Consider the following 57671-nt stretch of genomic DNA (forward strand, 5'->3'; position numbering starts at 1 on the left):
CGGATGAAGATCATGAAATGCCAGCATGCCAAGATGCAATTTCTGATGTAGACCCTGCGAAGTGGTCAATCGGCGATGTGCGTGAACTTGAAGTTGAATCAATCGAGTTTGGTCGTATTGCTGCGCAAATCGCTAAGCAAGTAATCGTACAGAAGATTCGTGAAGCAGAGCGCGCATTGGTTGCGGATGCCTATGAATCTAAAGTCGGTGAGTTGATTTACGGTGAAGTGAAAAAGCAAACCAAAGATGGCTTTATCATTGATCTGGGTGACAACGCTGAAGCTTACTTGGCGCGTGAAGAAACCATTCACAAAGAAATTTTACGCCCTAAACAGCGTATCAATGCGATTTTGTACAATGTCAACCGTGAAGGCCGTGGCGCACAATTATTATTGTCTCGCGCACGTCCTGAAATGCTGATTGCATTGATGAAGAAAGAAATTCCAGAAATTTCTGAAGAAATCATCGAAATTAAAGCAGCAGCGCGTCAACCGGGTGTTCGTGCTAAAATTGCAGTGAAAACCAATGACCATCGTATTGACCCTGTGGGTGCATGTATTGGTATGCGTGGTACACGTATCCAGGCAGTGCAGCAAGAGTTGAACGGTGAGCGTATTGATGTGGTGGTGTGGTCTGATGATCCGGCACAATATATCGCCAGTGCGTTAGAGCCAGCTGATGTATCAGGTATTGTTCTTGATGAAGATGCACGTAGTGCGGATATCATCTTTGCGACCAATGATCAGTTAGCGCGTGCCATTGGTTCGCAAGGACAAAATGTTCGTTTAGCATCGGAATTGACGGGTTATAAACTCGACATGATGTTAGAAGAAGAGTATCGTGCTCGTCAGCAAAATGAAGCACAGCAATATTTAGACATGTTCATTACACGTCTTGATATTGAAGAAGACCTGGCAATGGCATTGGTTGAAATGGGCTTCACTTCATTAGAAGAGATTGCTTACGTTCCGGCTGAAACATTTGACGAAATCGAGCTTGAAGCTGATTTGGTTGAATTGCTACAGAGTCGTGCGAAAGAAGCTGCTTTGACGGATGCATTGAAACAGCAAGAAAATATTCAAGAGCCAAGTGCAGAACTTCTCGGTATGGAAGGTATGACAACCGAGATTGCATATGCATTGGCGGCGCGTGGTGTGGTTACTGTTGATGATTTGGCAGACCAGGCAACTGACGATATTTCTGATATCGAAGGTTTAGGTCATGACAAAGCGGGTCAGTTAATCATGAAAGCACGTGAATCATGGTTTAACTAGGAGATAATAGATGACGGACAAGTCGATTCAAGAGTTAGCACTCAGTGTAGAACGTCCTGTAGAGAAACTCCTGGAACAGGTTCGCGAAGCAGGCTTACCACAGCGTAAAGCAGATGACATTATTACCACCGAACAGCAAGATACTTTGGTCAATCACTTGAAAAAAGTACATGGTCAGGAAAGTGGTAACACAGGAAAGATTGCGTTGAAACGTAAAACAACGAGTACTGCTAAAGTTACCAGTACTTCAGGTAAGGCAAAAAGCATTAATGTTGAAGTTCGCAAAAAACAGGTTTTTGCTAAGCCAAATCCGGAGTTACTTGCAGCTGAAGCAAAAGCGCGTGTAGAAGCAGATGCGAAAGTACGTGCTGAGCAAAAAGTACGTGATGAAGCAGATCAAAAAGCTCGTCATAGCGCTGAACAAAAAGCCAATGCAACATTAGAAGCAATGCGTGCAGCGCATACTTCTGAGAGTTCAGGTCAAAACACTGCGAAAGCAGCGGTTGTGGTGAAAAAGCGTAACAGCGACAAGGTGATTAAAGCACCTGTGGTTCGCCCGACTGAAACACCAGAACAGAAAAAAGCACGTGAAGAGCAAACTGCTCAGTTGAAAGCGACTGAAGAAGCAGTGCGTCGTAAAGCTGCTGAAGAAGCGCAGCAACGTACGCTTGAGCAAATGCGTCAGATGGCATCAAAATATTCAAATGATGATGCAACTGCAACCATTCGTGTGATTGATGATTCACCTTTAGCTGCCGGTCTTGTTGGCCAGGCCTATGAAGATTCCTTCAATAAGGAAGACCGTGAAATCAAACGCGGTGGCGCGACTGCAAACCCACGTGGTGGTAAGAAAGGCGGTCGTGGTGGCGATGCTCAGTCTGAACAAAGCTTTAGCAAGAGCCATCACAAGCGCGGCTTGAAAACCAGCCAAGCTAACAAGCATGGTTTTGAAAAGCCTGTGAAGAAACAGGTTTATGATGTAGAGATCGGTGAGAAAATCATTGTTGCCGATCTTGCACAGAAAATGGCTGTTAAAGTTCGTGAAGTCATCAAGACCCTCATGAAAATGGGTGAGCTTGTGACTCAGAACCAAGCGATTGATCAAGATACCGCTGTACTTGTGGTTGAAGAATTGGGTCACAACCCAGTATTGGTTTCTGATACACAAGCAGAAGATAACTTATTGGTTGCAGCTGAAGAAGCACGTGGTGAGCAAACAACTCGTCCACCAGTGGTTACAATCATGGGTCACGTTGACCATGGTAAAACGTCATTACTGGATCGTATCCGTCGCTCTAAAGTGGCAGCGGGCGAAGCGGGTGGTATTACTCAGCACATTGGTGCTTACCATGTTGAAACTGAGAAAGGCATTATTACTTTCTTAGATACACCGGGACACGCAGCGTTTACGTCTATGCGTGCACGTGGTGCGAAAGCAACTGATATCGTGGTCCTTGTTGTTGCTGCTGATGATGGTGTCATGCCACAAACAGCTGAAGCAATTGACCATGCGCGTGCTGCTGGTACGCCAATCATTGTTGCAATCAACAAAATGGATAAAGAATCAGCTGATCCAGATCGCGTATTAAACGAATTGACCACCAAAGGTATCGTACCTGAAGAGTGGGGCGGTGATGTTCCAATCGCGAAAGTATCTGCACATTCTGGTGAAGGTATCGATGGTTTACTTGACCTGATCCTGATCCAATCTGAATTGATGGAGCTTAAAGCGTCTGCTGAAGGTGCGGCACAAGGTGTTGTAATTGAAGCACGTGTTGATAAAGGCCGTGGTGCAGTAACGTCGATTCTGGTACAAAACGGTACATTGAACATTGGTGACCTTGTATTGGCAGGTTCATCGTATGGTCGTGTACGTGCAATGTCAGATGAAAATGGTCAACGTATCACTTCTGCAGGCCCATCAATTCCTGTAGAAATCTTAGGTTTACCAGAAGCGCCAATGGCGGGTGATGAAGTTCTTGTCGTAAATGACGAGAAGAAAGCACGTGAAGTTGCTGATGCTCGTGCAGACCGTGAACGTCAAAAACGTCTTGAGCGCGCAAGCTCGATGCGTCTTGAAAACATCATGGCGTCAATGGGCAAGAAAGATGTTCCAACCGTTAACGTGGTACTCAAAACTGATGTACGCGGTACTTTGGAAGCATTGCATGTTGCACTTGATGAACTTGCAACTGATGAAGTTAAAGTCCGTGTAATCGGTTCTGGTGTCGGTGCAATCACCGAGTCAGACGTTACTTTGGCTGAATCTTCAGAAGCAGTATTGTTAGGCTTCAACGTACGTGCCGACAATACAGCACGTCAAAAAGCGGATCAAGATGGTATCGATATTCGTTACTACAGCATCATCTATCAATTGATTGATGATGTGAAAGCTGCAATGAGCGGTAAGCTTGCACCTGAACACCGTGAGACAATCTTGGGTGTTGCTGAAGTGCGCGAAGTGTTCCACTCAAGCAAGTTTGGTGCAGCAGCAGGCTGTATGGTTCTTGAGGGTGTGTTACACCGTAACAAGCCAATTCGCGTATTACGTGATGACGTGGTTGTGTTCCAAGGTGAGCTTGAATCTCTTCGTCGCTATAAAGAAGTGGTTGAAGAAGTTCGTGCCGGTATGGAATGTGGTCTTGCAGTCAAAGGCTATAAAGACATCAAGGCACAAGACAAGATCGAAGTGTATGATGTTCAATTGATTAAACGGAGTCTTTAATGGCGGGTAGCCAACGCTTAAAGCGCATGGCGGATTCGGTACAGCGTGAGTTGTCCGAGCTGATCCGTCAGGAGCTTAAAGATCCACGTCTGGGTGGTCTGGTGACCATCTCAGCCGTGAAAGTCAGTGCAGATATGGGATATGCTGAAGTATATGTCACTGTAATGGGCCGTGAACTGGGCGATGACCAAAGTGAAGCTGCAAATAAAGAAACCTTAGATGTCTTGAATAAAGCATCTGGTTTCCTGCGTCATGAGTTGAGTCGCCGTATTAAGACACGGATTACGCCAAGATTGCGTTTCCATTACGACAAGACCAATGCCTATGGTAACTATATGTTTGGTCTGATTGCTGAAGCGGTTAAAGATCTGCCTGAACAAGAACAAGATGAACAAAAGTAAATCGATATAAAAAAAGCCACCTTCGGGTGGCTTTTTTTATATGTTGAATAAAAGCGTTAATCTTTCTTCAATGGATGGCGACGGTAGCGTTGCCAAGGAAGTGGACGATTTAACGCTTCTGGTACATCACCACTGGTTGAGCGCAAGCGTAAGTGAATCGCAGCCTGGGCCATCAAATTGGCTGATACGGGCGCAGTGATAAAGGCAAACAGGGTAATCAAAAGCTCGGCAAAACCAAAACGGCCTTGTGTTGCCCAGAAAATCATTGCCGCAATCAGGAAGCTACCAAGCCCTAAAGTACTGGATTTGGTCGGTGCATGCAGACGCATAAACAAGTCTGGCAGGCGGATCATGCCGATCGAACCGACCAGCATAAAGAATGCGCCAAACACCACAAAGAATGAAATGATGATCTCAACAATCAATTGCATGAGGCTGCTCCTTAATCAATCACATGGCCGGTTGTGAAATAGCGGGCAAGGGCTGCAGTTGAAACAAAGCCCAGCATTGCCACCAGAAGTGCACCTTCAAATAGATTGGTACTGACCCAATAAATGCCTAAGACTACAATTAAACAAGTGGCGTTCAGGAACAGGGTGTCTAATGCTAACAGTCGATCAATGACTGAAGGTCCAACAATCAGACGAATCAGGCACATGAACATGGAGATGGTAATCGCAATTAAACCAATACCTAGTGCATAAGGTAAAATAGTCATTTGGTTGCTCCTTCTGCTGCAATCTTCACGTCAAAGATTTCAATGAGCGGCATTTCATAACGCTTTTTGATGTCCTGAATATCCAGCTCTGCATTATCGGTACTGAGTGCATGCACCAGAATATCGCCACGCTCCTGATCAATCCCCGCGGAAACCGTTCCAGGCGTAGTGGTAATGATCATGGCCAGTAAAGTGTTGACCTGCTCGTGTTCGGTTTCCAGTGGAACGCGATACCATTTCGGATGTAGTTGATCCATAGGGCCAAGTACCATTTTAGCAACGCGGAAATTAGAGATTACGATATCCCAAAGCACTACAAAAAACAGTTTAATCGCGGGCAGCCAGTGAATATGCGGTGTTCTGGCAATAAATGGACTGACTAAACGTGCAATCCCGATGGCCAGGATCATGGCAATTAAAATATCGGTCACATCCAGACTGTGAGCCAGCATCAGCCAGCTCAGGAAAATCAGAACAGACACAAAGGGATGTGGGAACCACCGGTCAAGCAAAGATAGTTTTTGCATTAGTGATCCTCCATTGGTTTTAATTGCGTGCTATTTGGAATGGTCGGAGCTTCTAAAACCTGCCCAGCGATTTGACGCTGCTTGTATTCGGAAATATGTTCACCTTGTAAGGTCGGCTTGGAAATAATATCCGGAATTAACAGGGCATTATGATCTTCGACTTCACCACCATATTTGGTTTCAGGTAAATAGCTCGGGTCATAAGGCTGGACACTGATCGGACGACCTTGCGCATCATTTTTCAGGATGGTCTGGTTATACAGGGCATGGTTCTGGATTTGCTGTGCCGTTGCCGTGGTATAGCTTTGTATTGGCGCGGCAAACACCACATAGGCCATCAAGCTGGCAAGCAGAATGTAGATGGCTTTGTCATTACGGTTGGGCGCAACTTCAGGCAAAGCCTGATATTCTGCATAAGCGGCTTCTTTCTGGTCTTCTTCTGGCGGTGTTGCACGCCAGAACAGAATAAAACCTACCCGTGTCAGCGCGATAATACTGAGCAGGCTGACAATCAGGATCACCGCAATGATCCAGCCTTGATAAGGCGTTTCAGCCGTGGCCTGTAAAATAAACACTTTACCCAGGAAACCGCTGAAGGGGGGTAAACCGGCAAGCATTAATGCAATGATGAAATAGGTAAATGCTGCTGCTTTTTCCTGTTTGATTTTAGGTGCAACTTTCAAATGATCTTTGAAAGCACCTCGTTGCGAAGTCATCCAGCCACAGAATAAATAGAATGCTGCCCCGATCAAGGTACTGTGTACCAGATAATAGAGTGCTGCTGCCCAGGCTTCGGTATTGAACATTGCAATCGCGATCAGCAAGGTACCGATTGATGATAACACCATAAAGCCGACAAAACGACGCAAGCGCTCAGCACCAATTGCGCCGACCACACCATATAGCGAAGTAATCAAGCCGATAATCAGTAGGCAATTCTTGAAAATGTTCTGGGCCATGGCATCATCAAATACGGTTCCATTGACACGTAAGATCGCATAGATGCCGACTTTGGTCATAATGGTAAACAGTGCTGCAACGGGCGTGCTGGCAACCGCATAGGTTTTCGGCAACCAGAAGCCGACTGGTAACATGGCTGCTTTAATACCAAAGACCACAAACAGTAAGAAACCGCCTGCAATTGCAAGTTTGTGTTGATCACCATCCAGAGTCGGGACCAAGCGACCCACATCGGCCATATTGAGACTACCTACACTGCCGTAGATCATCCCTAAACCGATTAGGAACAGGGCAGAGGCGAGCAGGTTAATGGTGACGTAGTGAATCCCCAGTTGAAAACGGGGACGTCCCTGACCATGTAACAGCAACACATAAGAAGCCATCAGCAGGATTTCAAAAAATACGAATAAGTTGAACAAGTCGCCCGTGAGGAATGCACCCGAGATACCCATCAGCAGGAAATGCACCATGGTATGGAAATAGCGCCCGCGGGTGTCCCAGTTATCGCTTGCAAACCAGATGACCGGAATGGCAAGAAGATAAGTCAACACCAGCATAAATGCTGAAAGTTGGTCAAGAACCAGAACGATACCGAAAGGTGCAGACCATTCACTGAGTTGATAAACCGTGATTTGTCCGGTACTGGCGATTGCCAGATAAATGATTGCAGTGATCAGACCTAAAATTGCGGAACCTAGACTGATACCACGGCGCCAGGGCTGACGCCAATCGCGTTTTAAAGAACCTGCACCCGGATTGCCCAGTAAGATCAAGATAAAACTGGTAAAAGCCGGAATTAAAATACTGATAATCGGAGCGTGAGCATGCCAGAAAGTATAAAAATCAAACATTATGGCTCATCCTCACGTGGGTCATAAGTCAAGGTGGGTTCTTCTTTGGAGTCGACATGATCAGTACCTGATTCATAACGGCTACGTAAGGCAAGTTGCACAATAAATGCTGTGGTTGCAAAACCAATGACAATCGCAGTCAAGACCAGTGCCTGTGGCAATGGATCGGTGACTTTAGTGGCTTGCGTCAATACAGCAGGGGCGTTAATTTGCAAGCGCCCCATTGCGAACAGGAACAGGTTGACCGCATAACCGATCATGGCAAGGCCAAGCACAACAGGAAAGGTTCTGGCACGTAAAATCAAATAAATACCTGTTGCGGTCAGTAAACCAATCCCTGAAGCGAGTAAAAATTCAATACTAACCATTTTCTTTATCTCCACTTGGGATCGGGCCTGACATACTGGAGTGACGTGAGTCCCCCAAGACCGAGATCAGTAACATCGCAGCACCCACAACGGTAATATAGACACCTGTATCAAAGGCGACCGCCGATGCAAGATGCATTTTTCCGAGTAAAGGTGCTTCTACATAAATATGTGCACTGGTCAGGAATGGACGTGCCCAGAACCAGGCTGCAATACCGGTTAAACCCGCAATGGTTAAGCCCGAGCCAATCCATAACTCATACAGACGGCCTGACTTGGCTTTGATCATATGTTCGGTCTGGTCTTGTCCCAGCACGATGTATTGGATCACCAAGGCCATTGAAGTAATCAAGCCAGCGATGAAGCCGCCACCAGGCAGATTGTGACCGCGCATGAAAATATACACACTGACGACAAGCGCCAGTGGCAAGATCCATGACGCGGTAATACGTAGCATCAGTGGCGAAGGGTTGAAGCGATAAGTCAGGCCTTGAGTCATGGTAGTGCCATGTGCACGCATGCCATCCATCAAACACAGCGCACCGATGGCCGCGATACCCAATACCGTGATTTCACCAAAGGTATCGAAGCCACGGAAATCCACCAGAATCACGTTCACCACATTTGATCCACCGCCAAGTGGAATCGCCTGCTGCATGAAGAACCACGAAATTGAATTATGGTCACGGGTCAGTAACAGCCATGTAATCCAGCCAATACCCAAACCGCCTACGATGGCCAGAGTTGCATCTCTCCAGCGGCGTGAACGACTCGATTCGTATGGTGTCAGTTGAGGCAGTAATGACAAGCTCATGAGCAGTAAAACCGTGGTGACTACATCTACCGTAATTTGCGTTAATGCAAGGTCAGGTGCAGACAGGGTTACGAACACCATGGTTACCACTAAACCGACAGCACCGCTGATCAGCACTGCCTTGATTCGTTCATGGTGGAACCACAGCATCATCCAGCAACCAGAGAACAACGTGAGCCATAACACGATAGCCACCCACGGTGCATGGGTCAGTTCTCGTGTCCCTGTGGTCAGCCCCTGATTCAACAGCGGCAGTGCCACCATGACAATACTAAACAGGACAATCCAGAGCAGATAGCTTTGCAGAGAGCCATTTTCGGTGGTCTGCTTCATGCGGCGACTGCTGAGCAGTAAATGTTTCAGGAACAGATCGAACAGGATCCGGCCTTGAAATTTACCCAGATGCGGGTCAAGGTCGATCTTGCGAATACGACCGTCTTTTGCCAGTGCGAAATAGAACAGTGTCCCGCCAATCAAGGCAATTACACTCATCAGTAGCGGTGCATTCACCCCATGCCAAATCGCCAGATGCACACCTTCAAATTCAGGTTGAGCCAGACTGGCACGCGTCACGCTATTCACCATGGTGCCTGCGAGCAGGGCAGGGAGGATGCCGACCAAGATACAGAGGGTTGCAAGGATGATTGCAGGTAAGCGCATGCCTAATGGTGGCTCATGCGCATCTTTATTTGGAACCTGTTTACCAAGTGGGCCATCGAAGAAGACACCGTGAACCAGACGAATCGAATAACTCACCGCAAAAATACCGGCCAAGGTCGCAATAATGGCCGAGATCACCATGACTGGACCAGATAGATTCGCCAGTAACTCGGTAAAGAACATCTCTTTGGAGATGAAACCATTGGTCAGTGGAACGCCTGCCATAGATGCAGCGGTGATCATGGTCAGGGTCGCAGTGAATGGAAGCAGTTGCCAGACGCCGCTCAGCTTACGTAAATCACGTGTACCGGTTTCATGGTCGATAATCCCTGCAATCATGAACAATGCCGCTTTAAAGGTGGCATGGTTGATGATATGGAATACAGCCGCAGCAACGGCAAGTGGTGAACCAATACCGAGCAGGCAGACAATCAAACCTAAATGACTGATAGTTGAATAGGCCAGAAGCCCTTTCAGGTCTTCTTTGAAAATTGCAAAACCTGCGGCCATACACAAGGTGAATAGACCGACAAAGGTCACGATGTTGTGGTATAGCGCAGCACCGATAAAAATAGGTGCTAAACGGGCCAGCAGAAAAATCCCTGCCTTGACCATTGTTGCCGAATGCAGATAAGCCGAGACCGGCGTAGGTGCCGCCATGGCATTGGGTAACCAGAAGTGAAACGGGAACTGCGCACTTTTGGTGAAAGCCCCAAGTAAAATTAACAGTAAGGTCGGAACAAAAAGCGCATGTTGCTGAATGGTATCTTTCATCAGCACCAGTTGGTCGATCTGATAAGTTCCGGTGATCTGACCCAGTAAGACAAAGCCCCCCAGCATTGCCAAACCACCCATACCTGTAATGGTAAGTGCCATACGGGCACCACGCTGGGCAGCATCATACTGACTCCAGTAACCAACCAGCAGAAAAGAGGAAATACTGGTTAACTCCCAAAACACCAATAACAGGATCAGGTTGTTAGAGAGTGAAATCCCGAGCATGGCTGCCATAAACAGCATTAATAATTGATAGAGTTTACTGAGCGAGTTCTTCGGGCTGAGATAATAATAGGCATAAATATAAATGAGTGTGCCGATACCGCTAATCAGCAGACCAAACAATAAACCTAATGCATCTAGGCGAAAACTAAGATTGATTCCAAGCTGCGGAAGCCAGTCCCAGCTTTGTTGCAGGGTATTGCCCTGAAGAACCGTTTCTGCCTGAGTAAGAAGTAAAATAAAACAGCTAAGGCTGATGCCAATCGCCCCAAGTGCCGTCACGCCCCGTGAAATACGTTGCAATTGTGAGACAAGGGTGGTGCCGAGTATGAGCGGTAATAGGATAATAATCGGTAGCACACTGGTATCCATGTCGATGATTTAGGTCGAGACCTAAGGGTGAATTTTTTTCAAGACTTACAGGCACTCAAAGAGAATACCAAAAACTTTAAATCTTGAAGCCCAATCAAGTTAACGGAGGCAGCAAGTTGTATTGCACAACTTGAAAATAAAAAATGAGATTTATTTTACTACAAAACATCAATAAAAATCTGATGTTATTACATGAAAATAACAACACTTTTTGTTTTAAAGCACAGCCTTTTCCCGGGCGGGCAATCGATTAAAGCGGGCTCTCCTGCGGGGTGTCATCGATCTTGAGCAAGTGGATTAAATCGCTCTTTTCCTGTTCATTTAGCCCCTGAATCTGATGGAATAAATCATCCACTTTGTTCGATAAAGGATCAGCCTGCAAGACATTTTGCTGCTCGATTGTGCTCATTTCTTCTGCTTGCGCCAACTCTTGATACAAGGCCGAAAGCTGCTGTTGGGAGGCTTCCAGATCGATTTCATAAATGCCTTTCTGATCCAGTTTCAGGCATTGGTATTGCGCAGCATGCTCCAGCAAAGCATCACGGTTGCCTGTGCTAATAATTTGCAGGCGAGGGAATGCCTGATGTAAGCGGGCCAGAATCTCAGCACACATATGCTGGTCGAGCTGGTGATCAATCTGGTCAATCAGCAAAATGCCTTCACCTTCCAGACAGGGATTAAAACAGTGCTGATTTAATAAACACAATCGTCGGCTAATATCACCCACCAGTGCAATCCAGGCTTTCATCGAAGCAGACAGCAGTTGGAAGGGCAAGGTCTGTTCCTGATAGCGCACCATTAACTGCAGTTTGGGAACGTATTGAATGTAAATATCATTCAGTTCGGGAAAAACGGTTTGCAGACTGCTTTTCAAGGCATACAAATTCGGTGCAGACAGCTGTTTAGGATGATTGACCAGTTCCTGCTGCAATTCTTGTAAAATCGCTGACTGGTTTTGCTGATTAAAATCATTGCCCATTAAACGTCGGACTATGTGAGCCGAATGCGCATTCTCTACATCACTGATTTCACGCAACCATTCAAAAAAACGCGCAAAAGTGGTGTAAGGAATTGCTGTCAGATCATAGGCAGCGATCTCCTGCAAAGTCCCCGGTGTATTTTTACTTTGTAAATTAATATCTTGTACAAAGCGTTCAGCCGGATAGTAGGCAATCAGTGGCAAGCCGAGGAGCGGATCCTGCTGATTGGTTTTCTGATACAGCGTAACCAGCTGGTCGAGTTGCTGGGTTTCTACCTGACTGATGCCAACACCTTGTGCATTGAAGGTCTTGTACAATTTCCACATGCAGGTTTGAGTATCTTCGCTCTGTGCAGTACTACTTTCCGGTAAAGCGCCATTCAGCTCGCTGCTCATGCGGACATGAATCTGGATTTTGGCTTGTAATCTGTTTAACAGGATGTCCTGATCGGCAATCACCACCCCAGCGGTACGTATATCTTTATAACGTGCAGAAAACCAGGTCAGGCTTTGGTAGATATTTTTTAAAATGGTGCTTTTGCCTGTGGCCTGATCACCTAAAATCAGGGTAATGGGCCGCTGTTCAGGATAGAAATCGAGTTTTAAATCCCGAAACATCCCGATATGCTTAAAGAGAACCGATTCAAGTTGCATAAGCTGACCTCAATCATGAGCGCTTTAACCTGCGGACTGACGAAGACTTGCGGGCGCTCGCTGTTTTAATTGTTGTATTAAGTCGTATAAATGATGAATATTTAAACTTACTTTAGCACGCGTGCAGGCTACGTAAAGTAGTCTTAACTCTTCATCTGTAATTTTATGTTCCATTCCATTTATTTTAAACTGGTAATCGTCTTCGATATGAACACGGTTCCACTCCAGTCCTTTGGCTTTATGAGCCGTCGAAATGACATAATCCGCCTGCTCAATCGGCGTGATTTTTGCCAGTGCTCTTTTTAGTGGATCGGTACCATGATCATCGACTAGCTTGACTAAAGGCTTGATATCACTGCCATCATTGGTTTCACAATACTCATGCACATCATGCCATGAGTTAAACCAGGCCAGTTCAGGCACATCGGTAATCCGTTTACCTTGCTTAAGCAAACTGGCAGCATCGACAAAGCGGCTCAGTTTTTGATGATCGGCTTGCAGGCTGACTTTATCCCCATGCACCAGACCAGAAAGCAGTAACTCCATGGCACGGGCATTGGTCCGGCACAGGATCGCATCCCGCATTTTGGTATGTGGCTTGTTGACGACACTGGATTTAACATTTGGATTGCCGAGTAGGGGCACGGTTTCATTCAATGCGCCGAGTAAGTTATTGGCCACATCGGCAATCGCGTCACCAAAACGGAAAGAAGTCGTGAGACGACTTTCCGGTAAGGGCATTTGCTGCATGGCATTGATTGCACCACGCCATGCATAGATTTGCTGATGGGCATCACCGACATAAATCACTTGGGTACTTTTTTGACGGAGCAAAATGCCTAGCATCAATGGATCGGCATCCTGTGCTTCATCAAACAGCACATAGTCTGCAGGAATATTCGGTTCCGATAAGGCCCATAGTTTCAGGTAGATATCATGCCCGATACCAGCTTGATGATTAGGATCAATCGATTCCAGCCAACGACGTTCTACCGCAGGGTAGAGGTGTTGCTGTAAGGCTTCAATGTCATCCAGATGTAACCAGCTCGGTGCCTGAATATGACGTGGGGCCGGGTATTGGGAACTGGTCGAACAAAAATAGCTGACCGCATTGGCCACCAGACTGGCCAGACGGCTGGGCATCAGGACATATTTTTCATAACGTCCGCCCATCAGTCGGCGCAGCGTAATGGGCTCCAGACGATATTCTTTGGCAATAAAACTTGGGCTGAGACGGGGGAGCCGTAACTTGTCGGTGACTCCACGTGGAACACTACGAAATGCCAGTGAGTGGAAGGTGCGACAGTTTACGTTACCATGAAATTTATTCTGTGCTTCCGAGGCAATCGCCTTGTTAAAGGCCAGATACATACCACGCCGTTCAGGCATGGCATCACTGATCATTTGCAAAGTCGTGGTTTTACCTGTGCCAGCATATGCAATCACTTTAAAAGACTGGCCTAAACGGGCATTGTCTATGGCAATCGCTTGCTCATAGGTGGCTTTTGGTTTTTCTATATTTGACACAGGCTCTATTTACGCTTCTTGACTACGGTTCGCTTTTTCAACTAAACCAGACAAACCTTGGCGACGTGCCAGCTCATCCAGTACCACTTGCGGATCAAGGTCGAAATAACCCAGCATCACAATACTGTGGAACCAGAGATCAGCGACTTCATAAACCAGATCGTGTTTATTTTCCAGTGAGGCATGCACTGCATAATCTTTGGCAGCGATAATGCTTTCGACACTTTCCTCACCGACTTTTTCTAAAATTTTATTGATGCCTTTTTTGTACAGGCTGGCTACATAAGAATGATCGGCTTCCGCATTTTTACGTTCTTGCATCAAACGCCCGAGATAAGCAAGCACATCCACCTGTTCATTTTGAACCTGATCCTGTGCTTCAACTTTTGCCGATGCGCCATAAATCGCCGTCGGGTCTTTCAGTTGGGCATCTACGATTTCCCAGCCTTGTGGAGTAAGTTTGCGATAGAAGCAAGATTCACGACCGGTGTGACAGGCAATGCCACCATGCTGTTCAATTTGTAGAATGATGACATCGGCATCGCAATCGAGACGAATTTCATGCACGGTTTGAAAGTGCCCGGATTCTTCGCCTTTGTGCCAGAGTTTTTGACGTGAACGCGAGTAATACACCGCCTGATTTTTTTCCGCAGTCAGTTGTAATGCCTCACGATTCATCCACGCAACCATTAACACTCGACCTGTTTGATGATGTTGTGCAATGGCAGGAACAAGACCATTGGAATCAAATTTAACTTCATCTAACCAGTTTGACATGAGTGAAAATCCATTGGGTGGAAATCAGCTAGTGTAGCGTTTGTGGCTGGGGTTGGCTATGCTTGCGGGCTAAAAAATCGTGGATAGGGCATTAAAGAGCGTTCGATATTTCAATCAGATTCTGATCCGGATCACGGAAATAAATTGAAAGGATTTTTCCCATTGCCCCTGTTCTTTGCACAGGACCTTCAATAATTTCAATGTGCTGGGCCTGAAGATGTGCAATCACTTCATTGAGTGGCGTTTCCGCAATAAAACATAAATCAGCTGAACCTGACGTTGGGTGAAGTGCTTTAGGCTCAAACTCTTTGCCTGCTTGATGCAGGTTAATTTTTTGATGACCAAATTGTAGTGCCTTGCGATTTTCACCAAAAACAATGACTTCAAAATTCAGGGCTGATTGATAGAACTTACACGTTGTCTCAATATCGGCAACGGTCAGAACCAGATGGTCTAAATGACTAATTTTCATATTTCACTGTGCTCATTCATATTCAAGGACAGATGCATTGGTATTTTTCAATGCATGGTTTGATCCAGCATAATGTGCAACTTGCTGATAATCCAGTTGTTGAAACAGTCCTGTTTTTAGGCCTGAAATGGTGATGGCCATTTCTTTACGAAAATAGGGGATTTGATACAGCCAAGGGAAAGTCAGGTCGCGTATGCCACCTGCCCACCAATGATCGGATTGATACAATGGCGTTAATAATCGGCTGAGAAACTGATAGAACCGGGTCGAAGAACGACGATGTTGATGGTAGTGTTGCCAGAGCATGGGCCAGTCGGTTTGCTGATGAGGGGTTGCAACCTGTAAGGATTGAGAAAAGGCCCATGCATCCAGTAAAGCCATATTGGCACCTTGTCCCAGTTGTGGACTCATGGCATGGGCAGCGTCACCGATCACGCCGATTCGCCCTTGTCCAAATTGTGACATCACCACATCACGGTATTGAGCGGAAAGCCATTGAGGTTGATTCTGCTCATTCGTCAAAAGCTGTTCGAGCCAGTCTCCAACCTCAGGCCAACGATCGCCGACTTGCTTTAACCATTGCTGTTTCGCCGACTTGTCTTTGAGAAAAGCGTCCAGTTGGGCGGTCGGCAAACTCCAGAACACACTGGACAATCGTTGTTGTGGAACAGACGGGATGGCACCTGTGGGGAGCACGCCCATCATGATTTGGGAACGGTCATAAAATTGATGCAAAATTTCAGGATTTAAGTTTGGGCATTCTGGCACGATGCTCCACGCCGCACCCCAGGGATATGCCTGATCCACTTTAACCCATGCTTTGGGGCGTAACTGGCTACGGGCACCATTGGCAATCAGGACGGCATCAAAATGTTCATCAAATTTTTGTTGCTGATGCGTACCGAATAGCCGAACTGCATGGGTACTTTCCTGAATCGACTCGATTGAGTGACTCATCCGCCAAGTGACATGACTAGAGTATTCAGCCAGCTTTTTGGTGAGGACGTGACATAAAGTTGCGCGATGAATGCCGAGTCCATACAGATTGTTGCCCGCTTGATGATAATGACTATTTACCAACAGTCGTTTATCTGCAAGCTGACCTTCTAAGCCAGTCACTCTGGCACTGAATTGAAGTGCATGCTCCAGTACACCTAAATGCTCAAAGACGGCTAAACCTGCGGGTTGTAAAAGTAAGCCTGCACCGACTGGCGAAAGCGTCTCAACTTGCTCGAATAGGGTGACGTGATGGCCTTCGCGTGCCAGCAGAATGGCGCTTGCCAAGCCAGCTGTACCCGCACCAATAATAGCAAAATGAGGTAATTTCATTATTTATTCTTTTCAGACTGTTATCAGATCATTTCATCATGATCTTAACTGATCCCGGTCAGTTTGAAAAATGAATCCTGAGGCATAAAAAATCCCTTGTCTAAGCAAGGGATCTGAACCTCATTTCATGATGCGCCACAGGGCAATCAGACTACTCAGTACAATCAGAACAATGGAAATAAACCACGGTGTAATAATCGCAATCGTCAGTAAAATCAGCATGCTGCTGCCAAACATCCAGCTACGTCTTTGCTGATGCTGCATTTGCAAACGCATTTGCTGGATTTCACGCAGTTGTTTGTCATGCCACGCCGACTGATTTTTTAAACCATTCAGGCTGTCGATCAGCAGGCTTGGAATATCTTGTGCGCCCAATAGCAGATCTGGAATTTGCTGGCCCAGTTCTTTCATGTTCTTGACCGGGTTCATATTGGCCTTGACCCATTCGGTTAGAATCGGTTTTGCCAGTTTCCAGATATCCAGTTGCGGGTAAAGATCTGTTCCCAGACCTTCAACATGCACCAGTGTCTTGAGCAAGAGCATGAGTTGTGGTGGAATTTCCAGATGGAAACGACGCGCAATATCCATGACCTGAATCAGAATCCCAGCGAAATCCAATTGGTCCATCGGTTTTGAAACCATTGGCCCGACCGTACGGCGCATTTCACGTGATAAGGCATCCTGATCTGTGCCTGGCGGAATCCAGCCGGCCTGATGCACGATCTGGATCAGTTGCATAAAGTTGCTGTTCATCACGGCCAGCAGCATACGTGCAACGGTCATCTGGTCATGCTTGGACAGCTCACCCATGATGGCACAGTCCAGCGCAATAAAGCGTGGATTGCTTGGGTTAATGGTCTCGACAAAGACATTGCCCGGATGCATATCCGCATGGAAAAAATTATCTCGGAACACTTGGGTGAAGAAAATGGTCAGGCCTTTTTCTGCCAGATCGGCCCGATCCATGCCCAACCGGTCAAAGGTCGCGATGTCGGAGATCGGCACGCCAGTAATACGTTCCGCCACCATCACATCTTTACTGTCCATATAGACTTCAGGCACGTACATCATGCTTGAACCGGTAAAGTAGTGACGCATACGACGGGTATTGTCGGCTTCCAGGCTCAGGTCCAGTTCATTTAAAATGATCTGGCGATAATCTTGAATGATTTCAGATAAATGTAAGGCACGGGCTGCTTCTAAGCGGTTTTCCAGCCAGTCGCCTAACCAGGCCAGAATTTCAAAATCTTGGAGAATCTGACTGCGAATATCAGGTCGAGTGACTTTCACCACCACTTCGCGACCATCATGCAACGCCGCTGTATGCACCTGTGCAATTGATGCCGCAGCAAGCGGCTGTTCATCAAAGCGGGAGAACAGGGTCGTGACATCCGCTTTCAGTGATTCCTGAATTCGCTGTTTTGCCAGTTGAGTGTCATAGGGTTTAACCTGATCTTGTAATAACACCAGTTGCGATAACACTTCTGGCGGAATCAGGTCGCGGCGTGTAGACAGCAGCTGTCCCAGCTTAATCGCCAGCGGCCCCATTTCTTCAAGTGCTTCTTTCAGTTTAAGCAGATTCTTTTTCTCACGACTCGACCAGGCCGCAGGGTGCATTTTAATGATATTTAAGGCGTGACGTGCTTTAACGGGTAATTCTTCCGCAGGGAACAGAGTATCAAGGCGATAGTGTGCTGCGATACGCCAGAGTTCATGTAACCGTTTAACATGCGGAATCATATAAAGTCTTACCTAGTCTTATGTGGGTTGCTTTGGTGGATTAACTTGAGTATTGAGCTGTTGAAGCTTGGCTTGCAAACGGTCAATTTCCTGATTGAGCTGGCGGGTCTCCCGGTTGAGATCATCCATTTGCCAACGTGGGGCAAATAAACCGCTGTCTTCTTTTAAGGCATCTTCAACAAAAAATAAATGGCTTTGCAGGGAGCGCTTTAACTGCTTCGGTGCTAGTTGCACTTTTCCCAGCTCATGTGCCAGTTGCGGACCGATCCAAGGCGATAAATGTGCTGCCAGATCAGGCTCGGCCTGCTGCATAATTCTCTGAATATCCTGCAACAGGTGGTAGTCACCTTGCAATGGGATGTTGCCAATCTGATCCATATCACTGAGCAATAATTTAAGCAGTTCAACGGTATTTTCAACATGCAAGGTTGCGGTTGCATCCTTGAGGGTCTGTTGAGGATCAAAAGGACGTTGCTCAAAAATAGAGGGAGTTTGACTTTGTCCAGTCACGGTCGGTTCGAGACGAACTCTATTCTCATCAAAAAACACATCAACCGAGAGTTGTGGGCTGTCGATCACAACACGTAATAATTGACCTTGTAGCTGATTGAGCTGCATGCGGGTAATCGCATCCAGATCAATCACATGATGAATGATACGTTCGACTGCACCGAGTGCTAAAATCGACCACATATCTTAAACCTTAAAGTTTGAATCCACGATGAACCGCAACAATACCACCGGTTAAGTTGTGGTAGTCACAGCTTTGGAATCCGGCATTTTCCATCATCCCTTTCAGGGTACGCTGGTCCGGGTGCATACGAATCGATTCAGCCAGATATTTATAGCTTTCAGAATCATTGGCGACCAGTTTGCCCATGATCGGCAAGGCGGTGAATGAATACAGGTCATACAGTTTTGAAAATGGCTCAAACACGGGCTTGGAAAACTCAAGCACCAATAAGCGACCGCCTGGTTTAAGCACGCGATACATTGCTTGTAACGCAGCATCTTTATCGGTCACGTTACGCAGACCAAAGCTGATGGTGACCAAGTCAAAACTGTTATCGGCAAACGGCTCTAAAGTTTCTGCATTGGCAAGTACGAAATCAACGTTGGTGCAGCCTGCGTCAATCAGACGGTCACGACCAACATTGAGCATCGACTCGTTGATGTCTGACAGAACCACATGACCTTGTGGACCAACTTCACGACTGAAGACTTTGGCCAAATCGCCTGTACCACCGGCAATATCCAGTACATGCTGACCACGACGAACACCTGACATATTAATCGCAAAGCGTTTCCAGAGGCGATGAATACCAAATGACATCAAGTCATTCATGATGTCGTATTTGCTGGCAACCGAGTGGAACACTTCGGCAACTTTTTGTGCCTTGTCATCACTACTTACGGTTTGATAACCGAAGTGTGTGGTGGCACCGACATTGCCGGTATTGGCACCACGTGGCAAATTATATTTTGGAATTGAACCGCTTGCGGTCGGCGCTGCATCTTGTTGTAAAGACTGTTGCTGACCTTGTGGGGTCCCTTGTGGCAGTGGCGTGTTTAAGAAAGGGCTGACTTTGTCTGAACTTGGGTTTTGCTCAACTTCTGGGGTAGGCTGTTGGTTTTCGTTAGACATTGTTTTCTCCTAAACTTTCGCTCTAGCGGCACGAATCAGCAAGCATGATGACAGATTTTGTATCTTTTTACAGGGTTTCGCATGTAATTGATATGAATAATATACAGAAAGTCACTTTCTCAAAAGAGCTTTGATTTTTTCTTAAGATTTGAAAAGACTCATTTTTCCATTTCAGCTTACATGTGCGAGGCTGAAATGGAAGCGGATTGATCCTAGTCACGGAATGGATTTGGATGTCCAGCATGAACTTTTTCAATAATTTCACGCTCTTTTTCGCTAAAGGTTTTAATAAAGCTTGCCGCAGATTTCATCGGTTTCATCGCAGCAAAACCTTCCTGAATAAATTCATACATCCCATCAAACTGATATTTATGCGCGATACCTTTACACATTTTAAAGGCCGCATACATCATGGTTGAACGCATATATTTATCCAGCGTCACGCCTAATTCATCCAGAAGCTGCAGTTGTTCATAGCGTGCCTCGCCCTGATCGAGTTTAATCAGGGTCTGGCGCATGATTTCATCGGTGAGCGGGGTTTCGAGCGGATAATCTTCTAAAAGTTGTTGGGCAACCTGTTCATCCAGTCGCGTCGCAAGCACGGCCAGACTGACGGACTTGGTTCCTGTTTTGATCGCATTTTCCGGGAGAAGGCTTTCGGCTTTATGGGCATATTTGAGCAGACGTTCGATTTGTTGCGCCATGGCATCAAAGTCTGGGCCGCCATATAAGCGGTTTAAAAAGTAAGCCGCCATAAGCTGGTTTTTCGGTTCGGCAAAGAATTCGGCATGTGTCTGGGCAATCCGTGCTTTCATCCATGCCTGCACTTCATGCAATCGCTGCGCAATCGCTGGATTCTGGTGATAATTCAAAGATTGATATTCTAATAAAAGTTGATCAAATGCAGCGAGTTTTGACATGTTCGAACTCAAAGAAAATAAAACGATAAAATCATAGGCATCATCATAACGGAGAACCATGACAGCATAAACTTTAAATGCTTAATAATTGGTCAGTATGGCCGTGTCGTGGCAGTCAACATAAACTGTACACGGCTTGTCGCATGAACATTTATAGTTTGAACAATATCTATTTTAATTTTAATAATGAGCCAGTTAGAGCAGCACATGAGTAAACAACAACCGACATTTGAATTACGAGATGAAGATGAACTGTCTTTGGACCTGATCGAAGCACAATATGCCTTAAAAGAAAGTCGTGATCAGAAAAATGCCAAAAGTGTTCTGGTTCTGGTCAGCGGTATTGAACTGGCAGGGAAAGGGGAGGCTGTTAAACAGTTACGTGAATGGCTGGATCCACGCTATTTACGGGTCAAGGCAGATGCACCGCAGTTTTTAACCCATAACCAGCCATTTTGGCAGTCCTATAGCCGCTTTATCCCGGCTGAAGGGCAGATCGTGGTGATGTTTGGTAACTGGTATAGCGATTTGCTCACTACCGCGATGCATGTATCCAAGCCCCTGAATGAACAACTGTTTGATAGCTATATTGAACAAATGCGGGCTTTTGAACATGATTTGCAGAATAATCATGTACATATTATCAAAGTTTGGTTTGATTTATCGTGGAAATCGCTCCAAAAACGCTTAGATCAAATTGATGCTTCGGAACAACGCTGGCACAAATTACACGGACTGGATTGGCGTAATAAAAAACAATACGATACCTTGCAAGGCTTAAGCCAACGCTTTATCGATGACTGGTTTGTGATTGATGGCGAAGACGAAAAGTTGCGTGATCAATGTTTCGCACAGTATCTCCTGCAAACCTTGCAAGAGTTGCCAGAACACCAGACCAAAGTCACCCAGAAGTGGCAACAGGCCAAAATTCCCCAACTCTTGATGGAGCCAGTGCAAGCCAGTCTGGAAAAAGAGGACTATAAAGAACAACTGCGTAAACTGAGCAAGAAAGTGGCAGACAAGCTACGTTTTGATGAACGCAAAATAGTGATCTGCTTTGAAGGCATGGATGCGGCAGGTAAGGGTGGAGCAATCAAACGTATCGTCAAAAAACTTGATCCGAGAGAATATGAAATCCATACCATTGCAGCACCCGAACGTTATGAATTGCGCCGACCTTATTTATGGCGTTTCTGGAATAGATTAAATGATAGCGGCAAGATCACCATTTTTGACCGGACCTGGTATGGGCGGGTACTGGTTGAACGCATTGAAGGTTTTGCCTCTACAGTAGAATGGCAGCGCGCCTATAACGAAATTAACCGTTTTGAAGAAAATCTGGTGGATAGTCAGACCGTGATCGTCAAAATCTGGCTAGCGATTAGTAAAGAGGAGCAGGCGCTCCGCTTCAAGGCGCGGGAACAGACACCGCATAAACGTTTTAAGATCACAGAAGAAGACTGGCGTAACCGTGAGAAATGGGATGACTATCTCAAGGCCGCGGCGGATATGTTGGAACGGACTCATACCGATTATGCACCGTGGTATGTGATTGCAACGGATGATAAATATTCAGCACGGATTCAGGTTTTAGAGGCAATTTTGCAACAACTGAAGGCGGATTAATCCGCCTTGCAGCTAACTTCAATTAATTGTTACTCGCCAATTGGGCGTTATAACTGCGATGTTGTCGGAATACGATCAGTGTTGCGATTAAACTGGTGATCGCAGCAAACATTAGCCAGAAAGCAGGCATGCTCTTATTGCCTGAGCTCTGTACCAGATAGGTGGCGATCATGGGCGTAAGCCCACCAAAAATCGAGGTGGCAAAGCTATAAGCCACCGAGAACCCTGCAATACGTACCGAACTCGGCATCATTTCAGCCAGTGAAACCACCAGCGCACCGTTATAGAAGCTATACAGTAATGAGAACCACAATAACACCATCAGCATATGCGATAGGCTAATGGTCTGGGTGAGCCAGTTGAGTAAAGGATAAGCACTGATAAAGATCAACAAGGTGGTTGTGATTAAAAGCGGTTTTCGACCAAATTTATCGGAAAGATGACCGCCAATCGGTAACAGTATAAAGTTGCTGAGCCCAACCATAATGGTGGCGATCAAGCTTTCGGTACGGGTTAAATGCAGCACCTCTTTACCGTAGGTCGGTGTATAGACGGTAATGAAGTAGAACATCGTTGTCGTGGTTGCAACCATACAGACACCAGCCAACACGATTTTCCAGTTGGCTGCCAAGGTAGTTAGAATTTGTCGGGTACTTGGATGTTCTTTACGGGAGGCAAAGGCTTCTGTTTCAGCCAGTGACTTCCGTAGCCAGAAAATAAAGGGAATGATGGCACAGCCGACAAAGAAGGGAATTCGCCAAGCCCAAGCATCGACCTGAGCCTTGCTGAAAACGACACTGACGATATAACCTAAAACAGCGGCAAAAATTACCGCAACTTGCTGACTGGCAGATTGCCAGCTGGTGATAAAACCACGGTTATGCGGTTCGGCAATTTCGGACAAATACACCGAGACCCCACCCAGTTCTACCCCGGCAGAAAAACCTTGCGCAAGACGTCCGGCAAAAATCAGGATGGTGGCTGCGAAGCCAATACTGGCATAGCTTGGGGTAAATGCAATAATTAAAGAACCGAATGCCATAATGCTCAAGGTGACCATCAGGCCTTTGCGGCGGCCGATCCGGTCAACATAGGGGCCGAGTACCAGCGCTCCAATCGGACGCATCAGAAAGCTGACCGCAAATACCAGAAAGGTTTTCATCAGTGCGGCATAACTGCTGTCGGAATGGAAGAATGTCTCGCCGATGGCCTGGGCATAGAGACCGAACAGAAAGAAGTCGTATTGTTCAAGAAAGTTCCCGCTGGTCACGTTAAAAATGGCACGGACACGAGAGGGTGATTGGCTGGTTTGCACAACGACGCTCCATCATCTATTTATCATCGAGATGTGGAGATTAAAAATACAATCTTTATGAAAGCTTAAAAAATTAAGTGAATATTAACGTAATTGTGGTGTTTTTTTATGGATCTGTTGGCATGATGTAAACATGAACATCCCCTTAAGACGTAAACACGACATGGAGGTGGGCGGGAGCTACGATCAGTTTTTAACTGTGACCTCAAACTACTCATCCCATAAAAAAGCAGGTATTTGAATCAATACCTGCTTGTAGTGGATTTAGGCAACAATGGTATTGCGACTTTTTTGCTGGATGCGTTTTGCCAGGTTATAGCAATCCTGTACATGTGCTTCAGTGATTTTTCGCATCATGAAATAGCCCAGGCTGGCGGCCACAAGCTGTCCACCCAATGGAATAAATTTAGTCACCTGTTTGGTGGCAATCTTGGTGAAAAAGCCGTTAAACGACTTTTTCATTGCGGTACGTGCCACCACAAAACCTGAAAACTCAAATCCACGTTTACGTAGCTCATCCCAGTGAATTTTTTTAGTTTCAGGATCGTAAACACTGATATGTTCAGGCGCCAGACCAAAACGGGCATTAATATGCGGAATAATCTGGGTCAGCATACCCAAATCCACCACCACATCAAAAAAAGGAATCGGTACAATTGCTGCACCTGCTGACCAATATGCACGTTTTTTAGTGAGTTCTAAACATTCGTCACGAATTTGTTCCAAGTTTAAACTTGGGTCAATGGAATCAGGAATTTTTTCAATTTTCATAAAGTTATACCTAAAGTCTATCCCTTGATAGTACATTCAATCGTATTGAATGGTGAATTTCAAAACAATTTTTTTGTTGGATTGTGTATTTAACGTGACTTCATGATATGAAGTTGAATGTTGTATAGTGACTATTATGGACGGTTTCATGCAACAAAATGATCATTTTTTGATGAGGTTATATTAATACATGGGTATTCATGTTATTCAAAGTCAACGCCTTGAAGTGTTATTGCAAGGTGTGATGGCATCAATTACCCAGCCCAGTGATTCCCCCTTTCAGGTGTTTAAAACCCAGCATTTTATTGTCCCGAGTCCTGCACAAGAACAATGGTTAACGCAGAAAATTGCTGAACAGCAGGGCATGACCGCCAATTACCAGTTTCATCAACGTATCCGTGGTTTTCAATGGTATGCCTATCAGCAGGTGCTTGAAAATAAAGAGCAGGTACGGAAGGCCAATATTCCACGATTAATTTTAAAATGGCGTATACACCAAGCCTTGCAGCCCTTTATCCGTGCCGATCAGCTTGATCTGGCGGTAGATCACCCTCTTTATTCAATTGTGCAGCGTATCTATGACAGTGCGGCCCAATTACCGCAGGGTACAGAAAAACAGTTAAAAAAGCAGAGTATGCTGTATTGGGTAGCGGAACAGGTGTCGCAACTCTTTAACAACTACATGATTTATCGTGGTCATTGTCAAAAAGGCTGTCGCAGTGAATGCAGTTGCTCAAGTAACTGGCTCTCCACCTGGGGGCAGAATAAAGCGCTGGATATTGAACAGCTGATTGCCAAGACGGATCAGCAGACCTCAGCCTTTAGCTTAAACCAGACCGAGCAACTGGAAGCGTGGCAGCGTTGGTTATGGCAAAACTATTTCCATGATGATTTTATCGAGATGCAGCGCATTGATGCGGATTTCTGGCAGACCTTAGCGCATGCGCAGACCCGGGACAAAGCGCTGGCTCAATTACCGAATCAGGTGATCGTTTTTACGGTGCTTGATTTACCGCCCAGCCAACTGCAGTTTTTACGCCGTTTAGGTCAATATCTCGATGTGGTGATTTTGCACTATAACCCGTCACAGGAATATTGGGCAGATAGTGTCGATCCTTTGTGGAAACAGCGTTATGATCTGGGTGTGAAAGAACGGTTTATTGCCAAGCATCCCAAGGCAACCGATGCGGAAATCGCCGCTTTTTTTGAAAGTTTCAGTTTAGGGTTTAATGCCTTGAATCGTGAGTCTCGTCATCCTTTACTGACCCGTTTAGGCAAGCAGGCACGCGATCACTTTTCCCTGTTATCGCAACTTGCAACCGGTGAGGAGGGGAAATGGGTCGATGCCTTTGAGGATTATTTTCCTGAGACGCTACTGGGCAAAATCCAGTCGGATATTTTCTATCTGGCTGAACCGCTGCCTGAACAATATGCACTGGCAACCGAAGATCACTCTGTGCAGTTTCATGTCTGCCATTCCAGCCTGAGACAACTTGAAGTTTTAAAAGAGCAGTTGTTACATTGGCTGTCACAAGCAGATGCAATGCCACGTCGCCCAAACGATATTCTGGTTCTGACCCCGAATCTGGCAGAGCTTGAACCGCTCATCCGTAGCGTGTTTCCTGCAGTGCCGAATGATCATGATGTGTTTTTACCGGTTAAGATTGCGGGTGTGGCGCAGCTCGATGCATTGAATGCCTGGCGGGCAGTCTTGGGACGTTTGCAACTGACGCAAACCCGAATGACCCAAGATGATTTTGCTGACTGGTTGAATCTATCGGCCACCCAACAGCGTTATGGACTGGATTATAGTCAGGCACAACGCATCCTGAGCTTGCTCAATGAAGCGGGTTTTAAACGCGGTCTGGATGAAGAGCATCTCAAACAAAGCTTGAGTGCCGATGATCATGATTACCGTTATAGCTTCAAGTTTGCTTTAGACCGTCTGGCTTTAGGGATTGCAGTGCCTGCGCATGTGATGGTGCAGCAGACCTTGAGTTATGCAGGGGTACAGCCGAGTGATTTTGAACTGATTGGCATTCTGATTCAGATATATCAGGATTTATCGCTGCGACGTCACTGGCTAGTGGCACATGAGCAGGGGCAACGCTTACCGGTAGAGACCTGGCTCAAACGCCTGAAAGCCGATGTTCAGGAATTTGAGCAGGCTGAGATTGTGGCCTTAAAGGCGGTGCGTGAAATTATCCAGAAGCAGGAGCGTATGCTGACGCTGGCCAGTTATTATGAAGAGATGGAAAGTCAGTTACGCCAGATTTCTTTGCCCTTGCCTTATATCATTGAAGAAATTCAACGCACGCTGGAAAGCCAGTCGGCACAGGTTGAACCTACTGGGCAAATTACCTTTAGCCAGATCGGTCAGATTCGCCCGATTCCTTATCGACTCATTGTGATGCTGAATCTGGATACCGGAAAATTTCCAAACCGGGATAGTCATATTCCCTTTGACCTGATGGATGCATTACGTCAGCAATTGGGGGACCGTTCCCGTCTGGAAGATGATCAGGGTGCTTTTCTGGATGCTGTCTTGCTGGCACAGGAACAATTATGGTTGTTCTATAATGGCTTTGATATGAATGATGGAGAAGTGCGGGAACCCTCCAGTGTGTTACAGCATTTCCGTGATCATTTGGCATTTATTATAAAGCCATCCTTAGCGGATGAGGTTGAGAACAGTCCTTCGGTAAAGCAAAGCCTGAATGACTTTAAAGCCTTGCAACTTCCGACACAGCTTTATCCTTTGTATCATATTCATCGCTTACAACCCTTTGATCCATCAGGTTTTATGGCAGAACAGCGACATATACGTTTTCAGGATCAATGGTTTAAGGTTGCTGCACAGATTCAACAGGACAAAGGCGACCGGGCAGCTTGGGTCAATACGGTTTATCCGGTTGAAAATAATGAAATGCTGATTCTGGATGGTCAGCAGTGGATTCAGGATGTGACCTTTCCTGCGCGTTTGTACTTAAAAACGTTGGGTGTAGAAAACCTGAGTGCAACAGAACTTGTTGATCAAAGCGAGCCATTATTGCTGGATGGTTTGGGTAAATATGCCATTCGCCATTTTCTCCAGCAGCATGATGACAAGACCTTGCCCCAGTTATTACAAGATCAGCTACCTGTCGGCAAAGTCCAGCAAAGTGCCTGGCAGCAAAGCTGTCTGGAGCAACAGCGCCTAATGGAACGCTTGCAGCACTATGCTGCAGCACCGAGTGAAACTACACAGCGTGTTTGGCGTGTATCGAAGCATTTACAGCTCGGTTGTATGACCCCGAAACACATTGGTCAGGACTGGGTCAGTCTGGATGCTTCCAGTGCACGCGCCAAACGCTTTGCCAAGGTCTGGCTGGAATATCTGTTGTGGCTGACGGTACTGGATCACGAGACTGCCTCGGAAAAACGCCGTATTGTGGTGTTCAGTGATCAAACCGTGATTTGTGAAGGATTGAGTTCTCAGCAAGCACGCACTTATCTGCAAGACTGGCTGGAACTGTGGCAGCATGCCCAGCAACAGCCTGTGGTGCTACCTGCAGCCTTGATGTTAAAGCCACTGGAAAAGGCCAAACAGCATGAATGGTTTGAGCTGGATTCGAAACAGGTATTAAGTGAAGACAGTCAGAAGCAGTTATTAAAAGACTGGAATGATACCGGCGACTTTTCTGGTTTTGATATGAGCCAGAATGAAGCCTGCAAGTTACATCGGGACTGGCAGTTTATCTTGCAGGAACAGGATGCAGCGGCCTTATTACAATACGCCTGTGATCACTATTCCTATCGCCTCTACCAGCCCATTTTTGAATTTTTACGCGTGGAGTAAGACCAAGCTATGAACGCGCGCTATCCTGTGTCTTTACAACCGATTCGTGATATTCAATTTGAAGGTTTACACCTGATCGAAGCCTCGGCAGGAACAGGTAAAACCTTTACCCTGTCCAGTTTAATGGTGCGGATTTTCTTAGAAAAATATTTGCCCAATCAGGTGATTGCCACCACCTTTACCCGTGCAGCGGCTGCCGAGTTAAAAAGCCGTATCCGTTTACGTCTGGTGGAAATGCAAAACTATCTGGAACCATTACGTAGCGTGCTGGAACAGGATATTCAGATATTGGCAGCCCAAGAGCCAGACCCGCTTAAACAGCAGGTTTTGCAGACTTTTGCGCCGCGTATTGCCTATGCCTGTGAACGCTTGAAACTGGTGATTGACCAGTTCGATGAACTGTTTGTCGGGACGCTGGACAGCTTTAGCCAGAAGCTGCTCAGGGAGTTTGCCTTTGAAAGTGGCAAGATCGAAGCGGCGCAGATTACCGATGATGCAAAAAGCTATACCCGTCAATTGATTCATGATGTGTTACGTGAGTGGATTCAAGCCCAACCGCAACAGGTGATTGATGCACTTTATAGTGTAGGGGGGCTGAAGAGTGTGGATCATTTTGTATCCATGGTCGAAAGCTCCCTGAACTTTAGTTCGGCTCAATTTAAGCTGCCGGCCATGCCCGAGATTGAGCTGGCGCAACTGCAGCAGTGGCAACAGCAAGCTGAACAGATTCAGCTGGAGACGCTTGCGGCTTATTTTGATCTGGATGGTGTGCATTATGTGCATATCAATGGCAGCTCTTTCCGTAATCATGCCTTCAATAAGCTATTTACAGTACATTGTCCAGCCCTATTAAATGCTTTGAAACAAGCATCACCGCTACAGGTGTTTGATGCTTATTTTGAGGTAGATCGCGATGCCGTATTCAAGTTTTTAGACAAGCTCGAACAGCAGAAAATTTTTAAGAAATGCCCTGCAGACATCAGTGAAGGTTTTTACCAGCATCCCGCGATCGTGCAGTTACAGGTACTTTGTCAGGCACTACAACACACTCAACAACAATTTGAGCAGTTGCAGGTGTATCTAAAAGCCTACCTGTGTATTGAGGTCAGGAAAAGGTTGCCTCAGGTTTTACAGCAAAAGGGTGAAACCACATTTTCCCAGCAAATTAAAACCTTATCCGAGGCTTTAAAAGGCGAACAGGGACAACGTTTCGCTGTTTTTGTACAGGCCCGTTATCCGTTAATTCTGGTGGATGAGTTTCAGGATACCAATCAGGATCAGGATGACATGCTGGCCAGTATCTGGCGACATCCGCAGCGCTATCAGAAGGGCTGTATGATCATGGTGGGAGACCGTAAACAGGCGATTTATGGTTTCCGTGGCGGGGATATGCTGACCTTTCTGAATGCCTATCAGGATATTGTGGCGAAGCAGGGGCGGGTCTATAAGCTGATTCATAACCATCGTTCAGTGAAAGAGCTGGTTGAGGTAGTGGACAGCCTGTTCCAGCGGCAGACTGACTTTGGTGAGCAGGTCGTCTATGACCCGATTCAGGCTGGTTCACGTCCACATCCTGCCCTGATTGAAAATAACCAGATCAATCCTGCACCATTACGCTGGTTACAGCTACAGGAGGGCAATGAACAGGCTACCCAAGTGGCCTGGAAAATCCAGACCCTGCTTAATCAGGCACATGCCGCAGAATTGTATTTGGAGGATGAAAATCCTAAAGCCATTTGCGAAGATGATATTGCGGTCCTTTCCCGTAGCCATCGCCAACTGGATGAAGTTCAATATGTGCTGGAACGTTTGGGGATTCGCGTTAATCGTCCATCTAAGCGCAGTGTGTTTGATTCAGCCATTGCACAGGATGTCGGGGCATTGTTAACTGCCATTCTTCATCCTTATGATGAAGCCAAATTAAAACGTGCTTTACTCAGTCGTTTATTCGGTTTTGACTTAAGTCGACTATTGGCGCTGGAACAGAGTGCGGCAGGCTTGAGTAGTTATATCCAGCAACTGGATGAAATACGGGAAATGTGGCTCAATCAGGGGTTTCTGGCGGCATGGCAACGTTGTCTCAACCAGTTTGGTATCTGGCAGCAACTGGTGGCAACGCAAAGCAAGGACAATGAGCGTGCGGTGGTCAATTTACGCCATCTCACCGATATTCTGAGTCAGCACAGCGAACATGTGCAAGGCATACAGAACCTGTATCACTGGTATCTCAAGCAACTACATTCACCCAGTGACCGTGAATGGGAGCTCGAACATAAGCTGTCTAGTGAAGCCGGTGTGCAGTTGATGACGATTCACCAGTCCAAGGGGCTGGAATATAAAATCGTGTTTCTGCTCGGTGCCAATAAAGCCTTTTCGGAAATGCAGAAAAGTTTAAACTTTTCCACTGCCGAGATTCAGCATCCGGAAACCGGATTGATCCGTACCCAACGGGTGGTTGCCGTCGCCGATAAAAACTTTCTCCAGCAGGCTGAACTGGATCAGCATCAGCAACGCGCGCTGGCTGAGCAAAACCGCTTATGGTATGTGGCGCTGACCCGTGCCAGCCATCGGGTCTATGCGGTATTTGAACCTGAGAAAGGCGATAAAAACAGATTTTCCGGACTGGCATTCTGGAAGAACCAAGGCGATGCTTTCCAGCATCCTTGCTGCGCAGATGAGGCTTTGGTACTGGAACGGCCTTATGCCACCTACCAGCAGCAAGGCAAACAGAAGTTCCCGCTTGCTGCCCAGCCCTTACCGGAGCAACGCTTTTACGCACGTGGCAAGACCAGTTTTAGTTATCTGGCACAGCATCTCAAACATAAGGCCAATCGTGTTGATCGCTTGGCGAATACCGATGCCGACTTTGAACAGGCAGAAGATGAACTGCATCTTGCCACTAGCCAAGCCTTAGCGAGCTCTCAACCGATTGCATGGATTAAACAGTATTTTCCGAAAGGCACGCTGGCCGGCAACTTTCTGCATGAAATCTTCGAGCAGATTGATTTTCAACGTCCGGAAACGTGGATTGAGGAAATTCGCCGCCGTTTTAAAAATACTTATCAAAGTTTATGGGTCGAATTGCTTGAACAGTATCAGCAGCAGTTTCCGGAGCAGACGCAGCCAGAACAGCAACTGTATGAATGGATCGCTGACTGGTTGCAGGATGTGGTGGTGACGCCCCTCTATCAGGGCTTTCAATTAAAGCAACTGCTTGCGGGACAATATCTGTCGGAATGTCCTTTCTATCTGGCATTGTCGGATCGGGTACTGGCCATGCAGCGTGTACAGCAACTGTTTGAAGAGTACGGCATCCACATGCCCGAACTGCTTGAGGCCCGGTCTGCCCGCTATCTGAATGGTTCCATCGATCTGGTTTACTTTGACGGTCAGCGCTACCATATCGCCGATTATAAAAGTAATTATTTAGGCACGGCCCAAGCCGATTATCAACATGAGCAGATCGCAGAAAGTATGTCGCTTTCCAGCTACTGGCTACAAGCGGCTTTATATCTGGTGGCGTTGCATCGCTATCTCGGAGTGAAGTTGCAGAATTACAGCATTGAGCAGCATTTGGGTGGTGCATCTTACTTGTATTTACGGGGCATGAATGGGCAAGCACAACAGGGTTGTCTGTACTGGAAACCTGAAGACGAATTTATCTTGCGTTTAGACGCCATTCTTGGATATTTCTCTGAGGATAAAGCTGGAAAAATGGTGTAGATAAAATGTGTGAATTTAAACTAAACAAAAGCTTAACTTGTGGATAAGACTGTTTATAACCTTGTGGACAAGCGTGTGGGTAAGTTTGAGGATAACTCTGTGGAAAAGCATGTGGATGATCAGTCTGAGCAAATCACCTGGTTGAATATGTGGAGTCAGTACCTGACACAGGCAACTTTTTCTCAATCTGCCCAAACAGTTGGGGCTGCGCAAATATTACAGCAACTGGTTGAAGCCAGCTTGCAAGGCGACAGCTGTATTGAAGTCAATCCATTACAGCTTGAAGTGCTTGGTGACCTTGCCGTTTCGAGTGAGGCTGCTACCAGTCAGGTGGCGCCGTGCGTCTACGATCAGCAGGGCTTGGCATTATACCGATATTGGCAACTAGAGCAACGCCTCGCGGAACAGATTTGTCGATTAAAGCGACAAACGATTCAAACCCTTCAGGCGGCGAATTATCATGACCTGCTCAGTGATGAACATCAGCAGAATGCCTTGAAAATGGTGTTGCAACAAGGTTTGAGTATTATTACCGGCGGTCCGGGGACAGGTAAAACCTTTACTCTGGCACGTATTATTGCAGCCCTGAACCAGATGATTCCTGATATTCGTATTGCCATGGCGGCACCAACGGGGAAGGCTGCCCAACGCATGCAGGAAGCCTTACAGAACTCGTTTAATGATCCGAAACTGTTAGCATCGGGGCTGATTAGCGATGAATTACGTCATCAAAATACCCAGACCTTGCATCGACTACTGGGCATGGGCAATCGGCAGATTCCACGTTTTAACCAGAAACAGCCTTTACCCTATGATGTGATTGTGGTCGATGAAGCCTCCATGCTGGATTTAAATCTGGCGACTGCTTTGTTTGAAGCCGTGCCTGATCATTGCCGTCTCATTTTATTGGGAGATGCCAATCAGCTGGCTTCGGTGGATGTGGGTTCTGTCTTGGCAGATTTACAGCAAGTCGCTGCATTGGCCGAGAATCGGGTGCAACTGCAAACCAGTCGCCGTTTCTCCGGGGAGGCCAAGATTGGACAACTGGCAAGATTTATTCAGGCCCAGCAACATCAGACCGATGTGGATGCTGTATTGGAAAATCTGGAACGCCAGATTGTGGCCGCAACCGCCTTGCAACCCGTTGCTTTGTCTAAAGACATGTCTGACCTGATTCAACTTGAATATCTGCCGCAACAGCATGAGACGGATATTAGCAGCGCCCAGCAGAAACTGATGTATGGCTTTCAAGGCTATATAGATGCGCTAAAGCTGTATATAAAGGCAGACGAACCCGAGCAATATATTCAACAGGTAATACAGCGCTTTGATGATTATCGGATTTTAACCGCGATCCGGCACGGACAATTGGGGATTGAACAGTTAAATCGTCATGCCGAACAATGGCTAAACCAGCAACTCAGACAGATTGCTGTAGGGGACTGGTATATCGGGCGTCCAGTAATGATGACCTATAATGATTACCAGCTTGGTATTTCCAATGGCGATATCGGGATTTGCTTTAAACACAGATCCCAGCCACAACAATTTGAAGTCTTTTTTCCTAGCCTGAATAAATGGATCGCGGCGCATCGCTTACCGCGTAACATGCAGACTGCTTTTGCCTTGACCATTCATAAATCGCAAGGTTCCGAATTTACCCATACCGCGATTGTACTGGATGCCGGTGCGAAGAAATTGCTGAGTCAGGAATTGATCTATACCGCAGTAACCCGGGCCAAAAAAGTGGTCAGTATTCTGGCTGATCCAAATGCTCTGTTACAGGCGCTTACCACCCGCACAGTACGCCGTAGTGGTTTAGTGCAAAAGATCAATTTGCTCATATTGTGAACTTTTACTTCAAAATATAAGCGTTTGTAAGTAAAAGCTTACAAGGATTCGAGATATTGTCGCTAGAGCAAATGAGTGCTTTTTGAGATTATGTACCCACAAAGAGCCTGGCATGGAATGCGAGGTAAATCGCAAAAATATAATAATAACGTCGTGATGACAGCGAACTTACAGTGAAGTAAGTGATAAGAGAGGAAACTTACAGCCGCTAAGCCTTGTAGTTTTGGGAGAGACTACAGGGCTTTTTTATTTTCGCTATTCAGGCACGACATATTTATCAACCTTCAGATCTGGCCGTCCTATGATTAAAAACGTGAACATTCATGTTTTTGTCACTTTATGCAGGTTTAATTTAGTCTGATAAAAACAAGAAATGAGAATTCTGTTGTAGAACAATTTTTTGTTATTATTAAGTTAAATGTTATACAGACTTGTACGTTTTTTCTTACACAGAGATAAGAAAAATGCTATTTTTCTCCATAATTGATTCTGACAGAATAGTCAGTATAGAAACAACACACATGCGATAACAGAGAATAAGTAAGAACATGATGTGGATAAAACATTCAGAGGGTATGAATGTGAAAGGAGAAGAAGAGTTAATAATAAAAACAAAGCAAAGTGATAATAATAAAACCTCAGCGCAAAAGCCCAAGTTGAAACTTGGGCTTTTTTGTTTGGAACTGTTTACTTTACAGGTTAGACCAGATCCGCCTCAGTACGATCTGTCGCAAATAGCGACCGGCGCTGGTTTTTCGGAATTTTCGGGCAATTGCTAGAGATCTGGTATAGCGTTTTTGCCAGTGCAGGCAGATGTGTCCCTACGACTGATTTACCTGTGGTGAGCAACGATACGCTAATGTCACGTTCAGGATCCGCCCAACATAAAATATTGGAGAAACCGATATGACCGAAGGCCTGTCCTGTCATTGGCCCAAATAAGCCAACTGGATTGCTGCCCAGCATTGGCCCCAGCGCATAGCGCATCGGTGCCAGCAGGGTGCGATCCAGACTGACACCCGATGTTGGCAAGGTGGAACGGAATACGGTTTTGGCACTCATGATCTGCTTGCCTTGATACTCACCACCACTCAGCAACATTTCAAAGAAACGGCCCGCCTGTTCAGCACTGGTATAGATGTTGCCTGCAGGACAAATGGTGTCCATAAAGCGACGATCATTGGTGACATCCACCGCCAGTTGCAGACCACCGCCTAATACGTGATTGAGGTAGTAGTCGGTGCCCAGACTCGGATGAATGCCGGTGGCATAGTTGAGAGCAACATCGTCACGATATTCAGGTTTTAAACCGTAGTTGAAATAGTCCAACCCCATCGGTTTTTCGATATGCTCGGCGAGGAACTCACGAACACTTTGCCCTGTGACCCGCTGAACAATTTCACCCAGAATATAACCGGCAGTGACAGCATGATAGGCAAGGTGGGTACCCGAAGGGGAAACCGGTTTTGCAGCATACAGCAGCTTTAAGATGTCTTGCTGGTTAAATAGCAGTTCTGGCGTGACTTCATGATCAATACGTGGAATGCCGCCACGATGGGAAAGTAAATGGAAAATGGTGGCGCGGCGTTTGCCATTGACGCCATATTCGGGAATGTAATAGCTAATCGGATCAAGTAAATTTAGCTCGCCACGTTCATCCAGCATATGAATTAACATTGCTGTCACCATTTTCGAGGCAGAAAACAGGCAGACAGGCGTATCGGGTGTGGCAATCTTGGCATCCGCCGCCAAGCCTTCAGTCGAGTTGCCTTGTGCATATCCAATACTGCGGTTTAACAGTATCTGTCCCTGACGACGTAAACATAAAGTGATGAGTGGATAATTCCCCGTTTTATATAAGGATTCAACACTGTGCCAGATTTTTTGAAGCTGTTTTTCGGTCATGCCACCCAAGTCCGCTGACACTTCATCTTTGCTGCGAATCACTTGATTAAGGTCATCTGGCACGTAGCAGGTATTGGTCGATAAAATTTTCACGCATCCCTCGCAATTTTTCATTTTCTTTTTTCCCTGTCATCAATCTAAACAGAGCAAGGCTAGTGTGCCTATTTTGTACAATGCTGTCAGCTGCCGAAATGCCAAGCAACATAAAACAATTTTGCAATATAGCGATAGATCACTTAAAATAGCGCCTTGCTGTAGTGATGCACGGCAGTCAGTTGGTTTCAACTGATCAATATCATTTTATTTTTTAAGCATCTCGGAGAAATCGAATGGCTTTAACTAACGCAGATCGCGCAGAGATCATCGCTAAATTTGCTCGTGCTGAAAACGACACTGGTTCACCTGAAGTACAAGTTGCTTTATTGTCTGCGCAAATCAATGATTTGCAAGGTCACTTTAAAGAACACAAACACGACCATCACAGCCGTCGTGGTTTGATCCGTATGGTAAACCAACGTCGTAAATTACTTGACTACTTAAACGGTAAAGATCACGGTCGTTATGTTGCTTTGATCGGCGCATTAGGTTTACGTCGTTAATTCGATTTTACTTTGTTTTCGCTATTTCGCATGTTGCAATGCCTTATCGCTGAAAAGAGAGTTTCACCTAATTTCCGTTAGGTGAGTTTAGAAGGGGCGCTTGTTCGCTCCTTCTTTGTGTTTAAATTTATTTAAAAATTTTGATCTAGTGCGATGGCTTCTAAGCTTTGTCATTTATCCACACGCTAGTGGTGGTCTGAATGCCAAACCTTAGGGGTCTCACTAGAATAAAACTAGGAAAATATAATACATGTCAATGTTTAATATCATTCGTAAAGAATTCCAATTCGGTCAACATCAGGTTGTTTTAGAAACGGGTCGTGTTGCACGTCAAGCCAATACCGTGTTAGTGACCATGGGTGGCGTAACTGTTCTGGTTGCAGTGGTTGCCCAACCTAAAGCAAAAGCGGGTCAAGACTTTTTCCCGTTAACTGTAAACTACCAAGAAAAACAATATGCTGCTGGTCGTATCCCGGGTGGTTACGGTAAGCGTGAAGGCCGTGCGTCTGAAGCTGAAACTTTAATTTCACGTCTGATCGACCGTCCAATCCGTCCGTTGTTCCCAGAAGGTTACTTCAACGAGATTCAAGTCACAGCAACTGTTGTTTCTTCTGACAAAACCATGGATGCCGATATTGCTGCAATGCTCGGTACTTCTGCTGCATTGTCAATCGCAGGTACACCATTCCGTGGTCCAATCGGTGGTGCGCGTGTTGGTTTAATCAACGGTGAATATGTTCTTAACCCGAACTTTGAACAACTTGCACAATCTGACCTTGACCTTGTGGTTGCGGGTACTGAATCTGCAGTATTGATGGTTGAGTCTGAAGCGAAAGAGCTTTCAGAAGACCAAATGCTTGGTGCTGTTCTATTCGGTCATGACGAAATGCAAATCGCCATTCAAGCGATTAAAGAATTTGCTGCTGCTGCGGGCGCAGTAGAATCAACTTGGGTTGCTCCAAGCAAAAACGAAGTGCTTCTTGAGCAATTAAAAGCAGCTTTCGAAGCGAAGATTTCTGAAGCATATACCATTGCAATCAAACAAGACCGTTATGCGGCACTTGATGCACTTTATGCAGAAGCAGTTGCTCAGTTCGTTCCTGAAAATGACGAAACGGGTATTGCTGACGAAGTCAATGAATTATTCGAAGACCTTAAATACCGCACCGTACGTGACAACATTTTGTCAGGTAAGCCACGTATTGATGGTCGTGATACCAAAACTGTTCGTGGTATTGACGTACAAGTAGGTGTATTAGACCGTGCACACGGTTCTGCATTATTTACACGTGGTGAAACTCAGGCGTTGGTTACAACGACTTTGGGTAACACGCGTGATGCGTTGATGGTAGATACGCTTGCCGGTACCAAAACCGACAACTTCATGTTGCACTATAACTTCCCAGCATACTCTGTCGGTGAAACTGGTCGTGAATCTGGTCCTAAGCGCCGTGAAATCGGTCATGGCCGTTTAGCGCGTCGTGGTGTTCAAGCGGTTCTTCCAGCGGCTGACCGTTTCCCGTACGTGATTCGTATCGTTTCTGACATCACTGAATCTAACGGTTCATCTTCAATGGCTTCTGTATGTGGTGCTTCATTATCACTTATGGATGCCGGTGTTCCGCTTAAAGCACCAGTTGCGGGTATCGCAATGGGCTTGGTGAAAGAAGGCGAGCGTTTTGCAGTACTTTCTGACATCTTGGGTGATGAAGATCACTTAGGTGATATGGACTTTAAAGTTGCAGGTTCGGCAAATGGTATTACTGCACTTCAAATGGATATCAAGATCGAAGGTATCACTGAAGAGATCATGGAAGTTGCATTGAATCAGGCTTATGCAGGTCGTATGCACATCCTTAATGAAATGAATAAAGTGATTTCACGTGCACGTGCAGAAATCAGTGCCAATGCACCAACATTTGAAGTCATTAACATCAATCCAGACAAGATCCGTGATGTGATTGGTAAAGGTGGTGCAACCATCCGTCAAATCACTGAAGAAACCAAAGCTGCGATTGATATCGAAGACAATGGTACCGTACGCGTATTTGGTGAAACCAAAGCGGCTGCGAAAGCTGCAATTGCAAAAATCCAGGCGATTACTGCAGAAGTTGAACCAGGTAAAATCTACGATGGTAAAGTCATCCGTATCGTTGAGTTTGGTGCGTTCGTTAACATCATGCCAGGTACTGATGGCTTGCTTCACATTTCGCAAATCTCGAATGAGCGTATTGCGAATGTGACTGACGTATTGAAAGAAGGTCAGGAAGTAAAAGTACAGGTTGCTGATGTCGACAACCGTGGTCGTATCAAGTTGACAATGAAAGATATCGAGCAAGCATAAGCTAGCCCGGTCTTTCGACTTAAAAAGCGCATTGTTTACACAATGCGCTTTTTTTATTAACTGGATGATTATTCAGGACATAATTTTTAAACATTTTGGGCATAAGCTGTAGAAATTATGAACATAAGTGGCTTTTATATTAGACATTAGTCTAATATTTTAAATGTGAGCCCTACAACTAACGTAGAATTCCCCAAATTTCCGTGCCTGCCGTATTTATGTGGTTTTAGATAGACAGTCGGAAGTCTATTTGTTCATCTCAATATGAAGGAATATTGCACATGCTTGTCGATCATGTAGCCGCAGGTCAAGATGACCAACAACCTCCCAAGAAACCAAAGTTCTATCAAATTCTCTATGTACAAGTGATCTTCGCAATTGTAGCGGGGATACTACTCGGTCATTTCTTTCCTGAGTTTGGTGAAAGCTTAAAGCCGCTGGGCGAAGCCTTCATTAAAATGGTGAAAATGATTATTGCCCCAGTGATTTTCCTGACCGTTGTCACGGGGATCGCGGGCATGAAAAACATTGGAAGTGTTGGGCGGGTGACCGGGAAGGCAATGATTTACTTCCTGACCTTTTCAACCTTAGCTTTGATTGTTGGTCTGATTGTCGGAAATGTGATTGAACCAGGTCATGGTTTAAATATTGATCCAAGTACCTTACACAGCACCAAAGTTGACGAATATGCAGCCAAAGCACATGAGTCTTCAATCACCGGCTTCTTAATGAATATTATTCCGGATACCTTGGTGAGCCCGTTCGTATCGGGACAGATTCTTCAAGTGCTATTTGTTGCCGTATTATTTGGTTTGGCATTGGCAAAATCAGGCGATTTAGGTCGTCCAGTTACAGACTTTCTTCAACAACTGACCAATCCTGTCTTTACGCTGGTCGGGATGTTAATGAAATTCGCGCCGATTGGTGCATTTGGTGCCATGGCATTTACCATTGGTGCGTACGGCATTAGCTCGATTGGTAATCTGATGTTGCTGATCGCGACCTTCTATATTACCGCATTACTGTTTGTGATCGTCATTCTGGGCGCTGTTGCACGCTATAACGGTTTCTCGATTATTGATCTGATCCGTTATATTAAAGATGAACTCTGGTTGGTACTCGGAACCAGTTCATCTGAAGCCGCATTACCTTCATTGATGGCGAAAATGGAAAAGGCAGGCTGTGAGAAATCAGTGGTCGGTCTGGTGATTCCGACAGGTTATTCATTTAATCTGGATGGTACCAATATTTACATGACCTTGGCAGCCTTGTTTATCGCGCAGGCCTGTAATATCGAATTGACGCTGACTCAGCAGATTACGATTCTATTGGTGGCGATGTTGAGCTCTAAAGGTGCAGCAGGGATCACTGGTGCAGGCTTCATTACCTTGGCAGCGACACTTTCAGTCGTACCTGCAATTCCAGTCGCAGGGATGGCACTGATTTTAGGGATTGACCGTTTCATGTCTGAATGTCGTGCATTAACCAACCTGGTCGGAAATGCATGTGCAACGATTGTGGTTGCGAAATGGGATAAAGCATTAGATAAAGAACAACTTGATCTGGCGTTAAAACACGGTATCGTTAAAGAAGATGCATAATCTTTGATCTGTTAAAAAAGCCTCCCTGTGAGGCTTTTTTTATGGAATGGCAAAGCGCTTGTTTGAATAGCGATAGCTTTTTATGACGCTTCATGGCAGCATTTCAATAGCTATCCAAATTCATCTTGTCCTATGCAGCTTTATTATTTTTATCGTCATAACAGCGAAAATACAATTTTTATTAGTACAGAACAACAAGCAGAACATGCGCTGGAATTTTTGTGGGTCGATAGTTTAAGACAGGATCTGGTCAATCATACCGAGACCTGGCAAAGTGATATTTGTCGGCATACGGGATTGGTCTTGAACGAATTTCATATGCGCGACTTACTCAATATCGAGCATCCTTGTGCTTTTGATACGGTAGAAGAATATGACCTGCTGGTGTTCCGTAAACTCATTAGCCCAGATGACCAGATTCTTGAAAGCGAGAATGTGCTGGAATCCCATGAGAGCGTATTTGGACTTGCCACCACACCGATGAGTTTTATCTTGACCCCTACGATTTTGGTCAGTGTCAGAGAACAGGGGAATCAGGCAGTAGAGAGTTATATTCAGCGTATTCAGACGATTATGGGGCGTCCGATCGCCGAGCAGAATAAACCGCGTAAATTGCCTGCCACACCCGCAGATCTTTGCTTGCGTTTACTGAATAGCATGATTGATGGTTATCTGAATCTACGGACTCCGCTCACCCGTCGGGTGGAATATTGGCAACAGCAATTGTTACAGGGCAATCGTCGTTTTAAGCAATGGCATCAGTTATTTCATGAAGACATGGCATTCCAGCAAATCGAAAATTTATGTGAGGAACAGATTGAAACCTTGCAGGAGTTTAGAGATGAGCTGGTGGATAATTATCATCATGTCGTGGGTGAGCATAAACATAAGGCACAAGATATCTTGCTGGTACGTTTGAATGATCTGATGAGCCATGTCGAGCGGGTACAGAAACATACCTTACGCTTGCGTAATGCGATTCAGTCGGCTATCGATTTGCACTTTTCTGCGATTGCCAACCAGACCAATGAAAACATGCGCATATTAGCCATTATCACTGCCATTTTTGCGCCATTGACCTTATTAACAGGTATCTATGGGATGAACTTCGAGTTTATTCCCGGGCTGAAATCACCTGTCGGGTTCTGGATCATGCTGGGTGTGATGCTCATGAGTACCGTGTTGCTGCTCTATTATTTCTATCGTCAGCATCTGGTTGGGCGCGGTGAGCGGAGTGTAATTGATTTGCTGGCACAGCAGCATAAGCAGCGTAATCTGAATTTGTTATGGTTTTTGGACTACGAACCGATTAAGCAAACGCTGAAAGAAGTGGAGAAAATGACCAAGTTAAAATAGTTTGAACTTGGTCATACTAAATCCTTTAATGAAAATGTTTGAGCTGTTTACGTAGCTGTTGCACTTCATCGATTAAATCCAGCATCACGGCTACAGCTGACAGGCTTGCATCAAAGTCGCGTTGCAGGCGATAGGCACGTCTGGCACGGCTGACATCTTCACCAATAAACTGATAGCTTTGTGGGTCAACAGAGATTTGCAAAATATCATAATCGATCAGCTTGAGGACCCAGTCGGTACTTTGACCACATGCTTCGGCAAAGTGTTCAAGATCAAGTGCCAATTGTTCATCAATGATTTCAACTTGGCAGTGACCGTCATATTGAATTTCTTTGTATTGAATCGTTGTCATGATCTTACTCCTTATGAGGCACGAGGTTTAAATGCAGCAAAGGCATCGGCAAATTGTTGATAAGCCTGTTGCTCTTGTTCACTGTGCGCTGGCGGTAAAACAATATTGATAATCAGGTACAGATGTCCCGCAATCTTGTTGGGAATGCCTTTCTCTTTTAAACGTAATTGCTGTCCGTTCTTGGCGTTTTTCGGCAAGTTGACCTTGAGTTGTCCAGCAGGGGTATTGACCTCGATACCTTGTCCCAAACCTGCTTCCCAAGGGCTGACGTCAATGGTTTGATAGACGTCAGCGCCTTCAACACGAATCCGGTCAGTATCCTTGTACTGAATCTCGATATAAAGATCGCCATTTGCACCGCCATTGATGCCACTCTGGCCTTGACCATTGAGACGGATTTGCTGACCTTCCTTCATGCCTTTTGGAATTTTAACTTCCAAGGTTTTGCGTTGAACCTCAGGTTCACCATAGACGTTATAAGTCGGAATTTGTAATGTGATTTGCTGGGTTGAACCGTGGTAGGCAATCTCTAGATCGACCTGAATGCTGGCATGTTGATCTTCACCACGATAACTACGCTGTTGGCGTTGAGAGCGTTGTTGTCCGCCGCCAAAGCCTGAACCGAAACGGCCAAACAGGTCTTCAAAACCACTAAAATCTGCTCCTTCACCTGAACTCTGGCGATAAAACTGCGCACCATCGAAACCGCTTTGATTGCCTTGACCAAAGTTGGAAAAGCCTTGAGGGTGGTCCAGCATCTGATCATATTCAGCTTTTTTGCTACTATCGCTCAAGGTGTCATAGGCGACATTGATCGCCTGCATTTTGGCTTCCGCATCGGCTTCTTTGCTGATGTCAGGATGATATTTACGTGCCAGTTTTCGGTAGGCCTTTTTGATTGCATCTGCTGAGGCATCTCTGGAAACACCTAGCTCTTCATAATAATTTTTTGCCATGATCTTTAAATATAATAATGTTGTGTTTCTTTCATTATGAAACGAATCCAAGAGATTTCAATGGATTCGATTGTATAAGACTTGTTCTGTCTGAATGTATGCACAGCGTATAAATGGTTTTATTGTGGCGGGTTTAAATGCCTAGATAAAGGTTTCGATCAGACCATAGAGCGCAATCAAGACCAGCAATACTCCGCATAAGCCGAGAATTTTTGGGTAAACACTGCTTTGTGAAAGGCGGCGGAAGAATAGATAAACCAAAGATAAGGTCAGGAAATCCAGAATAATCCAGGTCACCGTCAATAGACTGAGACTAAAATTGATATGGGGTGAAATTGAAATAAACTGCGGGAAAAATGCCGAGAAGAAAATAATATCTTTGGGATTGGAGATGCCGACCAGAAATCCTTTGTTAAAACCGCCATTTTGTGCCGATACGGTTTGAATCGCAGTAGGATGCGGCGCCTGAATGACTTCTTTAATAATGCTATAACCGAGATAGGCAATATAAAGGCAACCGAATACCCGAATGGCTTTCAGGTAATTTTCATCAATGCTCAGAAAGCCTTTGAGAATCAGCACTGAGATAAAAATCAGGATCAAAGAGGCAAAGTTGGTTCCAAAGATGGTCTGTAGCGCTTTTTTATAACCGCCTTTGAGTCCGGCACTGGCCACCAGAATCATGACAGGCCCCGGCGTGGCGATTAGCACCACCACACTCACAATAAACAGTACATATTCAAAGTAATTCATAGATTAATCATAAGGTCGATATTATAAGGAGATTTGAACATTGTTTTATCGGGTAGACCTTAATACAAAATAAAAAAAGACGGAAGCCCGTCTTTTTTTATTTTCAACATTGAATGAATTAACTTAAATGTTCACCGAATAAAGCCAAGGCTTCTTCTGCCGTAAATTCATAGCGTGTATTACAGAACTGGCAATCCATCTGGATCGGGTTTTGTGCTTCTAAAGTTTCATGCACTGCATCTACACCAATCTGAATCAGGGCATTGGCACAGCGCTCTTTTGAACAGGTACAACCAAACTTTAACTGCTCAACTTCAGGCAAACGCACCTCTTCTTCGTTATACAAACGATAGAGGATTTCATTGGCTGACAGGTCGGTCAGTTCTTCCGGTTTCAAGGTTTCAGTGAGCATGGTCAGACGAGGCCATAGGTCTTCGTCGACCAGTTTTTGTTCTTCTTCATCATTCCGAGGAAGCAGCTGAATCAATAAGCCGCCTGAACGTTTGCTGTTGGTCGCCAAGACAATATGCGTCGGAATCTGGGCCGATAAATCGTAATATTGCGTTAAGCAGCCGGCCAAGGTCGGTTGATCAAGCGGTACGATCCCTTGATAGCGTTCACCGTGTTCAGGTTCAATATTAATGAACAGAACCGGATTGGTTAATGCTGCCAGTACCGTACGGCTATCATGGCCTTCGACAAATCTTGGGTCTTCTTCATAATCAGCCAAGGCACGGACTTCACCCAAATGGTTACATTCAGCCATGGCCCATTTGAAGGTGCCGCTTGCCTGAATCTGTAAGCTAATACGACCACGGATTTTCAGTGTGCTGGCAAGTAATGCAGTCGCACTTAACATTTCGCCCAACAGGCTTTGTACTGCAGGCATATATTCGCGTTGCGCCAAAATGGTTTGTAATGCTTCTTCCAGATGCACCACTTCACCGCGAACAGGGCAGTCCTCAATAAAAAAGCGTTGGCGTAAATCAGACATATTTTTCTCCAGTATCCCGCACAGGGAAAACAAAGCAATGCGCTGCTTTGAAAAGCACTGAGGGCTTTATAAAAAGGTGCATGTATGCAGTCAATAATGGTGTCAGTTTGCTAAAACTCAAGATGTTTCATTGAGTGAATTTGCATCACTTTGTGTGTTTTGATCACTGCGCGTGCGATCAGTCTGCAAAGTTTTTGTGTTTTCAAATAAATACTCAAGTTCTGCAATCGCACTCGGATAATATTCAATAACCTCTTGCTGTTCCTGTACCCAGTGTTGCTGGATCAGCAGCAGTTCATCCTGTTGCTTAAAACGTTCTATCTGCGTTTGTGCATCAAGGTTTGACAGACCCGCTTCAATTAACGCCTGCTGGGCCATCTCCAGTGAAGCGGCATAGGTTTCACGCCAGATATATTGAATGCCTAAACTATTGAGCAAATGCGCATGATGTCGGTCGCGTGCCCGTACAAACAGGGTCAGGTCCGGATGATTCAAACGCAGATAACGTGCCAGATTCATACTGTCTTCAACATCATCAATGGCGAGGATCAGGAGTTTGCAATATTCGATTCCGGCAGCACGTAAGTTCTCAACCTGAGTCACATCGGCATCAAAAAACCGGTGTCCATATTGTTCAATAAAATCAGCATCAGGCTGGTTGCTGTCAATCACGCTAAAGTGTTTACCTTGAGCATGTAAAGCACGGGCAACCACTTGCCCAAAGCGTCCAAAACCGACAATCAGGATTGGATGTTGTGGTACATCCTCAGGTACAACAGGTACTTTGTTCTGCAACCGTGGCAAAATTTCTGTATCAAAGAGCCAGTACAGCAGCGGCGTCAATAACATCGAGCCGAAGACGATGAGCAAGGCAGGCTGTAATAAGGCCTTGCCAAGTAAATTTTCACTTTCTGCCAGTTTGAGCAAAATAAAGGTCAGTTCACCACTTTGCGCCAAGGTGATGGCAAACAGGGTACTACGTCGGGCATGACGTTGCTGGTAATAATGGATGGCTGCAATCACACCGGACTTGATCAGGATCAGCCCAAAGATTGAACCCAGGATCAGTAAAGGGGTTTGAGTTATAGGTTCTAATGAAAGGCCTAAACCCATCGCCAGAAAAAATAACCCGATGGCCGCATCTTTAAAAGGTGCAAGAATACGTTCAACTTCAGCTTTAAATTCGGTTTCTGCCAGTAATAAGCCTGCCAAAAATGCACCAATCAAGACATGAATATTCAAAATATCCATAATCAGAATGACCGAGACAATAATCAGGGCACTCAGCACAGGGATGAGTTGAATACTGTTTTTTTGTGCTAAAAAGCGGAAGGCTGGACGTACCAGATAGCGACTGGCGAGAAACAGACCTGAAATCGTGGCAATGATTGCTGCAAAATAAGCAATCCCGTGTCTTGTCGATGCAGTATCTTCCAGCAAAGGAAACAGCGCAATCAGAATCACGGTAATAAAAATCTGAAATTGCAGTGTTGCCAAACAGGCTTGCCCCAACGGGCTATGCAGTTGCTGTTTTTTCTCTAGCAGTTGCTGTACTAAAGTCACTGCGGAGAGGGCTAGTGCAAAGCCAAGAATGAGACTGCCCTGCAACTGATGAAACAGCAGGAAACCTGCACCGACTAAAAGCGGGATGATGACTGCAAGTTGAAGGCCCGTACTTTTAAGGATACTTTTACGTTGCAGCCACAGTTGTACAGGTCGAAAGCTTAGACCTAGAAACAGCATGACCGCCATCATGCCTAGATTGAGCAGTGACTGGATCAGTTGAGGATCTTCAATCAGCCCAGAAACATTTACACCGAGTACAAGCCCTGCGATGAGATAACCTAAAACTGTTGTGCCCATATAGCGCTTGGCCAAGGGCACAAAAATTAAAGTCGCAGCCAGTAAAAAAATAATGGGGAGCAGTAAGGACATCGAATGCCTCAATTTTTCTATTCTGTTTAGACGAACTCAAATGAGTAAAGCTTAAAAAGACCAATCCAAGATGGGGCTTTTATAAGGTGCACCTAAACTATCTTAACTAAACTCTTGTGGATCAACATCAATGGAAAGCCTGAGTTGATGCTGTCGTGGTAAATGTACCACTTGTTGCCACCATTGACGCAAATAAAAGTGCAGTTTTGCCCGATCGGTAGATAAAATCACCATGTGAGCACGATAACGGCCTGCTTTACGCTCCATCGGTGCGGGGATTGGGCCCCAGATATCGACCAGATCACCCGCCATGCTCCTGAGTTGCTGGGCAATCTCGGCCAGAAAGTGTTGGCTATAGTCGCGATCTTTCGATTCCACCCGAACCAGTACCGTATAACGATAAGGCGGCAGCATGGCAATTTTGCGATCAGCCAGCATTTGTTTGGCAACGGTACGATAATCATGCTCAATCAGCGTGGTTAGCATTGGATGATCAGGGCGTAAGCTTTGTAAATAGACACTGCCTTTATGCTCACCACGTCCAGCACGTCCGGCCACTTGCACAATCAATTGTGCAGTCCGTTCAGGCGCACGTGGATCGACACTGAGCAGGCCTGCATCAATATCAAGAATCGCAACCAGCGTCACATGCGGGAAATGATGGCCTTTCGCCAGCATTTGCGTGCCCAGCAAGATACTTGGTTTGTTTTGCTGGATCCGGTCATAAATTTTCTGCCAGCTACCGACCCGGCTGGTACTGTCACGATCAACCCGAATTACCTCATTGTGCGGGAACAGTTCCTGTAAATGTTCCTCAAGCTTCGCCGTTCCTGCCCCAATGGTTTTCAAACTCTGTTTCTGGCATGCAGGACAATGGTCTGGCAAGCGGTTGATGGTTCCGCAATGATGACAATGCAAATAGTGGTAAGGCTGTGAATGCAGGGTAAAGTGTGCATCACAATGTGGACAGTTGGCTTGCCAGCCGCAGCTTTCACACATCAGGATCGGCGCATAACCGCGTCGGTTTAAAAAGATCAGGACTTGTTCTTTGCGCTCTAACGTATGCTTGATTTGCTGAATCAAGGTCTGGCTGAGACCATGCTGCTTTTTTGCAATCTTTAAATCCACCACATGCATTTTCGGTAAAACCGCCACGCCTGCACGTTGATTCAGTTCAAGCAGTTCCAGCTTTCCAGACTCAACCAGATGATAACTATCGATACTTGGCGTCGCAGAGCCAAGTATCACCGGACAGTTCTGCAAATGTCCGCGATATAAGGCGACATCACGGGTATGGTAACGGAAGCCTTCTTGCTGTTTATACGAGAGGTCATGTTCTTCATCTAGGATAATCAGTCCCAGATTGGGCAATGGAGTATAAATTGCAGAGCGTGTCCCAATAATGATCGAGGCTTTGCCGGTTTGTGCATGTTGCCATGCCTGTAGCCGTTTTGAGTCATTCAGCCCTGAATGCAGTAAGGCAATATCACAATGAAAGCGTGACTTAAAACGTGAAACGGTTTGCGGGGTGAGGCCAATTTCCGGGACCAGCACCAGTACTTGTTTCCCTTGTTTTAATACCTCATGCATCACTTGCAGATAAACTTCAGTTTTGCCGCTGCCCGTCAAACCATCGAGTAAAAAAGCCTGATAATGATGTTGTGCCTTGAGAATATGTTGAATGGCTTTTTTCTGGTCTTCATTCGGTGTTAAGGGAACTTGCGCCAGTTGCACCGGTGTCGGGGTAAAATCATGCGGCTCCAGACAGCACTCAACCAAGCCTTTCTTTTCTAGCGCTTTCAGGGTCGAGGTTTCCACCCCGCTCAGGTTTAAGACATTTTCAGTGGTGCCATGCGGATGCAGTTTTAATACCTGATAGGCGTCATATTGTTTTTGCGAACGTTTTAATAATGAGGCTGGGTCATCATGGGGTGTGATTTTCCAAAGATGAAACAGGATATCTAAGGCACGACCTTGTCTGAGTAAGGTCGGTAAGGCACTTTGCATGACCTCGCCAATCGGAAATTGATAATATTGGGCTGACCATGTCAACAAAGTTAAAACTTGTTGGTCTAAAATCGCTTCCTGATCGAGTAATTCCGTAATGGCTTTAAGTTTGAACTGACCGGTAAAGACTTCGTCTGGATTGACTTTTTCAGTGATGATCCCGACCAGATTTTGCCGCCCAAATGAAATCGCAACACGCGCGCCAACCTGTGCCTGAGCGTATTGCGCTGCGCTAACCGTATAATCAAAGGTATCATACAGATACACCGGTATGGCAACGCGAATACGGTAAACAACAGTGCTAGAATTTTGGGTCGGCATATCGGCTTCATTCATATAAAGTGTATATTGATATTTTCAGCTTTTTAAGTTGTATGATCGCTTAAAACAACTTAAATAAGGCATGACGGCATCTCATAGAATTATGCTAAAGTGCTATGCGTTATGTCGATGAATTTCATGTGGAACCACGTTCCTCAGACCATACACGGATGCACTTAACAACGACTATTTTGGGACAATTAGAACAGAACCATGCCTGCTTATCAATTTACTGCGCTTGATGCCTCTGGAAAGCAACAAAAAGGTGTGCTGGAAGGGGATTCCGCACGCCAGATTCGCCAACAGTTACGCGATAAAGCCTGGACCCCGATCGCGGTCGATGCGGTTGAGCAAAAAGACAAACAGCAACAGCGTTCGTGGTTTAAAAAAAGCTTTAGTGCCTATGATCTGGCATTGATGACACGTCAACTCTCGGTATTGGTGGCAGCCGGGATTCCGCTGGAAGAAGCCCTGCGTGCCGTCAGTAAACAAAGTGAAAAAGCGCATGTCCGCAATCTATTGATTGCGGTACGTTCCAAAGTTCTGGAAGGGCATTCACTGGCAAAAGCGATGCAGCAGTCAGGACGCTTTCCCGAACTATATATTGCAACAGTGGCGGCAGGCGAACGTTCAGGTCATCTGGATCTGATTCTGGATCAGTTATCGGACTACACTGAAAACCGTTTTGCCATGCAAAAGAAAGTTCAGGGTGCGATGATTTATCCGATCGTACTGATGCTGATGTCTTTCGGCATTGTGATGGGCTTGATGACCTATGTGGTGCCTGAAATCGTCAAGACCTTTGAACAAAGTAAAGAAGCTTTGCCGTGGATTACGGTCGCCTTGATGAAGGCCAGTGCCTTTATCCGGCATACCTGGATCGGCATGCTCATTCTTGCTGTCGTATTCATTATTTTATTTACCCGATTTTTAAGAACGACGGCAGGACATTATGCATTTGACCGATTAACGCTCAGATTGCCACTATTTGGTAAACTTTCGCGTGGTATAAATGCAGCACGTTTTGCCAGTACCTTATCCATTTTGACCCGCTCAGGTGTGCCTTTGGTGGAAGCCTTACGTATTGGCGCCGAAGTCAGTAATAACTGGGTCATTCGTGATGCCATTGAAGTGGCGATGGAACGTGTAACAGAAGGGGGAAATTTGGCAACACAACTGGAACGTTGCGGTTATTTCCCGCCGATGATGGTACAAATGATCCGAAGTGGAGAAGCCTCTGGTGAACTGGATCGTATGCTGGATCGTGCATCAACCATGCAGGACCGTGAGGTGACCACCTTTATTTCTACGTTACTAGCCTTGCTTGAACCCTTGATGCTGATTTTTATGGCAGCAATTGTATTGGTGATTGTGATTGCGGTAATGTTGCCAATTATTAATATGAACAATATGATCTGATGAGTGACATGAAAGAGATGAATATGAATAATTCAATGAATAAGCACAATGTTGAACAAAGCTTGAATCCTTGCACTCAAAGCACAGTTTCTGGTCTTGCGGAATCTTGCAACTCAGAGTCCGAGCATAATCTTAATCCTGCCACTCGAAGCCTAGCTTCTCGTCTTGCGGCACGTTCGAGCGTTGCTCGAATGAATCGTGCCTCAGGATTTACCCTCATTGAGGTGATGGTGGTTATTGTAATTTTAGGTGTTCTCGCTGCACTGATCGTTCCGAACGTGATGGGTCGTGGTGAAAAGGCTAAAGTGGATACCACCAGTATTACCTTAAAGGGTGTTGCGGGGGCACTGGATCAATATAAGTTAGATAATGGCCGTTACCCATCGATGCAAGATGGCGGTTTAGATGCGTTGGTGAACCAGCCAGCCTCAGCGAAAAACTGGTTACCAGGTGGTTATGTAAAAGGTGGTTATCCAAAAGACAGCTGGGAAAATGATTTACAGTATGTGATTCCAGGTCGTGAAGGTCGTCCATTTGATTTATATTCGTTTGGTGCGGATGGTAAAGAAGGTGGCGAAGGCAATGATGCCGATATTTATTATCAGCCTTAATGATTAAATAAAAATATCACTTCACTTTTGAGTTATTAAATCTAGAGTGAAGTGATAATGTTTCTTAATTAATAATTAATTTATAACTTGTTGAAAAATAAAGATAGAATAAAATGTTGAATATGTGAGAGTTATAATAAGAATTATTCCCATATTTAATAGTTACAAGAAAAAGAAATTATGCAGAAAAATAGACTGTTTCTTTAGATCAAAGCTTTGCATAATAAATCAGACCTTTGAACGCAAGTGTGAGAAATCAGATGAAAGCATTTTTTATGTTGGATGAACTGAATCAGTTTCATTGGGCAATGCTTAAATCTGTGTTGCTCATTTTAACGTTATTGCCGATGAGTGAAGGTGCATTGACCTTATGGCAAGCCACTGAGGGCGGTAGCCAGATTATGATTGGTTTCTTTGCATTAAGCATGTTCAGTGCGTGGTTGGTTCTTTGCTTTTTAAGTGCTTTAAAAACCACGGTGTGGCATCGGGCTGACCTGATTTCTAAATATGAACAGTATTTATTTAAGGCGTATCGGTATATTCCGATGTTGTTTTTATCCAGTCTGGTGGCTTATTTAAGCCTGCAATTCTCGATCAGCTTTTAAATCATTTAAAGCTGAAGCGTTAAAAACGTAGATTTTAAATCTACGTTTTTTATTGCCTGAACTTATCCCGCATGAACCAACAGGAAAGTGATTTTACGTACGATTGGCAAGACCAGAAGCAGAACCGGGAAGGCAATCAGCCAGGAGATACCCCAAGCGGAAAGCCAGATGTCAGTCGAAAATTGTTCTACTCCCATGCTACGTATCGTACTGATACATGACACGATAAAGGTCATGATCATAGACAGGAAAAAAGGTAAAACAACTGCGGCGTAACGATTTGGAATCTTTTTAAAACGAAAAGAAGACGATCTGAAATTTTGCATTTTTTACTCCGTAAACCAACAAACGCCAGTGCCTGATCAAAAGATGGAATATCCTGATCAAATAGCTCCACGCATTGTTGGAGATATGTTGGCACGTTGATTGACGTAAACGTTTACGGCTTCATAAAGAGCAAAATTAATTTAGCATGAAGGATCAGCATAGGGAATAAAAAATGTACATCTTTATTTAAAAATAGAGATCCTCTATATTTCATAGGACTTGGAAAATCGCAGAGAATAACTAGATGCAACAAATTGAATGGAATGATTTTACTAAAGTTGAATTACGTGTCGGTCGGATTATACAAGCTGAGGTATTTAAACAAGCGCGAAAACCTGCCTATCTCTTGCAGGTCGATTTTGGTGAAGAATTAGGCGTTCGGAAATCCAGTGCACAAATTACCAAACTTTATCAGCCTGAAGACTTGATTGGAAAACTGGTGGTGGCTGTGGTGAACTTTCCGAAGAAACAGATTGGTCCGATTCAATCAGAATGTCTGGTCACAGGTTTTCATAATGCGGCAGGAGAGGTGGCACTTTGCGTCCCAGAGTTTGAGGTTCCTCTGGGCACAAAGTTGTTGTGATTATCGACGTGATTTAAAGGAAATATCGACTTTACGTGGACGGTAAATCCAGCCAACGATTAATAACAGCACTGAAAAAAGCAGGATTGGATAATCACTTAAGCGGTTATACAAGGTTTGTCCCTGCATGGCAGGCAATTCACCACGAAGTACAGCTTCTTCATCCATTGGTGCCTGTTTTACAATATGACCGTTTTGATCAATAAATGCAGTCACGCCAGTATTGGTGGCACGAATAAACCAGCGACCATTTTCCTTGGCGCGCATTTGTACCATTTGCAAATGTTGCCAAGGACCGGCAGTTCCTGTAAACCAGGCATCATTGGATACCGTGATGAGAAAGTCACTATTCGATGCATTACGGCGGGTCAGGTTGGGATAAGCCACTTCATAGCAAATGGCGGCTGCCAGTGCATGACCTTTGACCGTTAACGGCTTCTGATTGGCCTCACCACGTGTGAAACCGCTCATGCTGACATCGTTTTGCATTGCAGGCAGGACCCATTTCAGCATGCCGGATAATGGAATATATTCACCAAACGGCACCAGACGTTGCTTTTTATACAAGCCATGCGAATCGCTGCCCGAAGCCATAATGCTATTGTAATACAACGGCTCACCGACCTGCTGTGACTTCGCCATATCCCAATACGGGATACCGGTCACCCATGCACTGTCTGTTTTCTTGGCTTGAGCATCCATCGCCTCCAGAAATTCTGGAATATCGGTCTGGAACATTGGAATCGAGGATTCTGGCCAGACAATCAGGTCACGGCCCCATTCAGCACGAGTCAGCGTGGCATAAATTTCTAAGGTCTTAATCTGGTATTCAGTTAACCATTTCAGGTCTTGAGGAATGTTTCCCTGAACCAAAGACACACTCAGTGGTTTGGCTGCTTTCGGTTGTACAAACTGAATAAATCCAGCGCCCCATGCACCTAAAACTAGAACTGCGGAAGGCACCGCCCAAAACCAGCGACGATTTAAAATCTCGACCAGCGCACAGGCCAATACGATGACAACGAAAGAAACAGCATAAACACCAAATAGAGGTGCATAACCATCTAATAGGCGTTCAGTGAAGGCATAACCTGCGAATAACCACGGAAAACCAGTGAATACCCAGGTTTTTGCCCACTCAAACAGCACCCATAGCGGTGCAAAAGTAAGCGGCGTCTCTGGGAAAAAGCGACGATACAGCCAAGTCTGAAATGCCGTAAACAAGCCCATTGCAGCCGCCATAAAGGCAATCATCAACACGCTTAAAAAGGCATTGGTATCGCCATAGGTATGGATGGAGGTATAGAGCCAGAACGCGCCGACAAACCATAAACCAAAGCCATAGCCCCAACCGAGTGCAAAGGCCTGATGGGGGCTACGCTGACGTAATACGGCATACAGTAATGCAGGCGATAAAATTGCCAGCCACCAGAAATAGTAAGGGGCGAGCGCCAAACTAAAGATTGCACCCGAAATGAGTGCAATCAACAGTGGAAAAATAAAAGGGAGCTGTTTTTGTGGTTGAGACGAATTTAACAGCTTCTCAAAATAGGTTCTCATTGACGGACAGCTCGAATCAGATGAATAGTGCGTGCATCTGCTTCAATAATGGTAAATTGCCAATCGCCAAGCTCAATGGTTTGACCTTGTAAATCGCTCACTAAACCAATTTCTTGCAGCAGTAAACCGCCCATAGTTTCAACTTCATCGTCAGAAAAATCTGCATTTAAAATAGTGTTGAAATGTTCGATTGGTGTAAGTGCCTGCACAATCCACGTATTTGCTGTGGTCGGGTCATTATCCGGAACGATATATAACGCTTCTTCATCCGCAATATCATGTTCATCTTCGATTTCGCCGACAATCTCTTCAAGAATATCTTCAAGGGTGACGAGACCAGAGGTTGAGCCATATTCATCAATTACGATGGCAATATGGGTTTGCGTATTTTTCAGCATACGCAATACCTGATCTGAACGTGCACTTTCAGGCACAAATACGGGCTGGCGCATCAATGAACGAATATCAACTTTGACATTACGCTCAGTTAAAAAAGGTAACAGGTCTTTCGCTAACAGGATGCCCACCACATTATCGCTTTGATCCGCTGAGAATACCGGGAAGCGCGAATGTGCAGAGTCGATTAGTACATGCAGAATATCAAGTAATTGATCGTCTTCCTGCAAGCTGATGATCGCTGTACGCGGTGTCATGACTTCTCGAATCTTTGTTGCTGGCAGGTCAAGAACACCCTCAAGCATGGCAACAGTATCTGGCTCTAAAAAGCGACGTGAGTCTTGAACTAACTTGAGTAATTCATCGCGGGTTTCAGGTGCGGTACCTAACCATTTTCTTAAGCCACGCATACCCCACGACGGACTGGATTCCTCGACCATGATCTTTCCTAAAGACTCTCTATATCAATTAGATGATTTTCATCATACCGAAGATAAAGCGGATATGCATCAACAATACTATGTAAAAAACGTACAGTTTTCCCAAACAGGCCGGATGATTTTTATATGAACAGTTTATGCTAAAATGTGAAAATTCGAATATTTGAGTTTTATGATGTCTGAACAACCAAAACTTCCCGCTGTTCAAATCAATACGCGAGGTTTACGTTGCCCTGAACCTGTGATGATGTTGCATCAAGCCATTCGCAAAGCCAAGTCAGGTGATGTGGTTGAAGTGCTTGCCACAGACCCGTCAACCTCATGGGATATTCCAAAATTCTGTATGCATCTTGGACATGAGTTATTGCTCAAAGAAGAAAACCTGGATGAAAACAGCAATACTGAATACCGTTATCTGGTGCAGAAAGGCTAAGTTTAATTTTTTGACTTTTAAGTTGCATAGCACATAAAAAAATCCGAGTCTAAACTCGGATTTTTTGTTTTTGAATTACATGTTTGGATAGTTTGGACCACCACCACCTTCCGGCGTTACCCAAGTGATGTTCTGTGATGGGTCTTTAATATCACAGGTCTTACAGTGAACACAGTTTGCTGCGTTGATCTGGAAGCGTTTAGAGCCATCATCATTTTCCATGATTTCATAAACACCCGCAGGGCAGTAGCGTTGCGCTGGCTCATCCCATTTTGGTAGGTTAACGTTCACTGGAATTGAAGGATCAGTTAACTTCAAGTGTGCTGGCTGATTTTCTTCATGTACCGTATTGGATACGAAAACTGAAGATAAACGGTCAAAGGTGAGCTTGCCATCCGGTTTTGGATAGTTTGGCTTAAATGTTGATGCATCTACGGTTTTCAGTGCAGCAAAGTCTTGTTTAAGATCATGCAAGGTGAACGGTACTTTAAGGATGTTTTGATCGATAAAGTTAAATGCACCACCAACCCACTGACCAAACTTGTGCATGGCAGGACCAAAGTTGCGTGAGTTATATAACTCTTCTTTTAACCAAGAATTGTTATATTTATCGGTATAAGCGGTGAGCTCTTTGTCGAAATGATCGTCGCCTTCAAGCACACGTGCAATTGCTAGATCGCCACCTTTGGCAACACCCGCAGCAATAGCTTCGAATACTGCTTCACCACACAACATACCTGATTTCATTGCAGTGTGTGAGCCTTTGATTTTTGAGAAGTTCAAGAAACCGGCATCATCACCAATCAAGCAACCGCCTGGGAAAGTGAGTTTAGGTAATGCATTAAAGCCACCTTTTACAACAGCGCGTGCACCGTAAGAGATACGTTTGCCGCCTTCAAGGAATTGCTTGATGGTTGGGTGGGTTTTCCAGCGTTGCATTTCCATGAATGGATACATGTGCGGATTTTCATAGGATAAATCCACGATCATGCCCAGAGTCACCTGGTTGTTTTCAGCATGATATAACCACCAGCCACCCGATGAACCGGTTTCAGACAATGGCCAGCCAGCGCCATGCATGACCAAGCCTGGCTTATGTTTAGCCGGATCGATTTCCCAAAGTTCTTTGATCCCGATACCGTAGTGTTGCGGATCAGCATCTTTATCAAGATTGTATTTTGCAATCAGGCGTTTACCGAGGTGACCACGGCAGCCTTCAGCGAATAAGGTGTATTTGGCATGAAGTTCATAACCAGGTGTGAAATTATGTGTTGGCTCACCATTTTTGCCAATGCCCATATCACCTGTTTGAATGCCTTTTACGGTACCGTCTTCATGGTACAGAATCTCGGATGCAGCAAAGCCCGGGAAAATTGAAACTTCCAGTTCTTCTGCTTTCTGGCCTAACCAGCGCACGACGTTACCGAGGGAAATCACATAGTTTCCTTCGTTGTGCATTGATTTTGGAACCATCCAATACGGCATTTTTTGTGCTTTGGTATCAGACAATAAGAAGTAGGTTTCATCACCCGTTACAGGAACATTGAGTGGCGCACCTTCTTCTTTCCAGTTTGGAAATAATTCATTGATGGCACGTGGTTCAAGTACAGCACCTGAAAGGATATGCGCACCAACTTCGGAGCCTTTTTCAACAACACATACAGAAAGGTCAGGTAGGTTGTTTTCAATCGCTAATTGACGAATTTTAATCGCAGCAGATAAACCAGCAGGTCCTGCGCCTACGATCACTACGTCAAACTCCATCGCTTCACGTTCGATGTGTTCCATGTAGGACTCCTCATATTTTTAAGGGTGGCAACCGTAATATTGCGATTCGGCGCTGCCATGAGTGTTCTTAATTGCCAAACACAAATGATAGTATGTGCTTGCAAACGTTTGGGATAGTATAGTTTTAAACCTTGATCTCGCCAATTGGCTGAGCGGTCATATTTTCTCGTCAGCAAGGCATAAACTATGATAAATGAAAATGATTCTCCACAAAACTCTTTAGAAAATCAGGGAAAAATCATGTTTTCTGATGATAAAAACTTAATGAACATTGCACAATACTTAAATGATGTACAGCAAAGTCACAAAAGGTCAATTCCGCCTTTAGAGCAGTGGCATCCAAAGCATTGTGGCAAAATGGATCTACGTATAAAAGCCAATGGAGAATGGTGGCACGAAGGTCAATTGATCAAACGTCAGGCGCTGCTGGATCTGTTCAGTAAGGTGTTGTGGAAAGAGGACGGCAAATTTTACCTCAAAACGCCTGTGGAACAGATTGAAATCGACGTTGAAGATGAACCATTACTGATCAATCAGGTGGATCAGGTCG

The 57671-nt window shown here is 45.3% G+C and carries 45 protein-coding genes (2 of these 45 cut by a window edge); 17 read left to right on the forward strand and 28 right to left on the reverse strand.

What is annotated here, in order from left to right:
* The 3 genes in view from nusA to ACNQO6_RS03410 are tightly spaced (at most 10 nt apart) and all read left to right on the forward strand, a layout consistent with a single transcriptional unit that may run on beyond the window.
* A protein-coding gene (gene nusA, locus ACNQO6_RS03400; protein ID WP_004774096.1) for a transcription termination factor NusA crosses the window boundary here: on the forward strand, positions 1 to 1274 show its 3' portion. The gene continues 211 nt to the left of window position 1, outside the view; only the last 1274 of its 1485 coding nucleotides appear in the window; the start codon falls outside the window, past its left edge; its stop codon occupies positions 1272 to 1274.
* Between the two features lie 10 nt (positions 1275 to 1284).
* Entirely contained in the window at positions 1285 to 3999 is a 2715-nt protein-coding gene (gene infB / locus ACNQO6_RS03405) for a translation initiation factor IF-2 (RefSeq protein ID WP_343578487.1), read from the forward strand.
* Positions 3999 to 4400: a ribosome-binding factor A gene (locus tag ACNQO6_RS03410; RefSeq protein ID WP_004774100.1), complete on the forward strand. Its 402-nt coding sequence runs from the start codon at positions 3999 to 4001 to the stop codon at positions 4398 to 4400. The genes infB and ACNQO6_RS03410 overlap by 1 nt, the downstream gene beginning before the upstream one ends.
* A gap of 56 nt (positions 4401 to 4456) precedes the next feature.
* Here the strand turns inward: ACNQO6_RS03410 and ACNQO6_RS03415 are convergent, their stop codons facing one another.
* The 15 genes from ACNQO6_RS03415 to ACNQO6_RS03485 all read right to left on the reverse strand — a co-directional run bounded on the left by ACNQO6_RS03415 (position 4457) and on the right by ACNQO6_RS03485 (position 20712).
* Positions 4457 to 4831: a Na+/H+ antiporter subunit G gene (locus ACNQO6_RS03415; RefSeq protein ID WP_343578486.1), complete on the reverse strand. Its 375-nt coding sequence runs from the start codon at positions 4829 to 4831 to the stop codon at positions 4457 to 4459.
* Positions 4832 to 4842: 11 nt separating this feature from the next.
* Positions 4843 to 5118, reverse strand: a complete 276-nt coding sequence (locus ACNQO6_RS03420; protein WP_004774102.1) for a monovalent cation/H+ antiporter subunit F — start codon at positions 5116 to 5118, stop codon at positions 4843 to 4845.
* Positions 5115 to 5645, reverse strand: a complete 531-nt coding sequence (locus ACNQO6_RS03425) for a Na+/H+ antiporter subunit E (protein WP_440208099.1) — start codon at positions 5643 to 5645, stop codon at positions 5115 to 5117. The genes ACNQO6_RS03420 and ACNQO6_RS03425 overlap by 4 nt, the downstream gene beginning before the upstream one ends.
* Positions 5645 to 7456: a monovalent cation/H+ antiporter subunit D gene (locus ACNQO6_RS03430; protein WP_440208100.1), complete on the reverse strand. Its 1812-nt coding sequence runs from the start codon at positions 7454 to 7456 to the stop codon at positions 5645 to 5647. The genes ACNQO6_RS03425 and ACNQO6_RS03430 overlap by 1 nt, the downstream gene beginning before the upstream one ends.
* Positions 7456 to 7824 carry a Na+/H+ antiporter subunit C gene (locus tag ACNQO6_RS03435; RefSeq protein WP_004774108.1) on the reverse strand — a complete coding sequence of 123 codons (369 nt, stop codon included), beginning with the start codon at positions 7822 to 7824 and terminating at the stop codon, positions 7456 to 7458. The genes ACNQO6_RS03430 and ACNQO6_RS03435 overlap by 1 nt, the downstream gene beginning before the upstream one ends.
* Entirely contained in the window at positions 7817 to 10669 is a 2853-nt protein-coding gene (locus ACNQO6_RS03440) for a monovalent cation/H+ antiporter subunit A (RefSeq protein ID WP_440208101.1), read from the reverse strand. The genes ACNQO6_RS03435 and ACNQO6_RS03440 overlap by 8 nt, the downstream gene beginning before the upstream one ends.
* 250 nt (positions 10670 to 10919) lie before the next feature.
* Positions 10920 to 12302, reverse strand: coding sequence for an ATP-binding protein (locus ACNQO6_RS03445; RefSeq protein WP_440208102.1), 1383 nt, complete (start codon positions 12300 to 12302; stop codon positions 10920 to 10922).
* Between the two features lie 24 nt (positions 12303 to 12326).
* Positions 12327 to 13829 (reverse strand): UvrD-helicase domain-containing protein, encoded by a 1503-nt coding sequence (locus ACNQO6_RS03450; RefSeq protein ID WP_440208103.1) that lies wholly within the window; start codon positions 13827 to 13829, stop codon positions 12327 to 12329.
* Positions 13830 to 13838: 9 nt separating this feature from the next.
* Entirely contained in the window at positions 13839 to 14606 is a 768-nt protein-coding gene (gene hisIE, locus ACNQO6_RS03455) for a bifunctional phosphoribosyl-AMP cyclohydrolase/phosphoribosyl-ATP diphosphatase HisIE (RefSeq protein WP_440208104.1), read from the reverse strand.
* Positions 14607 to 14697: 91 nt separating this feature from the next.
* Entirely contained in the window at positions 14698 to 15078 is a 381-nt protein-coding gene (locus ACNQO6_RS03460; protein ID WP_440208105.1) for a VOC family protein, read from the reverse strand.
* 12 nt (positions 15079 to 15090) lie between these two features.
* Positions 15091 to 16407: an FAD-dependent oxidoreductase gene (locus tag ACNQO6_RS03465; RefSeq protein WP_440208106.1), complete on the reverse strand. Its 1317-nt coding sequence runs from the start codon at positions 16405 to 16407 to the stop codon at positions 15091 to 15093.
* Positions 16408 to 16527: 120 nt separating this feature from the next.
* Complete coding sequence (locus ACNQO6_RS03470; RefSeq protein ID WP_440208107.1) at positions 16528 to 18147, reverse strand: ABC1 kinase family protein; 1620 nt, start codon at positions 18145 to 18147, stop codon at positions 16528 to 16530.
* Positions 18148 to 18165: 18 nt separating this feature from the next.
* Complete coding sequence (locus ACNQO6_RS03475; RefSeq protein ID WP_343578475.1) at positions 18166 to 18840, reverse strand: ubiquinone biosynthesis accessory factor UbiJ; 675 nt, start codon at positions 18838 to 18840, stop codon at positions 18166 to 18168.
* Between the two features lie 10 nt (positions 18841 to 18850).
* A complete protein-coding gene (gene ubiE, locus ACNQO6_RS03480; RefSeq protein WP_343578474.1) occupies positions 18851 to 19792 on the reverse strand; it encodes a bifunctional demethylmenaquinone methyltransferase/2-methoxy-6-polyprenyl-1,4-benzoquinol methylase UbiE in 942 nt (313 codons plus the stop codon).
* 212 nt (positions 19793 to 20004) lie between these two features.
* Entirely contained in the window at positions 20005 to 20712 is a 708-nt protein-coding gene (locus tag ACNQO6_RS03485) for an FFLEELY motif protein (RefSeq protein ID WP_343578473.1), read from the reverse strand.
* Between the two features lie 207 nt (positions 20713 to 20919).
* Here ACNQO6_RS03485 and pap point away from each other — a divergent pair, with 207 nt between their 5' ends.
* Entirely contained in the window at positions 20920 to 22338 is a 1419-nt protein-coding gene (gene pap / locus ACNQO6_RS03490; RefSeq protein WP_440208108.1) for a polyphosphate:AMP phosphotransferase, read from the forward strand.
* A gap of 22 nt (positions 22339 to 22360) precedes the next feature.
* On the opposite strand, the gene ACNQO6_RS03495 is transcribed toward pap, so the two are convergent.
* Both ACNQO6_RS03495 and ACNQO6_RS03500 read right to left on the reverse strand, forming a co-directional pair.
* Positions 22361 to 23653 carry an MFS transporter gene (locus ACNQO6_RS03495; RefSeq protein ID WP_440208109.1) on the reverse strand — a complete coding sequence of 431 codons (1293 nt, stop codon included), beginning with the start codon at positions 23651 to 23653 and terminating at the stop codon, positions 22361 to 22363.
* Positions 23654 to 23917: 264 nt separating this feature from the next.
* The gene (locus tag ACNQO6_RS03500; protein WP_343578470.1) at positions 23918 to 24424 is read right to left on the reverse strand and encodes a hypothetical protein; all 507 of its coding nucleotides are present in this window, start codon (positions 24422 to 24424) and stop codon (positions 23918 to 23920) included.
* A gap of 190 nt (positions 24425 to 24614) precedes the next feature.
* Here ACNQO6_RS03500 and ACNQO6_RS03505 point away from each other — a divergent pair, with 190 nt between their 5' ends.
* From ACNQO6_RS03505 to recD, 3 genes are all read left to right on the forward strand, one after another.
* Positions 24615 to 28262 carry an exodeoxyribonuclease V subunit gamma gene (locus tag ACNQO6_RS03505; protein ID WP_440208110.1) on the forward strand — a complete coding sequence of 1216 codons (3648 nt, stop codon included), beginning with the start codon at positions 24615 to 24617 and terminating at the stop codon, positions 28260 to 28262.
* Between the two features lie 9 nt (positions 28263 to 28271).
* Entirely contained in the window at positions 28272 to 31985 is a 3714-nt protein-coding gene (locus ACNQO6_RS03510) for a UvrD-helicase domain-containing protein (RefSeq protein WP_440208111.1), read from the forward strand.
* Positions 31986 to 32132: 147 nt separating this feature from the next.
* The gene (gene recD, locus ACNQO6_RS03515) at positions 32133 to 33836 is read left to right on the forward strand and encodes an exodeoxyribonuclease V subunit alpha (protein WP_440208361.1); all 1704 of its coding nucleotides are present in this window, start codon (positions 32133 to 32135) and stop codon (positions 33834 to 33836) included.
* 699 nt (positions 33837 to 34535) lie between these two features.
* Here recD and ACNQO6_RS03520 read toward each other — a convergent pair.
* Positions 34536 to 35834 (reverse strand): serine hydrolase domain-containing protein, encoded by a 1299-nt coding sequence (locus ACNQO6_RS03520; RefSeq protein WP_440208362.1) that lies wholly within the window; start codon positions 35832 to 35834, stop codon positions 34536 to 34538.
* A 236-nt stretch (positions 35835 to 36070) separates the two neighbouring features.
* On the opposite strand from ACNQO6_RS03520, the gene rpsO reads away from it, so the two are divergent.
* The 4 genes from rpsO to ACNQO6_RS03540 all read left to right on the forward strand — a co-directional run bounded on the left by rpsO (position 36071) and on the right by ACNQO6_RS03540 (position 41641).
* Entirely contained in the window at positions 36071 to 36340 is a 270-nt protein-coding gene (gene rpsO / locus ACNQO6_RS03525; protein ID WP_004774141.1) for a 30S ribosomal protein S15, read from the forward strand.
* Between the two features lie 256 nt (positions 36341 to 36596).
* Positions 36597 to 38684: a polyribonucleotide nucleotidyltransferase gene (pnp, locus tag ACNQO6_RS03530; RefSeq protein WP_343580417.1), complete on the forward strand. Its 2088-nt coding sequence runs from the start codon at positions 36597 to 36599 to the stop codon at positions 38682 to 38684.
* A 281-nt stretch (positions 38685 to 38965) separates the two neighbouring features.
* Positions 38966 to 40285 carry a dicarboxylate/amino acid:cation symporter gene (locus ACNQO6_RS03535; RefSeq protein WP_005226497.1) on the forward strand — a complete coding sequence of 440 codons (1320 nt, stop codon included), beginning with the start codon at positions 38966 to 38968 and terminating at the stop codon, positions 40283 to 40285.
* A 132-nt stretch (positions 40286 to 40417) separates the two neighbouring features.
* Positions 40418 to 41641, forward strand: a complete 1224-nt coding sequence (locus ACNQO6_RS03540; protein ID WP_199974193.1) for a magnesium transporter CorA family protein — start codon at positions 40418 to 40420, stop codon at positions 41639 to 41641.
* 25 nt (positions 41642 to 41666) lie between these two features.
* Here the strand turns inward: ACNQO6_RS03540 and ACNQO6_RS03545 are convergent, their stop codons facing one another.
* The 6 genes from ACNQO6_RS03545 to ACNQO6_RS03570 form a co-directional block, all read right to left on the reverse strand.
* Entirely contained in the window at positions 41667 to 41993 is a 327-nt protein-coding gene (locus ACNQO6_RS03545; RefSeq protein WP_005226501.1) for a chaperone modulator CbpM, read from the reverse strand.
* Between the two features lie 11 nt (positions 41994 to 42004).
* A complete protein-coding gene (locus tag ACNQO6_RS03550) occupies positions 42005 to 42949 on the reverse strand; it encodes a DnaJ C-terminal domain-containing protein (protein ID WP_440208112.1) in 945 nt (314 codons plus the stop codon).
* A gap of 141 nt (positions 42950 to 43090) precedes the next feature.
* Complete coding sequence (locus ACNQO6_RS03555) at positions 43091 to 43702, reverse strand: LysE family translocator (protein ID WP_440208113.1); 612 nt, start codon at positions 43700 to 43702, stop codon at positions 43091 to 43093.
* 118 nt (positions 43703 to 43820) lie between these two features.
* Positions 43821 to 44696: an Hsp33 family molecular chaperone HslO gene (hslO, locus tag ACNQO6_RS03560; RefSeq protein ID WP_005280808.1), complete on the reverse strand. Its 876-nt coding sequence runs from the start codon at positions 44694 to 44696 to the stop codon at positions 43821 to 43823.
* 117 nt (positions 44697 to 44813) lie between these two features.
* Positions 44814 to 46631 carry a cation:proton antiporter domain-containing protein gene (locus tag ACNQO6_RS03565; protein ID WP_440208114.1) on the reverse strand — a complete coding sequence of 606 codons (1818 nt, stop codon included), beginning with the start codon at positions 46629 to 46631 and terminating at the stop codon, positions 44814 to 44816.
* A gap of 102 nt (positions 46632 to 46733) precedes the next feature.
* A complete protein-coding gene (locus ACNQO6_RS03570) occupies positions 46734 to 48959 on the reverse strand; it encodes a primosomal protein N' (RefSeq protein ID WP_440208115.1) in 2226 nt (741 codons plus the stop codon).
* A gap of 213 nt (positions 48960 to 49172) precedes the next feature.
* On the opposite strand from ACNQO6_RS03570, the gene gspF reads away from it, so the two are divergent.
* The 3 genes from gspF (at position 49173) to ACNQO6_RS03585 (ending at position 51594) form a co-directional block, all read left to right on the forward strand.
* A complete protein-coding gene (gspF, locus tag ACNQO6_RS03575; protein WP_005280799.1) occupies positions 49173 to 50378 on the forward strand; it encodes a type II secretion system inner membrane protein GspF in 1206 nt (401 codons plus the stop codon).
* Positions 50378 to 50989 (forward strand): type II secretion system major pseudopilin GspG, encoded by a 612-nt coding sequence (gene gspG / locus ACNQO6_RS03580; protein WP_440208116.1) that lies wholly within the window; start codon positions 50378 to 50380, stop codon positions 50987 to 50989. Before gspF ends, gspG begins: the two co-directional genes overlap by 1 nt.
* A 260-nt stretch (positions 50990 to 51249) precedes the next feature.
* Positions 51250 to 51594: a hypothetical protein gene (locus ACNQO6_RS03585; protein WP_440208117.1), complete on the forward strand. Its 345-nt coding sequence runs from the start codon at positions 51250 to 51252 to the stop codon at positions 51592 to 51594.
* Positions 51595 to 51656: 62 nt separating this feature from the next.
* On the opposite strand, the gene ACNQO6_RS03590 is transcribed toward ACNQO6_RS03585, so the two are convergent.
* Positions 51657 to 51920, reverse strand: coding sequence for a DUF2798 domain-containing protein (locus ACNQO6_RS03590; RefSeq protein ID WP_440208118.1), 264 nt, complete (start codon positions 51918 to 51920; stop codon positions 51657 to 51659).
* A 245-nt stretch (positions 51921 to 52165) separates the two neighbouring features.
* Here ACNQO6_RS03590 and ACNQO6_RS03595 point away from each other — a divergent pair, with 245 nt between their 5' ends.
* The gene (locus ACNQO6_RS03595; protein ID WP_312050468.1) at positions 52166 to 52504 is read left to right on the forward strand and encodes a tRNA-binding protein; all 339 of its coding nucleotides are present in this window, start codon (positions 52166 to 52168) and stop codon (positions 52502 to 52504) included.
* On the opposite strand, the gene lnt is transcribed toward ACNQO6_RS03595, so the two are convergent.
* Positions 52505 to 54064: an apolipoprotein N-acyltransferase gene (gene lnt, locus ACNQO6_RS03600; protein ID WP_440208119.1), complete on the reverse strand. Its 1560-nt coding sequence runs from the start codon at positions 54062 to 54064 to the stop codon at positions 52505 to 52507. It abuts the gene before it with no gap.
* A complete protein-coding gene (locus ACNQO6_RS03605; protein ID WP_004774169.1) occupies positions 54061 to 54900 on the reverse strand; it encodes an HlyC/CorC family transporter in 840 nt (279 codons plus the stop codon). Before ACNQO6_RS03605 ends, lnt begins: the two co-directional genes overlap by 4 nt.
* A 175-nt stretch (positions 54901 to 55075) precedes the next feature.
* Here ACNQO6_RS03605 and tusA point away from each other — a divergent pair, with 175 nt between their 5' ends.
* Positions 55076 to 55333 carry a sulfurtransferase TusA gene (tusA, locus tag ACNQO6_RS03610; RefSeq protein WP_005226520.1) on the forward strand — a complete coding sequence of 86 codons (258 nt, stop codon included), beginning with the start codon at positions 55076 to 55078 and terminating at the stop codon, positions 55331 to 55333.
* A gap of 75 nt (positions 55334 to 55408) precedes the next feature.
* Here the strand turns inward: tusA and ACNQO6_RS03615 are convergent, their stop codons facing one another.
* Positions 55409 to 57121, reverse strand: coding sequence for a 4Fe-4S dicluster domain-containing protein (locus ACNQO6_RS03615; protein ID WP_440208120.1), 1713 nt, complete (start codon positions 57119 to 57121; stop codon positions 55409 to 55411).
* Between the two features lie 186 nt (positions 57122 to 57307).
* Here ACNQO6_RS03615 and ACNQO6_RS03620 point away from each other — a divergent pair, with 186 nt between their 5' ends.
* Positions 57308 to 57671: the 5' portion of a DUF1285 domain-containing protein gene (locus ACNQO6_RS03620; RefSeq protein WP_440208121.1), read on the forward strand. It continues 260 nt past the right edge of the window; only the first 364 of its 624 coding nucleotides appear in the window; it begins with the start codon at positions 57308 to 57310; its stop codon lies off the right edge, out of view.

It is taken from the genome of Acinetobacter calcoaceticus, from assembly GCF_051947995.1.
GTDB lineage: Bacteria > Pseudomonadota > Gammaproteobacteria > Pseudomonadales > Moraxellaceae > Acinetobacter.

Excerpts from the sequence above, each read along its gene's own strand:
- infB (WP_343578487.1), top strand. The coding sequence starts at position 1,285 with ATGACGGACAAGTCGATTCAAGAGTTAGCACTCAGTGTAGAACGTCCT.
- ACNQO6_RS03410 (WP_004774100.1), top strand. The coding sequence starts at position 3,999 with ATGGCGGGTAGCCAACGCTTAAAGCGCATGGCGGATTCGGTACAGCGT.
- ACNQO6_RS03415 (WP_343578486.1), bottom strand. The coding sequence starts at position 4,831 with ATGCAATTGATTGTTGAGATCATCATTTCATTCTTTGTGGTGTTTGGC.
- ACNQO6_RS03420 (WP_004774102.1), bottom strand. The coding sequence starts at position 5,118 with ATGACTATTTTACCTTATGCACTAGGTATTGGTTTAATTGCGATTACC.
- ACNQO6_RS03425 (WP_440208099.1), bottom strand. The coding sequence starts at position 5,645 with ATGCAAAAACTATCTTTGCTTGACCGGTGGTTCCCACATCCCTTTGTG.
- ACNQO6_RS03430 (WP_440208100.1), bottom strand. The coding sequence starts at position 7,456 with ATGTTTGATTTTTATACTTTCTGGCATGCTCACGCTCCGATTATCAGT.
- ACNQO6_RS03435 (WP_004774108.1), bottom strand. The coding sequence starts at position 7,824 with ATGGTTAGTATTGAATTTTTACTCGCTTCAGGGATTGGTTTACTGACC.
- ACNQO6_RS03440 (WP_440208101.1), bottom strand. The coding sequence starts at position 10,669 with ATGGATACCAGTGTGCTACCGATTATTATCCTATTACCGCTCATACTC.
- ACNQO6_RS03445 (WP_440208102.1), bottom strand. The coding sequence starts at position 12,302 with ATGCAACTTGAATCGGTTCTCTTTAAGCATATCGGGATGTTTCGGGAT.
- hisIE (WP_440208104.1), bottom strand. The coding sequence starts at position 14,606 with ATGTCAAACTGGTTAGATGAAGTTAAATTTGATTCCAATGGTCTTGTT.
- ACNQO6_RS03460 (WP_440208105.1), bottom strand. The coding sequence starts at position 15,078 with ATGAAAATTAGTCATTTAGACCATCTGGTTCTGACCGTTGCCGATATT.
- ACNQO6_RS03465 (WP_440208106.1), bottom strand. The coding sequence starts at position 16,407 with ATGAAATTACCTCATTTTGCTATTATTGGTGCGGGTACAGCTGGCTTG.
- ACNQO6_RS03470 (WP_440208107.1), bottom strand. The coding sequence starts at position 18,147 with ATGATTCCGCATGTTAAACGGTTACATGAACTCTGGCGTATCGCAGCA.
- ACNQO6_RS03475 (WP_343578475.1), bottom strand. The coding sequence starts at position 18,840 with ATGTGGTCGATTTTAGCACTCGGTGCAGTCGAACGTATCATTCATCAT.
- ubiE (WP_343578474.1), bottom strand. The coding sequence starts at position 19,792 with ATGTCTAACGAAAACCAACAGCCTACCCCAGAAGTTGAGCAAAACCCA.
- ACNQO6_RS03485 (WP_343578473.1), bottom strand. The coding sequence starts at position 20,712 with ATGTCAAAACTCGCTGCATTTGATCAACTTTTATTAGAATATCAATCT.
- pap (WP_440208108.1), top strand. The coding sequence starts at position 20,920 with ATGAGTAAACAACAACCGACATTTGAATTACGAGATGAAGATGAACTG.
- ACNQO6_RS03500 (WP_343578470.1), bottom strand. The coding sequence starts at position 24,424 with ATGAAAATTGAAAAAATTCCTGATTCCATTGACCCAAGTTTAAACTTG.
- ACNQO6_RS03505 (WP_440208110.1), top strand. The coding sequence starts at position 24,615 with ATGGGTATTCATGTTATTCAAAGTCAACGCCTTGAAGTGTTATTGCAA.
- ACNQO6_RS03510 (WP_440208111.1), top strand. The coding sequence starts at position 28,272 with ATGAACGCGCGCTATCCTGTGTCTTTACAACCGATTCGTGATATTCAA.
- recD (WP_440208361.1), top strand. The coding sequence starts at position 32,133 with ATGTGGAGTCAGTACCTGACACAGGCAACTTTTTCTCAATCTGCCCAA.
- rpsO (WP_004774141.1), top strand. The coding sequence starts at position 36,071 with ATGGCTTTAACTAACGCAGATCGCGCAGAGATCATCGCTAAATTTGCT.
- pnp (WP_343580417.1), top strand. The coding sequence starts at position 36,597 with ATGTTTAATATCATTCGTAAAGAATTCCAATTCGGTCAACATCAGGTT.
- ACNQO6_RS03535 (WP_005226497.1), top strand. The coding sequence starts at position 38,966 with ATGCTTGTCGATCATGTAGCCGCAGGTCAAGATGACCAACAACCTCCC.
- ACNQO6_RS03540 (WP_199974193.1), top strand. The coding sequence starts at position 40,418 with ATGCAGCTTTATTATTTTTATCGTCATAACAGCGAAAATACAATTTTT.
- ACNQO6_RS03545 (WP_005226501.1), bottom strand. The coding sequence starts at position 41,993 with ATGACAACGATTCAATACAAAGAAATTCAATATGACGGTCACTGCCAA.
- ACNQO6_RS03550 (WP_440208112.1), bottom strand. The coding sequence starts at position 42,949 with ATGGCAAAAAATTATTATGAAGAGCTAGGTGTTTCCAGAGATGCCTCA.
- ACNQO6_RS03555 (WP_440208113.1), bottom strand. The coding sequence starts at position 43,702 with ATGAATTACTTTGAATATGTACTGTTTATTGTGAGTGTGGTGGTGCTA.
- hslO (WP_005280808.1), bottom strand. The coding sequence starts at position 44,696 with ATGTCTGATTTACGCCAACGCTTTTTTATTGAGGACTGCCCTGTTCGC.
- ACNQO6_RS03565 (WP_440208114.1), bottom strand. The coding sequence starts at position 46,631 with ATGTCCTTACTGCTCCCCATTATTTTTTTACTGGCTGCGACTTTAATT.
- ACNQO6_RS03570 (WP_440208115.1), bottom strand. The coding sequence starts at position 48,959 with ATGCCGACCCAAAATTCTAGCACTGTTGTTTACCGTATTCGCGTTGCC.
- gspF (WP_005280799.1), top strand. The coding sequence starts at position 49,173 with ATGCCTGCTTATCAATTTACTGCGCTTGATGCCTCTGGAAAGCAACAA.
- gspG (WP_440208116.1), top strand. The coding sequence starts at position 50,378 with ATGAGTGACATGAAAGAGATGAATATGAATAATTCAATGAATAAGCAC.
- ACNQO6_RS03585 (WP_440208117.1), top strand. The coding sequence starts at position 51,250 with ATGAAAGCATTTTTTATGTTGGATGAACTGAATCAGTTTCATTGGGCA.
- ACNQO6_RS03590 (WP_440208118.1), bottom strand. The coding sequence starts at position 51,920 with ATGCAAAATTTCAGATCGTCTTCTTTTCGTTTTAAAAAGATTCCAAAT.
- ACNQO6_RS03595 (WP_312050468.1), top strand. The coding sequence starts at position 52,166 with ATGCAACAAATTGAATGGAATGATTTTACTAAAGTTGAATTACGTGTC.
- lnt (WP_440208119.1), bottom strand. The coding sequence starts at position 54,064 with ATGAGAACCTATTTTGAGAAGCTGTTAAATTCGTCTCAACCACAAAAA.
- ACNQO6_RS03605 (WP_004774169.1), bottom strand. The coding sequence starts at position 54,900 with ATGGTCGAGGAATCCAGTCCGTCGTGGGGTATGCGTGGCTTAAGAAAA.
- tusA (WP_005226520.1), top strand. The coding sequence starts at position 55,076 with ATGTCTGAACAACCAAAACTTCCCGCTGTTCAAATCAATACGCGAGGT.
- ACNQO6_RS03615 (WP_440208120.1), bottom strand. The coding sequence starts at position 57,121 with ATGGAACACATCGAACGTGAAGCGATGGAGTTTGACGTAGTGATCGTA.